General features: G+C 68.0%; 49 protein-coding genes. 26 read left to right on the forward strand and 23 right to left on the reverse strand.

From position 1 onward, the window contains the following. The coding region (locus U4E84_RS05060) for a DUF2891 family protein (RefSeq protein ID WP_322531010.1) at positions 1–377 on the forward strand (377 nt) is incomplete at its 5' end. Here U4E84_RS05060 and uppS read toward each other — a convergent pair. Continuing rightward, a complete protein-coding gene (gene uppS, locus U4E84_RS05065) occupies positions 374–1,393 on the reverse strand; it encodes a polyprenyl diphosphate synthase (protein ID WP_322531011.1) in 1,020 nt (339 codons plus the stop codon). The genes U4E84_RS05060 and uppS overlap by 4 nt on opposite strands. Before the next feature lie 62 nt (positions 1,394–1,455). On the opposite strand from uppS, the gene lwrS reads away from it, so the two are divergent. From lwrS to U4E84_RS05085, 4 genes are read left to right on the forward strand one after another with little or no spacing between them, the layout of a single operon-like run. After that, on the forward strand, positions 1,456–1,824 hold the full coding sequence (gene lwrS / locus U4E84_RS05070) for an LWR-salt protein (RefSeq protein ID WP_322531012.1): 369 nt from the start codon (positions 1,456–1,458) through the stop codon (positions 1,822–1,824). Between the two features lie 42 nt (positions 1,825–1,866). Beyond that, complete coding sequence (locus U4E84_RS05075) at positions 1,867–2,520, forward strand: HAD family hydrolase (RefSeq protein WP_322531013.1); 654 nt, start codon at positions 1,867–1,869, stop codon at positions 2,518–2,520. A gap of 60 nt (positions 2,521–2,580) precedes the next feature. Then, on the forward strand, positions 2,581–2,898 hold the full coding sequence (locus U4E84_RS05080; protein ID WP_322531014.1) for a PadR family transcriptional regulator: 318 nt from the start codon (positions 2,581–2,583) through the stop codon (positions 2,896–2,898). A gap of 25 nt (positions 2,899–2,923) precedes the next feature. Next, positions 2,924–3,409, forward strand: coding sequence for a CopG family ribbon-helix-helix protein (locus U4E84_RS05085; RefSeq protein WP_322531015.1), 486 nt, complete (start codon positions 2,924–2,926; stop codon positions 3,407–3,409). Between the two features lie 67 nt (positions 3,410–3,476). Here U4E84_RS05085 and U4E84_RS05090 read toward each other — a convergent pair whose 3' ends face one another. After that, on the reverse strand, positions 3,477–4,415 hold the full coding sequence (locus tag U4E84_RS05090; RefSeq protein ID WP_322531016.1) for a rhomboid family intramembrane serine protease: 939 nt from the start codon (positions 4,413–4,415) through the stop codon (positions 3,477–3,479). A 7-nt stretch (positions 4,416–4,422) separates the two neighbouring features. Beyond that, positions 4,423–6,672 (reverse strand): AAA family ATPase, encoded by a 2,250-nt coding sequence (locus tag U4E84_RS05095; protein ID WP_322531017.1) that lies wholly within the window; start codon positions 6,670–6,672, stop codon positions 4,423–4,425. A 90-nt stretch (positions 6,673–6,762) separates the two neighbouring features. Between U4E84_RS05095 and endA the strand changes: the two genes are divergently transcribed. The 3 genes from endA to U4E84_RS05110 all read left to right on the forward strand — a co-directional run bounded on the left by endA (position 6,763) and on the right by U4E84_RS05110 (position 8,932). After that, positions 6,763–7,947, forward strand: a complete 1,185-nt coding sequence (endA, locus tag U4E84_RS05100; protein WP_322531018.1) for a tRNA-intron lyase — start codon at positions 6,763–6,765, stop codon at positions 7,945–7,947. A 74-nt stretch (positions 7,948–8,021) separates the two neighbouring features. Further along, positions 8,022–8,627, forward strand: coding sequence for a hypothetical protein (locus U4E84_RS05105; RefSeq protein WP_322531019.1), 606 nt, complete (start codon positions 8,022–8,024; stop codon positions 8,625–8,627). A gap of 95 nt (positions 8,628–8,722) precedes the next feature. Continuing rightward, on the forward strand, positions 8,723–8,932 hold the full coding sequence (locus tag U4E84_RS05110) for a hypothetical protein (protein ID WP_322531020.1): 210 nt from the start codon (positions 8,723–8,725) through the stop codon (positions 8,930–8,932). A 70-nt stretch (positions 8,933–9,002) separates the two neighbouring features. Here U4E84_RS05110 and serS read toward each other — a convergent pair whose 3' ends face one another. The 9 genes from serS to U4E84_RS05155 form a co-directional block, all read right to left on the reverse strand. Continuing rightward, complete coding sequence (serS, locus tag U4E84_RS05115; RefSeq protein WP_322531021.1) at positions 9,003–10,373, reverse strand: serine--tRNA ligase; 1,371 nt, start codon at positions 10,371–10,373, stop codon at positions 9,003–9,005. A gap of 132 nt (positions 10,374–10,505) precedes the next feature. Further along, positions 10,506–10,997 carry a hypothetical protein gene (locus U4E84_RS05120; protein ID WP_322531022.1) on the reverse strand — a complete coding sequence of 164 codons (492 nt, stop codon included), beginning with the start codon at positions 10,995–10,997 and terminating at the stop codon, positions 10,506–10,508. A 406-nt stretch (positions 10,998–11,403) separates the two neighbouring features. After that, positions 11,404–12,822, reverse strand: a complete 1,419-nt coding sequence (locus U4E84_RS05125) for a hypothetical protein (protein ID WP_322531023.1) — start codon at positions 12,820–12,822, stop codon at positions 11,404–11,406. Positions 12,823–12,840: 18 nt separating this feature from the next. Beyond that, positions 12,841–14,004: an ABC transporter ATP-binding protein gene (locus U4E84_RS05130; RefSeq protein WP_322531024.1), complete on the reverse strand. Its 1,164-nt coding sequence runs from the start codon at positions 14,002–14,004 to the stop codon at positions 12,841–12,843. Beyond that, positions 13,997–16,102 carry a glycogen debranching N-terminal domain-containing protein gene (locus tag U4E84_RS05135; RefSeq protein ID WP_322531025.1) on the reverse strand — a complete coding sequence of 702 codons (2,106 nt, stop codon included), beginning with the start codon at positions 16,100–16,102 and terminating at the stop codon, positions 13,997–13,999. The genes U4E84_RS05130 and U4E84_RS05135 overlap by 8 nt, the downstream gene beginning before the upstream one ends. Beyond that, positions 16,099–17,235, reverse strand: coding sequence for an ABC transporter ATP-binding protein (locus U4E84_RS05140; protein ID WP_322531026.1), 1,137 nt, complete (start codon positions 17,233–17,235; stop codon positions 16,099–16,101). Before U4E84_RS05140 ends, U4E84_RS05135 begins: the two co-directional genes overlap by 4 nt. A 1-nt stretch (position 17,236) precedes the next feature. Then, on the reverse strand, positions 17,237–18,148 hold the full coding sequence (locus tag U4E84_RS05145) for a carbohydrate ABC transporter permease (RefSeq protein ID WP_322531027.1): 912 nt from the start codon (positions 18,146–18,148) through the stop codon (positions 17,237–17,239). Between the two features lie 4 nt (positions 18,149–18,152). After that, positions 18,153–19,043 (reverse strand): sugar ABC transporter permease, encoded by an 891-nt coding sequence (locus tag U4E84_RS05150; protein WP_322531028.1) that lies wholly within the window; start codon positions 19,041–19,043, stop codon positions 18,153–18,155. Between the two features lie 22 nt (positions 19,044–19,065). Beyond that, on the reverse strand, positions 19,066–20,433 hold the full coding sequence (locus U4E84_RS05155) for an ABC transporter substrate-binding protein (protein ID WP_322531029.1): 1,368 nt from the start codon (positions 20,431–20,433) through the stop codon (positions 19,066–19,068). Positions 20,434–20,687: 254 nt separating this feature from the next. Between U4E84_RS05155 and U4E84_RS05160 the strand changes: the two genes are divergently transcribed. The 7 genes from U4E84_RS05160 (at position 20,688) to yciH (ending at position 29,135) form a co-directional block, all read left to right on the forward strand. Beyond that, entirely contained in the window at positions 20,688–22,040 is a 1,353-nt protein-coding gene (locus U4E84_RS05160; RefSeq protein WP_322531030.1) for a TrmB family transcriptional regulator, read from the forward strand. A 1-nt stretch (position 22,041) separates the two neighbouring features. After that, positions 22,042–22,491: a TIM barrel protein gene (locus tag U4E84_RS05165; RefSeq protein WP_322531031.1), complete on the forward strand. Its 450-nt coding sequence runs from the start codon at positions 22,042–22,044 to the stop codon at positions 22,489–22,491. Between the two features lie 89 nt (positions 22,492–22,580). After that, positions 22,581–23,936: a dihydroorotase gene (locus U4E84_RS05170; RefSeq protein WP_322531032.1), complete on the forward strand. Its 1,356-nt coding sequence runs from the start codon at positions 22,581–22,583 to the stop codon at positions 23,934–23,936. A 287-nt stretch (positions 23,937–24,223) separates the two neighbouring features. After that, positions 24,224–25,225 (forward strand): MoxR family ATPase, encoded by a 1,002-nt coding sequence (locus U4E84_RS05175; protein WP_322531033.1) that lies wholly within the window; start codon positions 24,224–24,226, stop codon positions 25,223–25,225. A 6-nt stretch (positions 25,226–25,231) separates the two neighbouring features. After that, positions 25,232–26,332 (forward strand): DUF58 domain-containing protein, encoded by a 1,101-nt coding sequence (locus U4E84_RS05180; protein ID WP_322531034.1) that lies wholly within the window; start codon positions 25,232–25,234, stop codon positions 26,330–26,332. Then, positions 26,329–28,680, forward strand: coding sequence for a transglutaminase domain-containing protein (locus tag U4E84_RS05185; protein WP_322531035.1), 2,352 nt, complete (start codon positions 26,329–26,331; stop codon positions 28,678–28,680). Before U4E84_RS05180 ends, U4E84_RS05185 begins: the two co-directional genes overlap by 4 nt. A gap of 161 nt (positions 28,681–28,841) precedes the next feature. Then, entirely contained in the window at positions 28,842–29,135 is a 294-nt protein-coding gene (gene yciH, locus U4E84_RS05190; protein WP_004046732.1) for a stress response translation initiation inhibitor YciH, read from the forward strand. A gap of 47 nt (positions 29,136–29,182) precedes the next feature. Here the strand turns inward: yciH and U4E84_RS05195 are convergent, their stop codons facing one another. Beyond that, complete coding sequence (locus U4E84_RS05195; RefSeq protein ID WP_322531038.1) at positions 29,183–30,016, reverse strand: geranylgeranylglycerol-phosphate geranylgeranyltransferase; 834 nt, start codon at positions 30,014–30,016, stop codon at positions 29,183–29,185. 154 nt (positions 30,017–30,170) lie between these two features. On the opposite strand from U4E84_RS05195, the gene U4E84_RS05200 reads away from it, so the two are divergent. After that, the gene (locus tag U4E84_RS05200) at positions 30,171–31,214 is read left to right on the forward strand and encodes a hypothetical protein (protein ID WP_345785499.1); all 1,044 of its coding nucleotides are present in this window, start codon (positions 30,171–30,173) and stop codon (positions 31,212–31,214) included. A gap of 116 nt (positions 31,215–31,330) precedes the next feature. Beyond that, complete coding sequence (locus U4E84_RS05205; RefSeq protein ID WP_322531039.1) at positions 31,331–31,939, forward strand: helix-turn-helix domain-containing protein; 609 nt, start codon at positions 31,331–31,333, stop codon at positions 31,937–31,939. A gap of 30 nt (positions 31,940–31,969) precedes the next feature. Here the strand turns inward: U4E84_RS05205 and U4E84_RS05210 are convergent, their stop codons facing one another. Together U4E84_RS05210 and U4E84_RS05215 are read right to left on the reverse strand one after the other, a co-directional pair. Further along, entirely contained in the window at positions 31,970–33,193 is a 1,224-nt protein-coding gene (locus tag U4E84_RS05210) for a TIGR04347 family pseudo-SAM/SPASM protein (RefSeq protein WP_322531040.1), read from the reverse strand. Beyond that, positions 33,190–33,609, reverse strand: coding sequence for an Htur_1727 family rSAM-partnered candidate RiPP (locus U4E84_RS05215; RefSeq protein WP_322531041.1), 420 nt, complete (start codon positions 33,607–33,609; stop codon positions 33,190–33,192). Before U4E84_RS05215 ends, U4E84_RS05210 begins: the two co-directional genes overlap by 4 nt. 238 nt (positions 33,610–33,847) lie before the next feature. Here U4E84_RS05215 and U4E84_RS05220 point away from each other — a divergent pair, with 238 nt between their 5' ends. From U4E84_RS05220 to U4E84_RS05230, 3 genes are all read left to right on the forward strand, one after another. Beyond that, on the forward strand, positions 33,848–34,600 hold the full coding sequence (locus U4E84_RS05220; RefSeq protein ID WP_322531042.1) for a helix-turn-helix domain-containing protein: 753 nt from the start codon (positions 33,848–33,850) through the stop codon (positions 34,598–34,600). Positions 34,601–34,686: 86 nt separating this feature from the next. Beyond that, positions 34,687–37,101 (forward strand): cation-translocating P-type ATPase, encoded by a 2,415-nt coding sequence (locus U4E84_RS05225; protein WP_322531043.1) that lies wholly within the window; start codon positions 34,687–34,689, stop codon positions 37,099–37,101. 799 nt (positions 37,102–37,900) lie between these two features. Continuing rightward, entirely contained in the window at positions 37,901–38,407 is a 507-nt protein-coding gene (locus U4E84_RS05230) for a DUF892 family protein (RefSeq protein ID WP_322531044.1), read from the forward strand. A 272-nt stretch (positions 38,408–38,679) separates the two neighbouring features. Here U4E84_RS05230 and U4E84_RS05235 read toward each other — a convergent pair whose 3' ends face one another. Continuing rightward, complete coding sequence (locus U4E84_RS05235) at positions 38,680–39,636, reverse strand: TIGR03557 family F420-dependent LLM class oxidoreductase (RefSeq protein ID WP_322531045.1); 957 nt, start codon at positions 39,634–39,636, stop codon at positions 38,680–38,682. Between the two features lie 479 nt (positions 39,637–40,115). Between U4E84_RS05235 and U4E84_RS05240 the strand changes: the two genes are divergently transcribed. From U4E84_RS05240 to U4E84_RS05255, 4 genes are all read left to right on the forward strand, one after another. Beyond that, positions 40,116–41,054 (forward strand): hypothetical protein, encoded by a 939-nt coding sequence (locus U4E84_RS05240; protein WP_322531046.1) that lies wholly within the window; start codon positions 40,116–40,118, stop codon positions 41,052–41,054. 262 nt (positions 41,055–41,316) lie between these two features. Further along, complete coding sequence (locus U4E84_RS05245; RefSeq protein ID WP_322531047.1) at positions 41,317–42,363, forward strand: thiamine pyrophosphate-dependent dehydrogenase E1 component subunit alpha; 1,047 nt, start codon at positions 41,317–41,319, stop codon at positions 42,361–42,363. Beyond that, positions 42,360–43,376, forward strand: a complete 1,017-nt coding sequence (locus U4E84_RS05250) for an alpha-ketoacid dehydrogenase subunit beta (protein WP_322531048.1) — start codon at positions 42,360–42,362, stop codon at positions 43,374–43,376. Before U4E84_RS05245 ends, U4E84_RS05250 begins: the two co-directional genes overlap by 4 nt. 9 nt (positions 43,377–43,385) lie before the next feature. Next, complete coding sequence (locus tag U4E84_RS05255; RefSeq protein ID WP_322531049.1) at positions 43,386–44,387, forward strand: NAD(+)/NADH kinase; 1,002 nt, start codon at positions 43,386–43,388, stop codon at positions 44,385–44,387. Between the two features lie 20 nt (positions 44,388–44,407). Here U4E84_RS05255 and U4E84_RS05260 read toward each other — a convergent pair whose 3' ends face one another. Continuing rightward, on the reverse strand, positions 44,408–46,309 hold the full coding sequence (locus tag U4E84_RS05260) for a 2-oxo acid dehydrogenase subunit E2 (RefSeq protein ID WP_322531050.1): 1,902 nt from the start codon (positions 46,307–46,309) through the stop codon (positions 44,408–44,410). A 325-nt stretch (positions 46,310–46,634) separates the two neighbouring features. On the opposite strand from U4E84_RS05260, the gene U4E84_RS05265 reads away from it, so the two are divergent. Further along, positions 46,635–47,828, forward strand: coding sequence for an inorganic phosphate transporter (locus U4E84_RS05265; RefSeq protein ID WP_322531051.1), 1,194 nt, complete (start codon positions 46,635–46,637; stop codon positions 47,826–47,828). A 51-nt stretch (positions 47,829–47,879) separates the two neighbouring features. Here U4E84_RS05265 and U4E84_RS05270 read toward each other — a convergent pair whose 3' ends face one another. The 6 genes from U4E84_RS05270 to U4E84_RS05295 form a co-directional block, all read right to left on the reverse strand. Beyond that, a complete protein-coding gene (locus U4E84_RS05270) occupies positions 47,880–48,401 on the reverse strand; it encodes a hypothetical protein (protein ID WP_322531052.1) in 522 nt (173 codons plus the stop codon). Between the two features lie 100 nt (positions 48,402–48,501). Continuing rightward, positions 48,502–49,506 (reverse strand): oligopeptide/dipeptide ABC transporter ATP-binding protein, encoded by a 1,005-nt coding sequence (locus U4E84_RS05275; protein ID WP_345785500.1) that lies wholly within the window; start codon positions 49,504–49,506, stop codon positions 48,502–48,504. Beyond that, positions 49,503–50,576 carry an ABC transporter ATP-binding protein gene (locus U4E84_RS05280; RefSeq protein ID WP_322531053.1) on the reverse strand — a complete coding sequence of 358 codons (1,074 nt, stop codon included), beginning with the start codon at positions 50,574–50,576 and terminating at the stop codon, positions 49,503–49,505. Before U4E84_RS05280 ends, U4E84_RS05275 begins: the two co-directional genes overlap by 4 nt. After that, positions 50,576–51,595 (reverse strand): ABC transporter permease, encoded by a 1,020-nt coding sequence (locus U4E84_RS05285; RefSeq protein WP_322531054.1) that lies wholly within the window; start codon positions 51,593–51,595, stop codon positions 50,576–50,578. Before U4E84_RS05285 ends, U4E84_RS05280 begins: the two co-directional genes overlap by 1 nt. Positions 51,596–51,607: 12 nt before the next feature. Further along, complete coding sequence (locus U4E84_RS05290; protein WP_322531055.1) at positions 51,608–52,555, reverse strand: ABC transporter permease; 948 nt, start codon at positions 52,553–52,555, stop codon at positions 51,608–51,610. A gap of 33 nt (positions 52,556–52,588) precedes the next feature. Continuing rightward, a complete protein-coding gene (locus U4E84_RS05295; protein ID WP_322531056.1) occupies positions 52,589–54,367 on the reverse strand; it encodes an ABC transporter substrate-binding protein in 1,779 nt (592 codons plus the stop codon). Between the two features lie 414 nt (positions 54,368–54,781). On the opposite strand from U4E84_RS05295, the gene U4E84_RS05300 reads away from it, so the two are divergent. Next, the coding region (locus tag U4E84_RS05300; RefSeq protein ID WP_322531057.1) for a gamma-glutamyltransferase at positions 54,782–56,043 on the forward strand (1,262 nt) is incomplete at its 3' end.

The raw sequence follows: 56,043 nt of genomic DNA on the forward strand, positions 1-56,043 counted from the left end.
GCGTGCTGGACCCCGACGCGTTCGCGGCGTGGCTCGACGGCTTCCTCCCGGACCTCTCGGCGCCGCCCCACGACGTGCTGCTCTCGCCCGTCCCCGTCGAGCCGGAGGAGGGCGACGGCGCCGCGATGCACCTGATCGGGCTCAACGTCTCCCGCGCGTGGTGTCTCGCGGGACTGGCCGACGCGCTGGCGGGACGGGAGGGGCCGGCCGCGGCCCGGCTTGGTGACAGGCTCGAGGCCGAGGCGCGCCGCCACGCCGAGGCGGGGGCCGCCGACGTGCTCACCGACGACTACGCGGGTTCACACTGGCTCTCCTCGTTCGCGCTGTATCTGCTGACGCGGAACGAGGGCGGAATCGCGCCGCGGGCGTCGGCCTAGTCCGCCTGCTCCGCCCGCTCGGCCCGCTCTACCCGCTCTGCCTGCTCTCCCCGATCCGCCCGGTCAGTGGGGTCGTCGGTGTCGGAGTCCGCCGGTTCGGTCTCGGAGAGGCCGAGCTCGTCGTCGGCGAGCACGCTCCCGTCGAGGTCGGCGACCTGCGCGCGGAGCCGCGACGCCACGCGCCGGGCCTCGGCGAGCTCCACCTCGGCGACCGCCCGGACGAGCGCGGCGGCCCGCTCGGCACGGGCGCGCTGCCACGACTCCTCGCGGGACTGATACGTGCGGATGGCGCGGAGGAACTCGCGCTGCGAGAACTCCGGCCAGTAGGGCGCACAGAAGTAGACGGCGGCCTCGTTGCCGTTCGCGTGCCACGGGAGGAAGTTCGAGGTACGCTCGTCGCCGCCCGTCCGGACGATGAGGTCGACGTCGCGGACCGGCCGGTCGTACAGTCGGTCCTCGACGGTCTCGACGTCTACGTCGGCGGGATCGAGGTCGCCGTCGGCGACGTCGCCGGCGATCGTCCGGGCGGCGTCGAGGAGCTCCGTTCGGCCGCCGTACGCGAGCGCGACGTTCAGCGTGAACCGGTCGTTGTCTGCGGTGCGCCGCTCGGCGTAGTCGACCGCGTCGCGGACGCGAGGGGGCAGCCGGTCGACGTCGCCGATCGCCCGGACGCGCACCCCCTGCTCGTGGACGCGCTCGGCGTCGGCGAACTCTCGAAGCTTAGCTTCAAGCAGGTCGAACAGCGGCTCCAGCTCCTCGTCGGGTCGCGCGAAGTTCTCGGTGGAGAAGGCATACAGCGTCAGCTCTTCGACGCCGAGGTCCGCGCACCAGTCGAGCACGCGCTCGGTCGTGTCCGCGCCGGCGCGGTGGCCCTGGGGCGCGTCGTCGCCGCGCTCGCGCGCGTACCGCCGGTTCCCGTCCTGGATGATCGCGACGTGGGTCGGCACGTCCTCGATCTCGCGACGGAGGTGGCGGCGGTAGGCGCGCTCACCGAGGGCGCGGAGCCGGTCCAACATATGGGCCAACTGACTGGACCGAGGGATATGTACTTTTATCCTCTACCCACGGATCGCGTCCAATGGACGCCGCCTACGTCTTCGCCGTTCGGTTCCGACTCGACCCGGACGCCGCGACGCTCGATCCGGACCGATTCGAGGCGACGATGGAGCTTCCCGCGAGCGAGCCCGGCGCCGACGGCTGGCTGTTCTTCCGCGACCGGCTCTGGCGGGGGAAGATCGGCGACGAGCCGACGTTTCTGGACCTCGCGAGCGACCGCCTCGGCGTCGAGGTCACCCGGGCCTCGTTTCGCGAGCTGCGGACCGACGAGGCGTACCTCGACGCGCTGCGAGCCGAGATCGCCGCGGACCTCGGCCGGTTCAACGCCGACTCGGTCGACGAGGTCCTCCACAAGTACCTCGGGTCGTCGGTGCACGTCCGGGGGGACTGACCCCACAACGCACTTATCGGCCGACGGCCTAGAGACGCCCCCATGGCCGTGGTCGACTACGACTTCCACCTGTTCGACCTCGACGGCACCCTCGTCGACGCCGAGTGGTCGTACACCCGCGCGGTGTTCGACCGTGTCGGGGATCGGCTCGGCCGGCGTTTCTCCGACCGCGAGGCGCACGTCCTCTGGCACGGGTTGGGCGGCCCCCGCGGCCGCACGCTCCGCGATATCGGCGTCGACCCCGACGAGTTCTGGCCGGCGTTTCACGCGGTCGAGGACCCGGTCGCCCGGGCGGAGGCGACGTACCTCCACGACGACGCCGCCCGCCTGCTCGACCGTGTCGACGACGCCGGCGGGCCGACCGGTCTCGTCACCCACTGCCAGCGGTTCCTCGCCGAGCCCGTCCTCGACCGGCTGGACCTCGACTGCCGGTTCGACGCCGTCGTCTGCTGTACCGACGAGACGGGGTGGAAGCCGGACCCCGCGCCGATCGAGCTGGTGATGCGAGACCTCGGCGTCGACCCGACCGTCGATCGCGGCTACTACGCCGGCGACGGCGAGAGCGACGTGAGCGCGGCGTGGAACGCCGGGCTCGACGCGGTCCACGTCGAGCGCGTGGGTCACGAGGACCGCGGCCGCTGCGTGCTCGGCGACCGCCGCGTGGGCCGCCTCGACGAGCTGCTGGCGAGCCGGTGAGTCGGCGGCGAGGCCGCCCGCGACCGAAACGGTCGTGAGTCGTCGCGCGGTAGCCGACCCATGACGAAGTGGTTCCACAGCGGCCGCCGCCGCGACCTCTGCGCGCTGCTGTACGACGCCGGCGAGCTGCAGGCGCAGTCGCTGAAGAACCGGCTGGAGTCGCACTACGACGAGCGCATCGACCCCGGCTCCTTCTACGCGACGCTCCGCTCGCTGGTCGAGACCGGGTACCTCCGCCGGCGGACCGAGGGGATCGCCGACGTGTACGCGCTCACCGGCGCGGGCGAGCGAGCGCTGCTCGACCACTACGAGTGGCTCTCCGGGCTCGTCGGAGGGGAGCCGGCGGAAGCCGGCGACGGTCCGAACCTCAAGGATTAACAAGTCAGGCGGCATCGATTATTACATGACGGTCGTGAGCGTCTCGATGCCGGAGGAGCTGCTGGAGCGGATCGACGGGTTCGCCGACGAACACGGCTACACCGGGCGCAGCGAGGTCGTCCGCGAGGCCTCCCGGAACCTCCTCGGCGAGTTCGACGACGCCTCGCTGGAGGACCGGGACCTGATGGCGGTGGTGACCGTCCTCTTCGACTACGAGACCACCAGCGTCGAGGAGCGCATGATGCGGCTCCGCCACGAGCACGAGGGGCTCGTCGCCTCCAACTTCCACAGCCACGTCGGCTCCCGCTACTGCATGGAGCTGTTCGTCCTGGAGGGGCGCCTGACGGACATCTCGACGTTCGTGGGAAAGGTCCGCGCGACGAAGGACATCCTCACCGTCGACTACAGCGTGACCCCCGTCGACGAGTTCGGCGCCGACTCGGACGCCGCCACGACCGCGGCCGACGGCGACGCCGCACGCGGTCACGGCGGCGGCCACGGCGACGAGTAGCCCGGCGACGGATCCGGCGATCCGGGCGCCGGCCGATCCGCCATCCCAGCGTCACCGACCGGTCCGGTCAGCCGTCCGCGAGCACGTAGCCGAGCGGGACCGCCGCTCCGACGACGTAGCCAGCGAGGTGCGCGAACACGTTGCTGCCGAACGGAACGATGACCAGCGACCCGACCACGCCGGCGGCGGCGACGCTCCCGCCGGTGACGTACAGCAGCTCGCGCTCGGGGGCGAGGTCGAGGCCGACCACCCTCGGTCGGCCGGCGGCGGCGGACAGCGCGACGGCGACGAGGGCCGCGGAGAGCGCGAACAGCGCGCCGACGGCCGGCAGCGGGGGGAAGTACCCGACGCCGCTCGGCGCGAGGTACGCGAGCGCGAGCGACCCGAGCGCGACGACGGCCGACCAGCGGGCGTCGACGCCGATCGCCGTCCGTCCGTGTTCCGCCCCGTCACCGCCCGTCTCCGTCGCCAGCGCGGCGAACCAGACGACGACGAGGTAGCCGAGGAGGGCGCTGTTCACGTCCGAGAAGCCGGCCGTCGGCGCGTTCGTCAGGCCGCCGAGGGCGACGAGCGTCGCCCACGCCGACGCGAGCGGGACGACGAGGAGGTACGCGACGGTCGCCCACAGCAGCCGCCGGCGCCAGCCCGCGACGACCGACAGCGGGTACGCGACCGCCAGGAGCAGCCAGTAGTTGGCGATGTTGTCGACGAGGTGCTCCGGCGTCGTGTGGACGAAGCTCGACGCGAACGCGGTCCACAGCGCCTGCCGGCTCTCGAAGACGCCGGCGGTCGAGAGCGAGAGCCGCCACGCGTCGGTTCCGGGCGCGAGGCTCACGGCGACGAGCAGCGCCGGAATCGGGAGGGCGACCAGCGCGATCTCCGCCGGCGGGCGGGACCGGACCGCCGCGAGCAGCGCAGCCGAGAGCCCGCGGCGGGTCGGCGGCGTCGGGTCGTCTCTTCCGTCCCCGGGTCGACTCCGGTCCGGGGAGTCGCGCTCGGCCGGCATCGCAGTCCTACGGGGTCGCCGGACGCACCGTCTCCAGCGCGGCCGCGAAGTCGTCGCTCGTGATCGAGACCTCGGCGGCGTGGTCGTTGGCGGCGGCGCCGTGTTCGTCGGTGATTCGCTCGATGGCGACGAGCGCGGCCTCCCGACAGAGGGCGGCGATCTCCGCGCCAGAGTACCCCTCCGTCTCGTCGGCGAGGTGCGCCAGGTCGACCCCCTCCACGAGGGGCTTCCCGCGGGTGTGAACCTCGAAGATCTTCCGACGCGCGTCCCGGTCGGGCTCGGGCACCTCGATGTGCGTCTCCAGCCGACCCGGCCGGAGCAGGGCGGGATCGAGCGCGTTCCGCCGGTTCGTCGCCGCGAGCACGACGAGGTTCGGGTTGTCGCTGGCGCGGTCCAGTTCGGTGAGCAGCTGGGAGACGACGCGCTCCCCGACGCCCGAGCCGTCCCCGCCCGCGCCGTCGCGGTCGGCCGCGATCGCGTCGATCTCGTCGAAGAAGACGATCACGGGCGCCGCCTGTCGGGCGCGGTCGAACAGGTCTCGAACCGCCTTCTCGGACTCGCCGACGTAGCGGTCGAGCAGCTCCGGGCCGGCGACCTGGATGAAGTTCACGCCGCTCTCGCCGGCGATCGCCCGCGCGAGCAGGGTCTTCCCGGTGCCCGGGGGCCCGTGGAGCAGCACCCCCGTCGGTGGGTCGGCGCCGGCGGCGTCGAAGAGCGGGCCGTACGTCAGCGGCCACGTCACCGCCCGCTCCAGCTTCTCCTTCGCCGCCGAGAGCCCGCCCACGTCCGAGAAGTCGGTCGCGGGCTGTTCGGCGACGTACTCGCGCATCGCGCTCGGCTCGACGTTGGCGTGGGCGGCCTCGAAGTCGGCCTTCGAGACGGTGACCTCGTCGAGCGCCCGCGCGTCCGACTCGCGGGCGCGACGCAGCGCCGTCAGCGCCGCCTCCTGCGCGAGCCCCTCGATGTCGGCGCCGACGAAGCCGTGCGTCCGGCTCGCGATCCGGTCGAGGTCGACGTCGTCGGCCAGCGGCATCCGGCGCGTGTGGACGTCGAGGATCTGTCGGCGACCGGCCTCGCCGGGGACGCCGATCTCGATCTCGCGGTCGAACCGACCGCCGCGCCGGAGGGCGGGGTCGAGGGTGTCGACGCGGTTGGTCGCCCCGATGACGATCACGTCGCCGCGGGCGTCGAGCCCGTCCATCAGCGAGAGCAGCTGGCCGACGACGCGGTTCTCCACGTCGCCGCCGTCGTCGCGCTTGCCCGCGATCGAGTCGATCTCGTCGAAGAAGATGATCGCGGGGGCGGACTCGCTCGCGCGGTCGAACACGTCCCGCAGGCGCTCCTCCGACTCGCCTTTGTACTTCGACATGATCTCCGGGCCGTCGACGGTGACGAACGTCGCGTCCACCTCGTTGGCGACGGCGCGGGCGATCAGCGTCTTGCCCGTCCCCGGGGGACCGTGCAGGAGGACCCCCTTCGGCGGGTCGATGCCGAGCCGGGTGAACACCTCGGGCTCGGAGAGCGGGAGCTCGATCGTCTCGCGCACCAGCTCCAGCTCCTCGTCTAACCCGCCGATGTCCTCGTAGGTCGCGCCCGCGGTGTGCTCCGCGGGGGGTTCCGTCCCGTCTCCCGCAGACGGTGAACGCGTCCTCGACTCGGCGGTCCCGCCCGACCCGCCCGACGACTGCGACGATCGGCCGGCTCCGTCCCGGCTGTCGGTCCGCGTGGGAGCGTCGTCCTTCCCGTCCCCGTCCTCGTACCGCACCGATACGTCGGTCCGGTTCGTGACGCGCACGGTGCCGGCCGGCGCCGTCTCCGCGACGACGAACCGGAGGCCGCCCAGTCGCTCGACGTGGACCGCCTCGCCTCGGGTGACGGGGCGGTCGCGCAGGTCGCGGGCGAGCGCGCGCTCGACCACCTCGCGGCTCACGTCGACGTCGGCCAGCCGCGCGGGGGCGGCGAGGAGGACGCGGTCGGCGTCCTCGACCGTGACGGGCGCGACCTCGACGACGTCGCCGACCTTCACGCCGGCGTTCGCGCGGGTGTCCGCGTCGATGAGCACGGAGTCCGCCTGGGCGTCGGGGCCGCCGGGCCACACCTTCGCGACGGCGACGCGCTCTCCGCGGAGCTCGACGGTGTCGCCGCTGAGGAGGCCGAGCCGCTTCCGGGCGGGTTCGGGGAGTCTGGCGATGCCCCGGCCCGCGTCCCGCTTCTCGGCGGCACGCACCGTGAGCCGGAGGCCTGCGGAGTCGTTCATGGGGTCCGTTCCGGCCACTGACCCTTTACGCTTACCCGCGGACGCCCGCCGACCGCAACCCCCTTACCTCGTCCGAGCGCGCCTTCGGGTATGCAACCGACAGGGCACCTGCGCGGCGACGCGGTCCGCGTCGCCGGCGACGCCCGCCAGCGCTTCCACGACTCCCGCGGCTACGGGCGCCCGCTCGAGGGGAACGAGATATCGCTCTCCCGGGTCGAGGCGGCCCACCTCCTCTTTCGCGGCGACCTCGCCGGAGTCTCCCTCGCCCCCGACGCCGACCCCGTCGGATTCGAGCGCTTCTTCGTCGAGAGCGCGGCCGCCGCGGACCGGTTCGCGGTGCGGTACCTCGTCTACGCGGACCTCCGCGACCGCGGCTTCTACCTCTCGCCCGCCCGCGAACCGTGGCCCGGCGGGACCGCCGACGTCGCCGACGCGGTCGACTTCGTCGCCTACGAGCGCGGCTCGACCCCCGACACGGGAGACGTGAAGTACCCGGTGCAGGTCGTCGGCGAGCGCGAGTCGCTCCCCGCGGCCGGACTCGTCGGGCGCACCCTCGCGGTCGTCGACGAGGAGTCCGACATCACGTACTTCGCGGCGACGGGCGGAGCGATCGAGGGCGCGACCGAGTACGAGCCGCCGGAGCGCCTCGACGGCGTGCTCCTCTCGGACCGCGTCGTCGTCTGGGACGCTCCCGAGGGGCTCTACGAGCGGGGCTTCTACGGCCAGCCGCTCACCGGCCGGGCGGCCGCCGTCGAGGGCGCGATCCAGCTCTCTCTCGTCGAGGCGGCGTCGCTCGCGGCCGACGGCGTCCTGTCGCTGTCGGCGTCGATAGGGGCGGCAGGCGACGGCCACGTCGGAGAGAGGGCGGCGGGCGACGGCCACGTCGGAGAGGAGCCGACGACCGACGGCCCCGCAGCCGCGGTCGTCGCCCGCGGCCGCGACGTTGAGGGCGAGCGGTTCGACCGCCGGCTCGCGGTGTACCGACGCCTCCGCGCGGCCGACGCCGTCCCCAAGACCGGCTTCAAGTTCGGCGCCGACTTCCGGACGTACCTCGAGGTGGAGACGGTCGAGGACCTGCCGCACTCCGAGCACCTCGTGCGCGTCGTCGACGCCGACCACCGATTTTCGCCGCGCGAGCTCTCGCTCGACGTGCGGCTCGCCGGCGGCGTCCGCAAGGAGATGGTGTTCGCGCTGACGGCGATGACGGGCGGTGAGGGCGGGAGCCTAGAGAACGCCGACGTGAAGTGGCTCTCGATAGGGCGGCTGACGCCCTGAGGCACGCCGGCACGACCGACCCGGGCCGTCTCCCGAGCGGAACTATTTTGCCACGTCTCGTCGTCTTGGCGGCTATGGCCGAGTCCTCCACGTTCGGGTCGACGGAAGCGACCGCGTACGACATCTCCACGGTCGATCTCGACGACGACCGCTACGAGGTGAAACAGTCGGCGATCCGAAACAAGTACACCGTCCGCGACAGCACCGGAACCGTCGTCCTGCGCGGGAAACAGAAGCTGTTCAAGCTGAAAGAGGAGTTCCCGTTCGTCACCGGCGACGGCGAGGACGCGTTCACCGTGAAGGCGGGCGGTATCATGGACATCGCGGGGAACTACGCCATCGTCGATTCGGGCACCGGCGAGGAGGTCGTCGTCCTCGACGAGGACCTCTCGTTTTTCGTCGAGAACTGGACGGTCCGCGACCCCGACACGGGAGACGCGCTGGCGACCATCCGCTCGAAGAGCAAGGCGATATCGGCGCTCCGGCACCTCGTCGCCGTCGCGAACCTCGTCCCGAACAAGTACGAGATATTCGACGCCGACGGCGACCACGTCGGCGACATCGAGGGGAAGTTCTCGCTTCGAGACGCCTACGCGGTCACCATCGACGACGCGAGCGACGTCCCGAAGGAGGCGGTGATCGCCGCCGCCTGCGTCCTCGACGCCTTGGAGAACCAGTAACGGTCCGTCGGGGTGCGAAACCGGGTCACCGACCGGTCGCTCGACCGCCGTCGGGAGAGGAAAGAGCTAAACCGAGATACCCCGAGCGTGGGCGCATGCAGCTGCCCGAGACGTTCGACCGGTCGCTGGCGCTCCGCCAGTCTGCCGTGTACGTCGTGGCGTTCTGTGCGGTCTTCGCGTTCGTCTCGTACGTCGCCGACGGGAGCATCCCCCTCGGCGTGGCGACCGGCTTCGTGATGGCGGCCATCATGATCGGCTTTTACGCGTGGAAGGGAGAGCTCGGCGTTCCCCCGAACGCGGAGTGACGCCCTTCCGGGAGTGACGTTCGCCTTGGAGTGACGCCCGCCCCGCGGGGACCGACGCGCTCCGCGCCGCCTACTCGCCGCCGAGCTTCGACTCGCCGACCGGCTCGTGACCCTCGATGACCTCGGTGCCTCCCATGTACGGACGCAGCGCGTCGGGGACGGTGACGGTGCCGTCGTCGTTCTGGTAGTACTCCAGGACGGCGACGACGATCCGCGGGACCGCGAGCCCGGAGCCGTTCAGGGTGTGGAGGTACGCTGCCGACTCGTGGTGCTCCTCCCGGTAGCGGATCCCGGCGCGGCGCGCCTGGAAGTCCTCGAAGTTCGAGACCGAGGAGACCTCCAGCCAGCGGCCGCCGGCCGCGGGCCCCTCGTCCATGTCGTCGCCCGGCGCCCACACCTCCAGGTCGTACTTCTTCGCCTGCGTGAACCCCAGGTCGCCGGTGCACATCTCCAGCACGCGGTAGGGGAGCTCCAGGCGGCGAAGCACCTCCTCGGCCTCGTCGACGAGCCCGTGGAAGCGCTCGTCGCTCTCCTCCGGCCGGACGAAGTTCACCATCTCCACCTTGTTGAACTGGTGGACGCGGACGATGCCGCGGGTCTCGGTGCCGTGCTCGCCCGCCTCCTGCCGGAAGTTCGGCGTGTACGCCTGGTACTTCAGCGGGAGGTCCTCGCCCAGCAGGATCTCGTCGCGGTGGAGGTTGGTGACGGGCACCTCCGCCGTCGGGAGCAGCCAGAGGTCGTCGTCGTCGTACGGCGCCTCGTTGTCGCCCTCGATCCGGTAGGCGTCCTCGGTGAACTTCGGGAACTGCCCCGTCCCGCGCATCGACGCCGAGTTGACAGGGATCGGCGGGAACACGTCGGTGTACCCCTGCTCGCGGTGCACGTCGAGCATGAACTGGACCAGCGCGTGCTCCAGCCGGGCGCCGTCGCCCTTCGCGACGTAGAAGCCGCCGCCGGCGACCTTCGCGCCGCGATCGAAGTCGAGGATCTCCAGCTCCTCGCCCAGGTCGTAGTGGGGGACCACGTCGGCCGGGAGATCGCGGAGGTCGTCGAACCCCTCGCGGCGCACCTCGACGTTCTCCGACTCGTCGGCGCCGACCGGGACAGACTCCTGCGGGATCTGCGGGAGTTCGAGCAGCGACGCCTCCAGTTCGGACTCCAGTTCGTCGGCGCGCGCTTCGACCTCCTGAAGCTCCGATTTGAGCTCCTGTGAGCGCTCGATCGCCTCCTGCGCCGCCTCCTCCTCGCCGGCCTGCTTGAGGTCGCCGATCGTCGAGGAGACCTCGTTGCGCTCGTGGCGCAGGTCGTCGCCGCGCTGTTTCAGCTCCCGCCACTCCTCGTCGACGTCGAGTATCCGGTCGAGGTCGACGTCGACGCCCTTGTTGGCGAGCGCCTCGCGGACGACCTCGGGGTTCTCCCGGACGAACTGTCGAGACAGCATTTATCGAGGGTTCCGCGGGCCGACCCAAAACCGTATCGGAGCGTCGGTATCGGGTGGCAGGGGGGCGTACCGTCGCGGCCGGCGCGAGTCGGCGAGACCCTCGCGGCGGTCGGACCGAAACGGCCGTCTCCGTCAGTACCCGCCCGGGAGCCCGAAGACGAGCGCGAGCGCGAACAGGGGCGCGGCGGCGACGGCCGCGTACCACAGCCCGGCCGCGACGAGCAGCGCCCACGTCGAGGGCCCGTATCCGGCCGGGTCCCAGTCGATCCCGAGGCGAGGGAGCGCGAGCGCGGCGGCTGCTGGCGCGACGAGCGCCGTGAGAATCCCGCCCGCCAGCGCGGTCTCGACGAGCGCGTTGCTCCAGGCGGCACCGGCCGAGTCGACGAACTCGACCGTCAGCACGACGCCGGCGAGGTAGGGGACCGAGAGCCCGAGCGCGGCGCCGACGTACGAGGGGACGAGCCGTCCCGCCGGCGGCAGCGCGCGGAACAGCGCCCGCAGCCGCGTCGAGAGCAGTATCGGCGTCCAGAGCGCGGCGGCGACGAGTCCGGGGAGGACGAACAGCGCGAGCGTCAGGAGCCAGCCAGTCGCCTCGCCGACGACGCTGGCTGAACCGATGACCATGCGCGGACTCTCGCCGGACGTGTCAAACGTTTTGTGGTAGCTATGGGGATCTCCCGGAAAGATCTGTACCTTGTCTCTTATAAACGCCCAACTGACTATCCGACATAAAACGGGTAAATTAGTGGAATGTGAACCGTAAACCTGCAGGTGAGGCTACACTGAGTCCCTCCACCCGCTTCGGGACTGTACGAGAACCCCCTATAATGTCGGGTTCCTACGTCGCGGTAGTGCCGGCGGCGACCTTCACTGCCAGCACGCCATCGTCGAACGGCTGCGTGTCGGCGACGAGGGTCTAGGGGTGGGCCGCCTCGATCCCGGTGGTGAGTAGTCCGCCGCAGTATCTCCAGCCTCGCTCGACGCCAGCGGCGATCGGTTCTCGATAGAGCTCATGTGTGCGTTTTATACGTCACGCGTGCGGGTCACGACCGCGCTCGCGCTTGAGCAGCGCCGTCAGAAACTCGGCATGAGACCACGCCAACGGAGCCGCGAAGGAGATGACGTCTCGCTCCTCGAGGGCAGCCGCCATCTCGTTGTACGCCGTGCGCATGTGGCCTAGCTCCTCTGCGATGCGGTCGAATGAAACGTCCCGAAGCACGTTGTCGTCGAACTCTTTCTCGAAGTCCGATCCTGTGTCCCACTCCTGTTCGACGAACTGCTCGAAGCGCTCGCGCGTCGAGAGGTGTTCTGGAATGTGGCCCGTCGCGTCGGTGTGGCCGATGATCGTCGAGAGCACCTCATCGCCCCGCTCGCACTCTTCGCGGTCGTAGCGGAACTGCGCGTGCCAGGCCGTGTACTGCATCCACGGTCCGTTGCCGCCGTGCTGGTGGACGTCGTGGTCGTGGTAAAACCCGCGGAATCGCTGGAGCCCACCCAGCCGCGGGTCCTGTAAGCTCGCGGCCGCCCGCTCGGCGGCGCGCACGGCGTGCTCGCCGAACACTTCTTCGAGCCCGAAGTAGGCGGGTGCGAGCAGCGTAATATCTGGGCGCTCGTCGCGATCGCCGTCGAGAGTGTATCGGCGCGGCACGGTGGTCCCGTCGACGGCGAAGCACCGCTCAACGCCCGGTTCCAATAGGGACCGAAGCTTACCGACTCGTTCGACGATGTCGTCGAGTGCGACCGTATCGATGCCTCCAGAGCTATCGATGTCCTCAGTCCGGCTGACATCCCCGGACAGTCCGGCAGCTTCGATCCGGTCGAGCGCGTCGGCCGCCTGCTGTAGGGCGGCGAGAAACGCGCAGTTCACCCACAGCGTATAGCCGGACTCGATGGCCCCCTCGTGGATGCTCGTCGTGCTCTCGATCAGGTGGGCGTTGGCGTCGTACAGTTCCGAGCAGGCAACCGCCACTGCGGCATCGATGGACTCGACTGCGTTCGACAGGAACGCCTCGTCTACCGATTCGAGGTCATCGGATGCGTCGAGCGCGAGCACCGCGTGCGAGATGATCCTGATCCCGTGGGCGACGTTGTCCTCCTGGCGATAGATCGACTGGTCGGTGCCGTCCAGCCCGTATCGCTGGTACCACCAGCCGTCGTCCTCGACGGCGATCAGAAAGCGGGCCGCGTCGACGATGCGGGCACGGCAGACATCCGGCCTGACGTCGTGTCGAAGCGCCGTCAGCCAGGCCCGCGTTATCGAGGCAACGTCGCGCGGGTAGACGTAGGGGTACCGGTTGTCGGGATCGCTGGCCAGGGGTACCGCACCATCTACATCGGCGTTGTAACTCAGCTCGTCCAGCACGTCGAGGTGGAACGCCGGGTCGTCGATCGGCGCGTCGACGTGCTTGGAGACGATACTGTCCGTCGTTGACTGCTTCGAGTGTGTCATAGATAGGGAAATTGTGGATTACCCGCGAGTGATCGGTTGCGTGTCCGTGCCTTCACCGCCGACACCGCGCGTCTTGATCGACGCCGTTGTCTCCGGATCGAATAGGTAGACGTCTTCGGCGGCGATCCGGGCAGTCACCTCGTCGCTCGGTTCAGGGTAGATACCCGGCGGCACGCGCGCAGTCAGTGACCGGTCGCCCACATCGAGGTAGACGAAGTTGTCATTCCCTTGGTACTCGGTAACCCTGACTGTCGCGGGGAACCGACAGCCGCCGGTCGCGTCGTCCGGCAGATCGTCGAGGTGAACGTCCTCGGGCCGGACACCGAATCGGACCGACTCGCCGCCGATGTCGTCCTCGACGGCTTCGTGGGGAATCCTGCCGAGCGTGGTGTCTTCGACACCAATATCGTACCCATTGGTGTCCTCGTGAGCGACGGCGTCGAAGATGTTCATCGCCGGACTCCCGAGGAACGCTCCGACGAATTCGTTGTTCGGATGTTCGTAGGCGACTTCCGGCGGGTCAACCTGCTGGACGACACCGTTGTTCATTATAGCGATCCGGTCGGCCATCGTCATCGCCTCGGTCTGGTCGTGCGTGACGTATACCGTGGTGACGCCGAGGTCCGACTGGATGCGCTGGAGCTCCGTACGCATGTGCGACCGGAGCTTGGCATCGAGATTTGACAGCGGCTCGTCGAGCAGGAACACGTCCGGATCGCGGACGATCGCCCGACCCAACGCGACGCGCTGTTTCTGACCGCCGCTCATCGCCTCGGGCTTGTCGTCGAGTAACTCCTCGATACCCAACAGTTCCGCGCTCTCACGAACCCGTCGGTCGCGCTCCTCGGCCGACATGTCGGTTGAGTGTTTGAGCCCGTACCCCATGTTCTGGCGGGCGGTCATGCGCTTGTACAGTGCGTAGCTCTGGAATACCATCGCCACGTCCCGCTCGCTCGGTGCGAGGTGTTGCACTTCGCGATCGCCAATCTCGATCGTCCCCCCTGTCGCCGTCTCCAGACCGGCGATCATCCGCAGCGTGGTCGACTTTCCGCAGCCCGAGGGTCCGACCAGAACGAGAAACTCGCCATCATTTACCGTTACGGACGCTTTGTCAACGGCGGTCTCGGTTCCTTCCGCGTCGTCGTAAATTTTTGTGATGTCGTATAGTTTGAGTTCAGCCATCGGTAGTCACCTCCGGGTGATCGGGATCGTCGTCAGGTGCTCCCCTCGCCGGCGACGCCCTACACGTCAACGTCACGGTTGTCGAATCGTCGCTGTGGCGACAGGCGTAACTCCGCCCGCGGCAGTGCAGCGTCGCCTCCGTCGTGCCGAGCCCTGATCCGGAGCCGAAGCCCGTTGTAGGCTCGGCGGCCGGCACCCCCGACTCGATGTCGAGACCGAGTGTTGCTTGGGCGAAGCCGAACGCACTCCCGGCGCTCCAAGCGGCCGGCTCGCAGGAATCGGGGTGGTGGGCCCGACCTGCGTCCACGTGGGTGTCATTGAGGCCGACCTGCAACTCGGGGAACCCCCAACGGTCGGGATCGCCTGTCGCACCGGTCGCTAGCGCGTCCAGTCCGCGCTCGACTAGCACCGCGGCAGCATCACCGCGACCATAGCGCGTACAGCCCATCGCGGCGATGCTGGTATCATGGGGCCAAACGCTTCCACGATGGTAGGATAGTGGGTCAAACGCGTCGTGAGACGCCGAAAACGTTCTGAGTCCGGTGTGGGTTAGCATGTCCGGTGCCAGCAGTCTGCTGATCGCGTCATCAGCGCGCTCTGGCGGGACAATCCCGCTCCAAAGCGCGTGGCCCTGGTTCGAGGCGACAGCGTCGACTATGCCGTCGGTGTCGAGTGCGAGTGCGTAACATTTCTGCTCGGGCAGCCAGAACTCCCGATTGAACGCTTCGCGGAGACGCTCGGAACACTCGGTCAGCCGCTCCGCAAGACGGTCGTCACCACGAGTCGCCGCGAGATCGGAGACACCACGGAGCGAGCGGTAGGCGTATCCCTGCACTTCCGCAAGTGCGATTGGTGGCGTCGCGGCGGTACCGTCGGGCCGTACGATAGCCCTGTCGCTGTCTTTCCACCCCTGGTGGGTGAGCCCGTGCTTGTGGTCGTGGGGTTCGTACCACACCAATCCGTCCTCGTCGCCAGTCGTGACCGTCCACTCGACGGCCTTGAGTGCGGCGTCGTACAACCCGTCGGTGAGCGCATCCTCCCCGACCCACTCGGCGTAGGCAGCGACGAGCGCCGCGAACAGCGGCGTCGCATCGACTGTCCCGTAGTACGGCGAGCGGATCGACCGGCCGAGCGCCGGAAGATCACCCCGCCTCCCCTCATGGGGTATCTTGCCCGGTTCCGCGAGCGTCTTGAGATCGGTCGTCGAGGCTTGCTGCCCGGCGAAGTAGGTTAGCACGCTCCGGGTCAGGTCGGGAGCGAACGGCAACGTCTGGAACCCGATCAGCAGCGCGTCCCGCCCGAACGGCGCGACGAATCGCGGCGCACCCGCGGCAGGGACACCCTGGGGAAGCATGAGCGCCCGCAGGGTATCTGTGGCGGCGTCGAACAGTCCAGGGTGTGATGTCATCGACACCGATGGGTCGAATGCCAGGTCGACCCTGTCTCGCCTCGGCCGGAGCCGGGCCATTGCGACGACCGTCGTCTCCTCTCTCGGCGGGATCGAGAGTGTCCGAGCGATTCTTGTACGGGCGGCGTCAGCTGTTGTCTCGGCCGTGCTGTCGCACGTTCCTGCCAGTTGCACCGTCGCGCTGCGGGTTATCCCGTCCGGTGACGTACCAGATAGTCGGGTGCCGCCCTTCCAGTCTGTCGCGCTCAGGTCACGATCGACTGGGTCGCGAGCCGCGAAAAAGCTCGAGCATTCGAAGATGTGCCGGAAGTTGGACGCTGCGGTCAGTTCGACATCGACGACGCGCTTCTCCGGTGTGTAGTTCCGGAGCGTCGTCTCGATAGTCATCACGTCGCCGTCGATTGCGACATCCTTCTTCACCAGCAACCTGCGGGCATCGCCCCTACCCTCGCCCGACGCGGCGCCGATCAGTACAGTCGTTATTCCGTCGGGGCCGGCCTTCCGATCGAGCCGATCCCAGCCGATCTCTGGCTCGCTCTGGTCGGTCACTGCGACCTCGAACTCGCTTAGGTACTGCATATCGTCGGCGTACACGCCGGCTTCGGCGCGCTCGGAGCAAACGTCGCCGTGCTCGCCGACAACGCAGACGACGCCGTCGTGGACCGCCAGCGCACAGCCGTCCGGAATCATTCGATCACCTCGCCATCGGAGCCGAACTGATGGACAGCGTGGTCGGGCAGTCGGAGGGTAACGGTCGACCCGGGACTGGCGGTGACGGGCTGGTCACGCAAGCGGGCGGTGATCCAATCTCCGCCGCAATCGACCTCGATCTCGTAGGCGTTGCCCAACGGCTCGACGACGAGCACCTCGCCGTCAAGTTCGTAGGCTCGACCGGCGTTGGCCTGCTGGTCGCCTTCCCCGACGATCGCAACATCCTCCGGTCGGACACCGACAATCGCCGTGCCTGCGAACGAACTGTCCGTCTCGGGACCGGAGTCGTCGGTATCGCTCCATTTAAGCTGGTCGGGATTGAGGAAGTTCATCGACGGCTCTCCGAGGAACCCGGCGACGAACTTGTTGACCGGGTTCTCATAGACTTCCTTCGGTGTCCCGACCTGCTGGAGTTCGCCGTCGTTCATTACGGCGATCCGATCGGCGAGACTCATCGCCTCCTCTTGGTCGTGGGTGACGTAGACGGTCGTTGTGCCGAGACGCTGCTGGAGGCTGCGTAGCTCCGAGCGGGTTTGGACCCGGAGCTTAGCGTCCAGATTTGACAAGGGCTCGTCCATCAGAAATGCTTTCGGCTCCCGAACGATGGTTCGGCCCAGCGCGACACGCTGGCGCTGGCCGCCGCTGAGCTGGCCCGGCTTGTTGTCGAGTAGGTTGTCGATCTCTAGCAGTTTTGCAGTTCGGCGGATTTGTTCGTCAGCCTCGTCATCGCTGACGTCCATCTTCTCCAGCGGGAAGGCGAGGTTTCCCCGAACGGTCTTGTGGGGGTACAACGCGTAGCTTTGGAACACCATCGAGAGGTCCCGCTCTTGGGGCAGCCGTTTGGTGATCTCCTCGCGGCCGATTTCGATGCTTCCATCGGAAGGAACCTCCAATCCAGCGATCATCCGTAGCGTCGTCGACTTGCCACAGCCCGAGGGGCCAAGCAAGACGAGTAACTCACCGTTCCGAATCGTCAGATCGAGATTCTCGACTGCAACGAGGTCGTCGAACTGCTTCGTGACGTCCCGGAGCCGGATCTCGGTGTCCTCGTCAGAGCTAAGTGAGGAGGCTTCCCCGGCGTCGGCAGCGGGAGAGGTATGTTCCGTCACCATGTTATCCCTCCACCGCCCCGAAGGTCAGGCCCTCGACCATGAACTTCTCCAGGTAAGTGAACATCACGATCAGCGGGATGCTGGTCAGCAGCGATGCCGCCATGATCTGGCCCCAGACCTGCCGGAAATTCGAGGCCAGCGCCTCAATGCCGATTGGCAGCGTGAACACACTCTGAGACTGGAGAAAGATACTGGCGAATAGGTATTCGTTCCACGCGATCATGAACGTGAAAAAGAACACGGCCACGATAGCGGGCGCCGACAGCGGCAGCGTGATCTTGAGGATTACCTCCAGCCGTGAGTAGCCGTCCATGATTGCTGCCTCTTCGATCTCTTCGGGGATCGACCGGAAGTAGTTGCCCAACATGTACAGCGAGACGGGCAGCGTCTGAACTAGGTAGGTGACGAATAGGCTTGCCAATGAGTCGACAAAGCCGAGCCAGACGATCACTTGGAACATCGGCACGACTAGCAGAATACCCGAGAACATGTACACCATCAGGACGCCGCGTGACATGATCCCGCGCCCGCGGTAGTCGAGCCGGGCGAAGCTGTATGCGCCGAACGTGGCGACGAGCACTGACGCTCCCGCGGTAGTCGTCGCGACGACAAAGCTGTTCTTGAAGTACGTTAAGAATGGGAACGTCTCTGGCCCGAACACGGTCCGGTAGTGTTCGAGCGTCAGATCTTGAGGGAGTAATGTCGGCGGCAGCGTGTACAGGGCCGACTCGGGCAGCAGACTCGCCAGTGCCATGTAGTAGAACGGAAACAGCGTGATCAGCAGCGTCAACCCAAGCGCGACGTAGAACACGGCGCGTTCGGCGATCGACGTCTCGAGAGTGCTCTCGCCCAGCCCGAGCGCAGTTTTGAACGAATCAACGACGTATCGGTAGGTGGATTGTTTCGTACTCATCGTATCACCAGTCCAGTGCCCAGGCTACGTACGCGAGGACAAACACGATCAGCGCTAAGAACAGCACCATCGAGATCGCGGCTGCCTGACCGTGCTGGTAGTTTGCGAACGCTACTTGGTACGCGTAGATCGGTAATGTCTCCACACGGCGGGTCAACAGCCAAATATCTGCAAACTTGTTGAAGTTCCAGATCCACCGCAATAGGAACACCGTCGCTAGGATGTACTTCAGCTCTGACAGCGTGATATCTTTGAACTGCGCAAGCTTCGAGGCGCCGTCGATCTTCGCTGCCTCGTACATATCCCGGGGGATCGCCTGCACGCGGGCGATCAGCATCAGGAAGGCGAATGGGAAGTATCGCCAAGCGTCGATGAGGACCACCGTCCAGATGGCCGTGTCACCGTTGCTCAGAATGTCGATGTTACCGGAGTACAATCCCAACACGTCGCTCCCTAGGAACGGGATGATGCCGTACAACGGGTCGAGCATGAACCGCCAAACGAACGCTACCGAGATCAGGGGCGCGACATAGGGCAACAGTACCATCCCGCGGAGGTATCGCCGCCCGCGAAACGAACGGTTGAACAGCAACGCAGCCCCAAGGCCGCCGAGTGTCGCGAGCGTCGTGCTGAAGAACGTGAATACGACTGTCGTTCGGAGCGCCGACCAGAATGCGCTGCTTCCGAACAAGTTGTAGTAGTGCTCTAGCCCGATCCACTGGGGCGCCTCATCCGGTCGTAACGGTACGATCGTAAAGCTCAGGTAAACGTTGTATAGCACCGGATAGAGGATTACAGCGGCGATCAACAGTAGCGCCGGTGCGATCAGCGCGTACCCCAGTAACGCCTCCTTCTCCTCGATCGTTCGATCGCCGCTACGTGTTATGAATGTCATTATTCGAATTTTTACGTGGAAGTCAGTTGATCACGTCGCGCATCTGACTGGCGGCGTCGTCCGCGACTGTCTGGGCATCCTCACCTTCGGAGACGCGCCTGACAGCCTGTGCGATGAGGCTGCGACTCGTGATGTCGCCGAAGGCCGGTACCATCTGGCCGTCAACGTAACCGAACCGCTCTATGTTGTCGAACGCCCCGGAGATGTTGCTCAGTGTGTCCTGGCCCCATTCTTGAAGCGTCTCGTTGTCGCGGTACGCCTCACTCTCGGCCGTCGACGTGAGCACGGGGTTCATCCCGCCGGGAGCCATATGCAGGAAGTCGACGTACTGGTCGCCGGTAAGTATGTGCTCTACGTACGCTTCGGCAGTTTCGCGGTTCGCAACCGAGGCCGTGTCGAGAATATTGAACAACACAAGCTGCCCGAACGAACTGCGTCGATCGCGCTCTATGTAGGGTGCGAATGCGGTGTTGCTTGCCATTCCGTCGGTGTTATCCGAAATATCGCCCATGATGTACGACGAGTACATGATCATGTGGCACTGCTCGTTGAGATACGTGTTGTTGGCCGTTTCGAATGTATCGGCACCGGGTGGGCTGTACTGCGCCAGCGAACCGTAGAATTCGAGCGCTTCGACCATCGCGTCGCTGTCGAACACTATCTCCCCGTCGCTGTTGAACACCCGAGCACCATTCGAGCGTGCATAGGGTGTAAAACACTGGCGTGCGAACGGCGTCTCGTCTGAGCCGACGACAATACCGTACTGGTCGTTGTCAGGGTCGTGTAGGGTCTCTGCAGCTTCGCGTATAGAGTCCCACGTTGTTGGAGCCTCCAGCCCCGCGTCGTCGAATGCACTCTGTCGGTACCAAAACCCCTGTACCCAGCCGTGAGCCGGCACAGCCAGCAAGTTCCCATCGCTTGAGGATGCTAGTGATAACGCGCCCTCGGCAAAGTCATCTCGCCCGATACTATCGACAACCGATTCCGCAGACTCTGTTGAAAGCAGATCCTCGCTCCCTAGGTTTTGCATAGGGTCGATCCCCCACTCGCCAAACGCGGGGAGTGTCTGTGACGCGGTTGCCGAGGAGATCTGAGATGGCAGGTCTCCTTCTTCGACCGGGACTAAGTCGATCGTTCCGTCGCCTTCAGACTCGTAGCTCTCGATCAAGCCCTCGATCACCTCTTGACGCTCCTGCTCAACCTGTGTGGTCCAGTAAGTTGTCGCGTCGCTGTCGCCACCCCCGTTGCCCTTTCCGCTCTCGTTGTCGCCATCGCTCTCGTTGCCGTTGCTGCCCCCACCCATGCAACCTGCGAGTCCTCCAGCGATCATCGCCGTACCAATCCCTTTTAGCACCGTCCGCCGTTCGCGTCCGATTTTTGGATCTATCATGTTAATCCATCACATTGTGTATAGAGTAAATACTTAAATCTTTGTGTTGGTTTATTCACTAGAGTGGTTACTCAATTACAGACACTTCATCGATCGAAACCGGTCGAACAACGCAGCAGAACGATCCGAAACCCTTTCTCGTCGAGATCGAACTCGACGGTACCATCCGATAGGTGACTGCCACTGTTCGGTGTCAGATTGGCCAGTCGGCGCCGCTCCGAAGTGGTTTTGGCACCTATTCAGATCCTTGACACATGCAGCGAGCAGCGCGTCGACGAGCGGTCAGTTCTGTTTATACGTCCTGCAGCATCGTCTGGTTGCGCGTATACCCCGATGTCGCTGTAGTTGAGTCGGGCGAGATGATTTTTGAGACGCTGGTCATACAATCACCTCCTAATAAAATATATAAGTATTGTTTGCTAATTAAGTACTGTAGTGCATACTACCTACTCAGATCTCCTGATATCGGACGGTACGGCATCAAAGCCCCTATACGATCAAGAGGTGCGATAATGGACGAAGACAAGCTCCGCGAAGGGTTACGGGAGGCCGGGCTCTCCCAGTACGAGGCCGAGGCGTATCTCGCAGTGCTAGAACGGGGTACGGCCCCCGCCGTCAAGATAGCCGAGCAGACGGGGATACCCAAATCTCGAATATACGATGTCCTAGAGGACCTTGAGCGCGACAACTACGTCGAGACGTTCGAGCAAGATTCTACGCAATCGGTCCGCCCGCGAGATCCCTCAGGAGTGATGTCAGACCTCCAGCAGCGCGCGAACACGCTCGCGACGACCGCGGAGGCGATCGAGGATCGCTGGGAGCGTCCCGAGATCAACGGACACAAGATTTCGATTGTCAAGCGGTTCGACTCCGTCGTCGAGCAGTTCAAAACTGCGGCCGAGGACGCAACCAACCGGATCCAGATCGCGGTCTCGCCTTCGCAGTTTGAGGCGATCCGACCAGCCCTCGAAAACGCCATCGACCGCGGCGTGTTCGTCAAGCTCTGCGTGGCAACGGGACTGGAGGACTCCCATGCCGTCGACGAGATGGCGTTCGCGGACGTTGCTACCGAGGTCCGTCATCGGACGCTCCCAGCGCCGTTCACCGCACTGATCGACCGTTCGCAGACGTTCTTCTCCTCGCAGTCCCACCCGACCGATCAGTACGGCATTATAATCGACGATCTCACCCTGACGTACGTGTTCCACTGGTACTTCCAGAGTGCGCTCTGGGGGACCTGGCCGCACGTCTACGACTCAGTCACGGATGGCACGAAACTGGAGTACGTCGACGTCCGCGAGTGCGTCCAAGATATCGCGCCAATCGTCAACGAGGAGACGACGATCCCAGCCACCGTCCACGGGTTCGACCTCCAGACCGGCGAGGACGTTACCCTCTCGGGCGTGATTACTGAGATCATCTCGGCGGCCCAGCCGGACGATGGTGTTTCCCTAACGCTGACACAGCTCGCCGGTCAGGCAACGATCGTGCTCGAAGTCGACGGTCGAGAGTACGGCATCGGCGGTCGGGGCGCGACGCTTGAAGACATCGAGGCGACCCGGATCGTGCTCGATCAACCCGGGGACTGGTCGGAGACGCTGAACTGAGATGCGCTACGGACTCAATCGAGCCGGCTTCCCTCCCGACGAGTTCGAGGAAACCTGCGCTATTCTCTCTGCAACGGGCTACGACGAGATTGAACCGAATGTCGAACGCGACGGCCCCCTGACGACCGAGGAGGGACGACAGAAAGTAGCTGAGGCGGTCGAGACCCGCGACCTTCGGGTACCCGCTATCTCGACGACCAGCCACTGGGAGTACCCGCTCTCGAATGCTGACGACAAACTGCGTGAGATCAGCCGAGACATGATCGACACTGCGGAGGCGTTGGACGCCGAGGGCGTACTGATAGTTCCCGCCGTGATCGAGGACGGTACGGCGTACGATGCCGACTACGAACGCGCTGTCCGGTCAGTTCGCGAGCTTGTCGGCTACGCAGCTGACCGTGGCGTTGGCGTCGCAATCGAGAAAAACGAGAGGAACGAAGTCAATGAATAACTTTTGAGAGCGTTCTTCTGAATCTGAATCGATCAGAATGAGTGACCCGGATCACCACGGTTTAAATAGCACGCCGCCGGCGCGTACGCATGCTCATCACGGGTGCGGAGCTGGCCGACGGGCGGGTACGCGACGTCCGAATCCGAGACGGGGTCATCAAGGCGGTCGAGCCGACGAACGCGGGACTCGACCCCAAGGGGGGCGAGCGCGTCGTCGACGCCGGGGGGCGACACCTCCTGCCCGGCGCCGTCGACGTCCACGTCCACTTCCGGGAGCCGGGCGGGAGCCACAAGGAGACGTGGGCCTCCGGCTCGCGGAGCGCGGCCGCGGGCGGCGTGACGACGGTCGTCGACCAGCCGAACACCTCGCCGCCCACGGTCGACGGCGCCGCCTTCGACCAGAAGGCCGCCCTCGCCGCGGAGTCGCTCGTCGACTACGGGATCAACGGCGGGGTCACGGGCGCGTGGGACCCCGAGAGCCTCTTCGAACGACCCCTGCTCGCGCTCGGCGAGGTGTTCCTCGCCGACTCGACCGGCGAGATGGGGATCGCCGCGGACCTGTTCGAGGACGCGCTCGCCGAGGCCGCCGCTCGTGGCGTTCCCGTCACGGTCCACGCCGAGGACGAGTCGCTGTTCGACGCGTCGGCGCTCGACGGCGACCTCGGCGGGGTCGGCACCGCGGCGACCGCCGACGCGTGGTCCGCCTACCGGACCGCCAAGGCGGAGGTCGCCGCGATCGAACGCGCCCTCGCGGCCGCCGCCGAGAGCGACGCGCAGGTGCACATCGCGCACACGTCGACGCCGGAGGGGATCGACGCGGTCGTCGCGGCTCGGGGGGCCGAGACCGACGCGACCGGAGGCGCCGGGCCCACCTGCGAGGTCACCCCGCACCACCTGTTCCTCTCGCGAGAGCGCGCCGGTCGGCTCGGGACGTTCGGGCGGATGAACCCGCCGCTCCGGTCCGAGACGCGCCGCACCGCCGTCTTCGAGCGGCTCCGCGACGGCGACGTCGACGTGGTCGCCACCGACCACGCGCCGCACACCGTCGCCGAGAAGCGGCGGGGGCTCGCGGACGCGCCGAGCGGCGTCCCCGGCGTGGAGACCCTCTATCCGCTCCTCCTGGAGTCCGTGCGCAAGGGGGAGCTCGCCCTGGAGCGCGTCCGCGACGTCGTCGCCGCCAATCCGGCGTCGATCTTCGGGATCGGCGGGAAGGGGCGTGTCGCCGAGGGCGCCGACGCCGACCTCGTCCTCGTCGACCTGACGAACCCGCGCGAGATCGAGGCCGGCGCGCTCCACAGCGCGTGCGGCTGGACGCCGTTCGAGGGGCTCCAGGGCGTCTTCCCGGAGCTGACGCTCGTCCGCGGCGAGGTCGTCTACGAGCGCGACCCGATCACGGGCGCGGAGTCGTTCGGCGAGCCGGTCGGCCGGAACGTCCGACGGGAGTGACGACGAGCGGTCGACCGACCCCGCGAAACCGACGCTGCGGGCCGGCAGGACCGGCGGAACGCATATGCCGCTGCTGTCCGTAACGGTGTTATGTCGAAGACCATGGGTGGTCGTACCACGGTTCGTCCCGACGGACCGGTCGTCCGCTCGAATCGTGGAGCCACGGAGGAGTCGCCGCGGGTGTCCGACTCTGACGCGCGGAGGGCCGGGTCGCCACGGCGCGGCTCGCGGCAGTGTGACCCGCGACAGTGCGATTCACGACAGCGTGGCCCCCGGCGGGTGTCGCGATGACCGACGCCGCGGAGACGGGGGCGTCCGGGAGCGCTCGGAGCGGGACGAGCACGGACGGAGCCGAGGGCGAACCGCCGGCGATGCAGCCGGCGGACGTCGCCGCGCTCGCCGAGCGCGTCGTCGACAACGTCGAAGCGGTGATCGTCGACAAGCGGGCGGCGGTCGAGCACGTCGTGGTCGCGGTCCTCGCTCGGGGACACCTCCTCGTCGAGGACGTGCCGGGCGTCGGGAAGACGACCCTCGCGAAGGCGGTCTCGCGCTCGATCGACGGCTCGTTCAAGCGCGTCCAGTTCACGCCGGACCTCCTGCCCGCCGACGTGACCGGCGTCAACGTGTTCAACCGGCGCACCGACGAGTTCGAGTTCCAGCCGGGGCCCGTGTTCGCGAACGTCGTCCTCGGTGACGAGATCAACCGTGCACCCCCGAAGACGCAGTCCGCCCTGCTGGAGGCGATGGAGGAGGGACAGGTGACGACCGACGGCGTCACCCGATCGCTTCCGGACCCGTTCTGCGTCATCGCGACCCAGAACGACGTCGAACCCGGCCAGACGTACGACCTTCCGGTGGCCGAGCTCGACCGGTTCACGAAGAAGATTCGGATCGGCTATCCCGACACCGAGGCGGAGGCCGAGATCATCGGGCGGATGGCCGGCGATCACCCGATCGACGCGGTTGAGCCGGTCGCGAGCGTCGAGCAGGTCCGGCGCGCGCGGTCCGCGGTCGCCGACGTCGAGGCGACCGAGACGGTCCGAGAGTATATCGCGCGGTTGGCCGCGTACACGCGGCAGAACGCCCGACTCGGCGTCAGTCCGCGGGGGAGCCTCGCGCTGCTCAGGACCGCGCAGGCGCGGGCCGCGCTCGACGGTCGCCGGTACGTGATCCCCGACGACGTCCAGGCGGAAGCGCCGACCGTGCTCGCACACCGCGTTCGGACCGACTCGGGGACCGACGGCGCGGACGTCGTGACGGACGCGCTGCAGCGGACGCCCGTGGAGTGAGCGACCGTGTCGTCACCGAGGCTCACCAGGCGGGGGCGCGCGGTCGCCGCGATCTGCCTCGTCGGGACCGGGATGGCCCTGGCGGCCGGCGGGCGGTCGCTGGAGGCGGTCGTCCTCCCCGGCGTCGTCGCGCTCGCGGCCGGGTACCTCCAGCTCGCCCGGATAGACGACCCCGCGGTCGAGCGGACGCTCCCCAGCGAGGGGTTCGTCGGCGAGAGCCGGGAGGTGCGGCTCGCGTTCCGCGGGTCGGGGCCGAGCGGGACGGTGTCACCGACGTACCTCGCCGACGTGACCGACGCGCTGGACGACGGGATCGCGGGACCTGCGGACCCGATCCGCACCTCCGTCGGTGACGCTCCCGCGACGTACCGCGTGCGCTACCTGCGACGGGGTGAGCGCCGCTTCGGTCCCGTCACGGTGACCGCGGGCGACGTCTTCGGGCTCTTCGAGCGGCGGACGGTCGTCGACGAGTCCGACGCGGTCCTCGCGTACCCGCCGTGCCGGCGGGTCCCGGCGTGGTTCCGACGCGCGCTGTACGCCGACGACGCGGTGGGCGCGAGCCGTCAGCGAGAGGAGTTCGATCGGCTCCGAGAGTACGCGCGCGGGGACCGTCCCCGCGACGTGCACTGGCCGGCGACCGCGAAGCACGGGGAGGTCGTGGTCAAGGCGTTCGCCGCGGAGACCGAACGCGGACGGGTGTCGATCGCGGGCGAGGCGACCGGCGGGCCCGAGGGTGCAGACGCCCTCGCGAGCGCGACCGCCAGCCTCGCGCTCGCCCTGCTGGACGACGGCGTCCCGGTCGACGTGCGGCTTCCGTCGGGCGCCGCGTCGGCCGATCCGGGACCGCGAGGGCGCCGGACCGTCCTTGGACTGGCCGCGCGCACCGGACCGGGGTCGACGGTCGCCGAGGGGGCCGACGTGCGAGTGATCGCCGACGGGCGCGGCGCGAGGTTCCGGGTCGACGACCGGACGATCCCGTTCGAGGAGGTCGCCGGAGAGACCGAGCGGACGACGCCCGGGCCGCGATCGATCCGAGGGGCGAGCGGCGACGGAACGGCGTCCACGGGCGCCTCGCCCGCCCGTCGGAGCGAGGTTGTCGGCCGATGAGCGGGCCGGCGCGCGGCGGGCGCGACGGGCGCGACGGGCCCGGGGGATCGGACCGCGGTGGGACGTCTCTGTTCCGCGGCCGACGCGGAGCAGACGAGGCCGGAACCGCTCCCGGCGGTCTCCGCCGAGAGCGGCTCCGAGGCGCGGTCGACCCGGCGATTCTCGGCGTGGCGGTCGTCACCGGGGCGTACGTCTCGGTGTTCCTCGCGGCGACCGACGTCGTCGGGGGGACCACGCGGACCGCCGCGGCCGTCGCGGTCGCGGGGATCGCGGGGGTCGCCCTCGCGCGGTGGATCGGTGAGCGCGCCGCGCTCCGGCTGAGCGCGGTCCTCCTTCTCGCGACGCTGGCGGGGTACTACTTCGCGGTCCCGGCGAGTCGGCGCGCGCTGTTCTCCGCCCGGAGCGTCGCGCTCGACGTCCTCTCGCTCCTGACCGGGCTCTCGATCATCCGGCTCGCGGTCGCGGACGCGTGGGTGCTCGCGGTCGCGCCCGTCCCGACGTTTCTCGTGGGGTACCTCGTCGGTCGGGGGCGTCACGTCGCCGCGGCCGGCGTCGCCGGCGGGACGCTCGGCTTCCTCGTGCTGACGGGCGACGCGAGCGAGACCGTCACGCTCGTCGGCGTCCTCGGCGTCGCGCTCGCGACCGGCCTCTCGACGCTGTCGGTCCCCGGCGGGCTGCGGCGTCACGGCGACACCCTCGCCGCGGTGCTGGCGGCGATGGTGCTCGTGAGCGCGACGCTCGCTGTCCTGCCGGCGGGCGCCGCGCAGCCGTGGGGGCTCGACCGCGGCACCCCGACGCTGGAGTCGTCGCTCGACGACGACGAGGAGGTCGAGATCGTCGGTCCGACGCGGCTCTCGCCCGAGGTCCGGTACGCGATCGAGAGTCCGGTCGCGGGGAACTGGCACGCCGAGGCGTACGACACGTACACCGGCGACGGCTGGGTGCGGTCGGGCGAGCGGTCGGCGCTCGAGGGGTCGCTCGAGGGGCCGCCCGGAGAGACGACGGCCGCGAACACCACGATCACCGCCGAGACGGAGTCGACCGCGCTCCCGTCGCCGTGGCAGGCCGTCGACGTCGAGGGGACCGGCGCCGAGACGGCCCGCGTCGACGGTCACGGGACGGTTCGGCTCGGAGAGCCGCTGGAGCCGGGCGACCGGGTCACCGTCGAGAGCCGGGTGCTCGACGCGGAGCCGGCCGAGCTTCGGAACGCGAGCCGGTCGTATCCCGACGAGGTCGACCAGCGACACACGCAACTGCCGGAGAGCACGCCGGACCGAGTCGACGAGCGCACGCGGGAGGTCCTCGCCGAGGCGGACGCGGAGAACCCCTACGACCAGGCGGTCGCGATAGAGCGGTACCTGATCGAGGAGTACGACTACTCGCTGACCGTCGAGAGGCCCGAAGGCGACGTGGCCGACGCGTTCCTCTTCGAGATGGACGCCGGCTACTGCGTCTACTTCGCGACGACGATGGTCGCGATGCTGCGCTCGCAGGGCGTCCCCGCGCAGTTCGTCACCGGCTACTCGACGGGCGAGCAGGTCGGGGAGGACCGGTACGTCGTTCGCGGACAGGACGCACACGCCTGGGTGAAGGTGTACTTCCCGGAGCACGGCTGGGTGTCGTTCGACCCGACTCCCTCGGCGGAGCGCGACGCGGCCCAGAACGCGAGCCTCGCCGAGGCCCGCGAGGGGGGCGACGAGAACGTCGACGTGCCGGCGACGGAGCCCGACCCGGAGGAGCCCGCGCCGGACGTGGCTCCCGAGACCGACGACGACCCGGACCCGGAGCCGAACGAGAGCGGCGATCCGTCGGGAGCAGACGACGCGGACGGCGACGGCGGAGACGGTGGCGCGACCGACGCCGTCGACAGCGAACCGGGGCAGGGCGCGCTCACGCGTGGCGGAACGGGCGAGGGCGCAGACGCCCGGGAAGGAGCCGGGTCCGCGCCCCCGTCGCGAGAGGCGATCGCGTACTGGCTGTTCGCGGCCGTGATCGGCGTGACGGGCGCCCGTCGGCTCGGCGTCGGCAGACGGGCGCGCCGCGTCGCGTGCCTCTGGGTCCCGTGGATCCGGATCGACCCGACGACCGACGCGCGGCGCGCGTTCACGCATTTGGAGCGCCTGCTCGCCCGTCGGTTCCGGGAGCGTCGGACCGGGGAGACCCCGCGGGCGTACCTCGACGCCCTGCGCGCCCGCGGGCTAGACGAGCGAGCGGTCGCCGTCGGCGACCTCCACGAGCGGGCGACGTACGCCGGGGCGGTGACGCGGGGGGAGGCCGACGAGGCGCGTCGGACCGTCCGGCGGCTCGCACTGGAGTGGACGCCGGTCGTCGGGCGGCTGTTCAGGTGACGACGCGGCGGTCGGTTCTCCGCTCCGACGGTCCTCCCGCTGTGACAGTCGCCTCTCCGCCACAGATCCCCGCCGCTCGGCGGGACGAGCCGGCGACGGAAGCCCGCCGCGGTCGCACTCCCGACACTATTTAATACGGTCACCATGTAGGTTCGATCGTAATGTCGGAAGTCTGCTCGACGTGCGGACTGCCCCAGGAACTCTGCGTCTGCGAGGACGTCGCGAAGGAGTCCCAGCAGATCAGCATCCGCATCGACGAGCGCAGGTACGGTAAGGAGGTAACGGTCATCGAAGGATTCGACCCGAAGGACGTCGACATGAGCTCCCTCTCGTCGGATCTCAAGTCGAAGTTCGCCTGCGGCGGCACCGTCGAGGACGGCGCCATCGAGCTGCAGGGGAACCACTCGGGCCGCGTGGAGGACTTCCTCCGCGACAAGGGCTTCAACGTCGCGTGACCGTTACCTGACCGTCCGCCGTCGAGCCGTTTTTTCGCCGCGCCGCATCAAAGCAACAGCGCCGCCCGTCCGACGACGAACGCGCCAGCCGCGAGGAACGTGCCGTACTTGAACCGCCGCTGTGCGGTCGACGGGTCGTCGAAGCTCTCGTAGCAGGCGAACAGCATGGCCGCGTCGGCGATCGCGACCAAGAGGAGGTAGACGCCGCCGAAGGTGCCCGTGAGGTACGGGAGCGGACTGGCCGCGACGGCGAGGAGGAGCGCACCGGCCGCGACCCACAACGCGCGTTCCTCGCCGACCGCGACGGGGAGCGTCCGGAGCCCCTCCTCGCGGTCGCCCGCCACGTCCTCGACGTCTTTGATCACCTCGCGGGCGAACGTCGAGAGCCCGGCCAGGAGCGCGAGGACGACGACCGCGTCCGGCGCGCCGACCGCGGCGCCGCCGAAGAGGAACGTCGACCCGACGAGGTACGCGACGAGGGCGTTGCCGAGCCCCGGCGTGCCCTTGAACACCGTCGTGTACGTGACGAGCGCGACGAGGTTCACGGCCGCGATGGCGATCGCCAGCGGGGGGAGGAGGGCCGCGAACGCGACGGCGACGAGGAACCAGAGCGCGGCGACGGCGAGCGCGCCGCGGGCCGAGACCGCGCCGCGCGGGATCGGCCGGCCGGGACGGTTGATCGCGTCGATGTCGCGGTCGAAGTAGTCGTTGATCGCGTTGCCGGCGGCGACCGCGAACCCCGTGACGACCGCGGCGACGGCCGCCGGGACGACGGCGGCGTCGGCGCCGGCGACGAACGCCCCCGTCCCGGTGAGGACCGCGGCGGCGACGCAGTTTCCCGGCCGCGCCAGCTCCGCGACCCCGCGCGCTGTGTCGTGCACGTCGTCTCCGTCCACCGCGGCGCGGCACATAAACGGCCCGGGATCCGACCCGGGAGCTGCTGCCGGGTGTCGACGCGGCCACCGTCCGCTCGGAAGTATCTCGACTCGGAATCGGCCACGAACGTTTATGACGTGTGGAATAAAACGTCTGGACATGGCTAAAGGCCTGGACGTCGGTACGATGAACATCCTCTCCGGACGACAGGAAGGGGCGGAGACGGTGTTCGTACAGCAGCGCAACTCGTTCGTCGAGATCGAGTACAGCGACATGGCTGAACAGATGCTCTCTCGCAGCGAGGTCCTCCACATCCGCAAGGACGACAAGGTGTACGTCGTCGGGGACGACGCGCTCAACTTCGCGAACATCTTCAACAAGGAGACGCGCCGCCCGATGCAACACGGAATCTTATCCAGCGACGAGGCCTCCGCGATCCCGATGATCAAGCTCATCACCGAGCAGGTGGTCGGCGAGCCCTCCCGCCCGAACGAGCGGCTGTTCTACTCCAGCCCGGCCGACCCGATCGACTCCGGGCTGACGACGCTGTACCACGAGAAGACGCTGGAGTCGATGCTCGGCGACATGGGGTACGACCCCGAGCCGATCAACGAGGGGATGGCCGTCATCTACTCGGAGCTCGCGGACAACAACTTCACCGGGCTCGGGATCAGCTTCGGCGCGGGGATGACCAACGTCTGTCTCGCCTACTACGCGGTGCCCGTGATGAAGTTCTCCATCGCCCGCGGGGGCGACTGGATCGACGAGCAGACTTCGCAGGCGACCGGGACCCCGGTCGACAAGGTGACGAGCATCAAGGAGGACGACTTCGAGCTCGACTTCCGCACCGACGTTGGCGGCGTCGAGGGCGCGCTCGCGATCTACTACGAGAACCTGCTCGACTACGTCATCGAGAACATCACCCGCGAGGTCGACGAGGAGGACGTCGAGGAGGGGCTCGACGTGCCGGTCGTCGTCACCGGCGGCACCTCCAGTCCGAGCGGGTTCAAGGACCTGTTCGCGGACCACCTGGAGGACGCGAACATCCCGTTCTCGATCAGCGGCGTGCGCTCGGCCGAGGAGCCGATGTACAGCGTCGCCAGCGGCGCCCTAGTCGCGGCCCGCTCCGAGGAGGGCGAGGCGGCCGACGAGACCGCCGAAGAACCCGCGGCCGAGGAGGCCGCGCCCGAGTCCGAGGACTGACGCCGACTCGTCTCGTCGGGAGTCGACCCGCCCACGTCGACCGCCTCACTGATATCGGTTTCCCGGTCCGTGAGGAGGCGCCGAACGCCTAAGCGGCCGGACGACGGATCTCGACCATGGTCGAAGCCGCCGGGGACGACACCCCTTACCTCCGCGTGGACCTAGAGGTCGGTCCGAGCGACGGGTGGGACTGTCCGATCGTCTCGCAGGCGGACAGCGCCGCGGCGGTCGCCGTCAACGCGGTCGGCGACGAGTGCACGGTCGAGGTCCGGCCGAGCGACGAGCCCGGGCTCCGCCGGGAGCGCGGCGAGGTGACCGACGACTGCCTCTGTCGCGTGTTTCAACGTCTCGACTGCGTCCCGCACGTCCGCCGCGTCGAGGAGGGGACGGTGCTGGTCACCGCCTACGTCGACGGGCGAGACGCCGTCCGCGGGCTCGTCTCCGAGCTCCGGGCGGTCCTCGACCGCGTACGGCTGGTCCGGCTCGTCGTCGTCGACGGCCCCGAATCGACGGATCGAACGGCCGTGGATCTCTCGGCGCTCACGCCGAAACAGCGCGAGGGCCTCGAGCTCGCCGTGGCCCGCGGTTACTTCGACGCCGACGGCGACGCCTCACTCGGCGACCTCGCGGCCGAACTCGACATCAGCAAGTCGGCGCTCTCACAGCGGCTCCGGGCCGCGCAGGCGACGCTCGTCACGGACGCCTTCGAGCGGGTCGAGGAGTGACCGGTCGGGCGCCGGCCGGCGATCGGCGGCTCAGTCCGCGGCGGACTCGCCGTCGATTCGCCGCAACGCCTCCGCGCCGCCGCGCTCGTCCTCCGTGAGGTAGCACATCGGGTCGGGCGCGAACGGGTCCCCGTGCGCCGAGAGGGCGCGGAGCCGCGACCCACCCCGGCAGACCTCCCGGTACGCGCAGTCGGCGCACCGGCCGGTGAGCCGCTCCTCGCGGTCGCGGAGCCCCGCGAGCAGCGGGTTCGACTCGTCCGACCAGATGGCGCCGAACGCCCGGTCGCGGACGTTCCCCGGCGAGTACCCCTGCCAGAACTGCGTGAGGTGGACGTTGCCGACGGGGTCGACGTCGGCGACGCGCTCGCCGGTCGGATCCCCGCCGTTGCGCTCGAGGTACCGGCGGATCAGCCGGGCGCGGTCGGTCCCGATCTCGCGGTCCGCGTACTCGACGAGGTAGCCGGCGTCGGCGTAGTTGCCGACGAGCAGCGTCTCGATCTCCTCGCCCGCCGCGTGGTACTCGCGGGTGAGGTCACAGAGGTCGGTGACGGCCCGGCGGGTCGCCTCGGGACTCAGGTCGACGTCGGCGATGTCGGCGCCGCGTCCGCCGTAATCGAGGTGGTAAAAACAGAAGCGGTCGACGCCGACGTCGACGAGGAGGTCGACGACGCCAGCGAGGTCCGCCACGTTGTGCTCGGTGATCGTGTACCGGAGGCCCGTCTTGAGTCCGACGTCGAGACACGCCTCGATGCCGCGGACGGCGGCGTCGAACGCCCCCTCCTCCCCGCGGATCCGGTCGTTGCGCTCGGGGAGCCCGTCGACGGAGACGCCCGCGTACTTGAGTCCGGCCGCCTTCAGCTCTTGGGCGCGCTCGCGCGTGAGGAGGGTCCCGTTCGTCGAGAGCACGGGTCGGACCCCGGCGTCGGCGGCGTACGCGACCAGCTCTGTCAGGTCCTCGCGGACGAGAGGTTCCCCGCCCGAGAAGAGGAGCACCGGCACGCCGAACGCCGCGAGGTCGTCGACGAGCGCCTTCCCCTCGGCCGTCGACAGCTCGTTCGGCGCGCCGTCCCGGTCGGCCGCTGCGTAGCAGTGCTCGCAGTAGAGGTTACACCGCTTCGTGGTGTTCCAGACGACGACCGGGCGCCGCTGCTTGTCGTCGGTTATCTGCGGCTCCGAGGAGCCGTCGGCCGCGTCGTACCGGAGCCCGTCGCTCTCGGCGTCGAGGTCACAGAGGAGCTTGCTGACGGATATCATCGTCGGCCCTCCGCGTCGTCCCCGGCCGAACCGGACGCGGACGACCCGGATTCGTCGCCGCCGCCGACCGGCGCGCCGCCGCAGGAGACCGTCGGGGTACCCTCCGTCTCCTCGTACACGCGCGGTTCGGCGCCGTCGGGCGAGTGAGATTCGTCGCCGGAAGACGAGTCCTCCCCCGTCAGCGACTCGGCGGAGTAGCGGTGGGTCTCCTCGGCCGGACACACCCAGACGTCGCGCGCGTACCAGGCGAAGAGCTTGCTCGCTTCCTCGTGGGCGACGTCCGGCGTCGGCGCAGCGACGGTGCCGACGTGGCGGAGCGGGTCGGCCTCCTCCTCGCGGACGAACACCTCGAAGCGGCGACCGTCCGCCGAGCGCGGGCCTCTCGATTCGGCGGTTCGGTCCGTCTTCTCGACCATACGCCGAGTAGGAACGACCCACCGAACCCGTTTTCGCGCGTTCTCACGGGAGCGAAAGCCCCCCGAACACGTTCGGGCAGCGGCGTGATAAGGCGCATAGCGGTATAGCAAACGTCGAATCGCGGTCGAACTCGCGAGCGCGAGGCGCACAGATCCGAGCGCGACAGTGGGGTTCGGCTGCGAGAGGCTCGGTGACCTCGGCAAACCCGTTATGTTCGGCGGTCTCCTAGCGGGAACCATGCGCGAACTCGTCTTCGCCTTAGAGTACGAGCCGGGGCGCAACCGGGTGGCGGACGCGCTCGCCGCCCATCCCGGCGCGCGGGTGCGGTCGCTGTCGCTGCACGCCACCGACGACCACCTCTGGCGCGTCGACCACGCCACCGGCACTCCGGCGGCGCTCGCGGCCGTCGAGGTCGCGTTCACCGACGGCGACTACTACGCCGACTGCCTCGCGACCGAGGACTGCGGCGCGACCCAGACCACCCGCGTGCTCGATCGCACCGACGACACCCTGGTGTTGTACACCGACTGGGAGCCCACGCCGGTGTGCGCGTCCGTCCCGCACCTCGCCCACGAGCACCTCGGCGACGGCGTCCTCTTCGAGACCCGTCACGAGGGCCGACACTACACCTGGCGGCTCATCCACTCCGGCGAGGGCGACGTGGGCGCGTTCTTCGACGCCCTCCGGGACGCCGTCGGCGACGTCGCCCAGACGGAGCTGCTGCGGACGGCGAACGCGTCGGGTGCGCCCGGCGAGTCGACCACCGATGACGGCGTCGGGCTCTCCGCCGAGCAAGAGGCCGCGCTCACGGCCGCAGTCGAGCACGGCTACTACGAGTCGCCGCGGGCGGTCGACGCAGGAGAGCTCGCGGCCCACCTCGACGTCCCGCGCTCGACGCTCACGTACCGCCTCCGGCGGGCCGAAGAGCGGCTGGCGGAGGCGTACGTCTCCCGTGACCGATCGGCCGACGCGTCCCCCGCGGTCTACTGATCGGCCGGGCCCCGTGGCCGGAGAACGGGACGAAGTTGGAATCTTCCAACCAAGGCTTATCGAGACGAGGCACGTCCCTCCACGTAATGACAGACGAGTCGGAGGGGGGCGAGGGGTGCGACGGCGGCGACCCGGTCGGCGACGACACGGACGGCGCGGGGCGGACGCTGACGGCCAGCCTCGCGGTCCCCGAAATGGACTGCCCGTCCTGTGCCGGGAAGGTCGACGGCGCCCTCGGGCGCGTCGACGGCGTGACCGAGGTCGCGCTCAACCCGACCGCGGGGACGGCGACCGTCACCTACGACCCCGAGCTCACCGACGAGGCGGACGTGGCGGCGGCGATAGCGAGCGCCGGCTACGAGGTCACGAGCGGGCGGTCGCGCGGAGATGATGCCGCCGAGGGCGACGGGGACGCCGCCTCCGGAGCCGGTGGGGTCGCCGTCGCGCCCCCCGCCGAGGTCTGGACGACGGCGCGGGCGAAGAAGACGTGGCTGGGCGCGGCGCTCGTCGTCGCCGGGCTCCTGTTCGAGTTCGTCCTGACGGCGCGAAATCCCGCGGTGGCGAGCGTGCTCGGCGTCCCGCTCACGCTCGCCGACGTCCTCTTCCTCGGCGCCGTCGCGGCCAGCGGGATCCCCGTCGTCCGCGGCGGCTACTACTCGGCGAGGAACCGGAGCCTCGACATCGACCTGCTGATGGGGACGGCGATCGTCGCCGCGACGGCGATCGGATACTTCGTCGAGGCCGCCACGCTCGCCGTCCTCTTCAGCGTCGCCGAGCTGCTGGAGGACTACGCGATGGACCGGGCGCGGGACTCCCTGCGCGAGCTGATGGAGCTGTCCCCCGAGGAGGCCACCGTCAAGCGCGACGGCGAAGAGGCGACGGTCCCGACGGACGACGTCGCCGTCGGCGAGACCGTGGTCGTCCGCCCGGGCGAGAAGGTTCCGCTCGACGGGACGGTGATCGGGGGCGAGAGCGCCGTGGACGAGTCGCCGATCACCGGCGAGAGCGTTCCCGTCGACAAGACCGTCGGCGACGAGGCGTTCGCGGGCGCGATAAACGAGGAGGGGTACCTCGAGATCGAGGTGACCTCGACCGCGGGCGACTCCACGCTCGCGCGGATCATCGAGCTGGTGCAGGGCGCGCAGGCGGAGAAGACGGAGACGGAGCGGTTCGTCGACCGCTTCGCGGGGTACTACACTCCGGTGGTGGTCGTGTTAGCGATACTGACCGCCGCGGTGCCGCCGCTCGTCATCGCGGAGCCGGTGACGGTCGACCTCGCCGGCTACCCGTTCGTCTTCGCCGCGGACTGGGGGACGTGGTTCGTCCGCGGGCTCACGCTGCTCGTGATCGCGTGCCCCTGCGCGTTCGTCATCTCGACGCCCGTCTCGGTCGTCTCCGGGATCACGAGCGCGGCGAAGAACGGCGTCCTGATCAAGGGCGGCAACCACCTGGAGGCGATGGGCGAGGTCGACGCCGTCGCGCTCGACAAGACCGGGACGCTCACGAGAGGCGAACTCGCCGTCACCGACCTCCTCCCGCTCGGCGACGCCGACGAGGCGACGCTGCTCCGCCGGGCAGCGACGCTGGAGCGGCGAAGCGAACACCCGATCGCCGCGGCGATCCTCGACCGCGCCGAGCGCGACGGCGTCGGGGATCTCGCGGAGCCGACCGACTTCGAGAGCCTGACCGGGAGGGGAATCCGGGCGGAGATCGACGGTGAGACGTACTACGCCGGGAAGCCGGCGCTGTTCGAGCAGCTCGGGTTCGACCTCTCGCGGGCCCGCGTCGAGTCCGACGGCGGGGTCGTGACCGAGGGCGACACCGGAGCGGGGGAGTCCGACGGCGGCGCGTTCACCGACGGGGCGCTCGCCGCGCTGGAGCGCGAGGGGAAGACGGTCGTGCTGGTCGGGACGGCGACGGAGCTGACGGGGGCCGTCGCGGTCGCCGACGAGGTGCGGCCCGACTCGCGGCGGGCCGTCGAGCGCCTCCGGGAGCTCGGCGTCGAGCGCGTCGTGATGCTGACGGGCGACAACGAGGGAACCGCGCGGGCGATCGCCGAGCGCGTCGGCGTCGACGAGTACCGCGCCGACCTGCTCCCCGAAGAGAAGGTCGAAGCGGTCCGGTCCCTGCAGGCCGCCTACGGAGAGGTGGCGATGGTCGGCGACGGGATCAACGACGCGCCCGCGCTGGCGGCCGCCGAGGTCGGCGTCGCGATGGGCGCCGCGGGGACGGACACCGCCTTGGAGACCGCCGACATCGCGCTGATGGGCGACGACGTGGGGAAGCTCCCGTACCTGTACGCGCTCTCGCACACGGCCAACGGCGTCATCCGGCAGAACGTCTGGGCGAGCCTCGGCGTGAAGTTCCTGCTCGCGCTCGGGGTGCCGCTGGGGCTCGTGAGCGTCGCGCTCGCCGTCGTCGTCGGCGACATGGGCATGAGCCTCGGCGTGACCGCGAACGCGATGCGGCTCTCCGGAATCGAGCCCGAGGACTACGAGTAGGCGGTCGCGCCGAGGCCGCCGTCGCTCCGCTCGACGACCGATCGCAACACTTCGATTCAACATGAACAATTATTATGTATGCGCGTCTCGGGGGAGACGTGCCACCCGTAGTACACGAGTGACGCAGGCTCGGAATCGGAGGCCGCGGTCGGTCCCGAGGGTCCGAGTACGCGCGCGACGAGCACCGAGAGGGAGACGACGGCGACGGTCGACCCGACCCCCTCGAGTTCGAGGGCGGACGACGAGAGTGCCGATCCGGACGGCGACGCGGACCCGGACCGCGACACGGACCCGGACGCCGGCCCCCGCGGGGGTCCCGACGGCGACCTGCCCACAGCGGCGGAGGCGGTCGCGCGAAGCGCGGCGACGTTCGACGCGACCAGTATCGACCGGATCCCCAACGGAACGGACCGTTGGAACGCCTACGCCGGGTCGTGTCACGGCGGAGACTGACCCGCCGACCCGACCGCTTTTAGTCGCCGAGAGCACTACGAACGGACGGCCGATGACGACGCACCGCTCCGAGCTGCCTCGGCACCAGCGATGACGAGCCCTATGAGTGCCGAGGCCAACTTTCTATCCACACGCTTGCGAGGAGATGTGAACGAACGGCAGCGAACGACGCCCCCTACCCGCCGCGAGGAGACAGTCGTAATCGAGGCCCACGTGGTTCCGTCGCATCTGCCGGGAAACCCTGAGCAACCGAGACAAACTGTGCTCGTCAGTGCGACATCTCGTTTCCCTGCGCTTGCAGGCCCGCCTCCTATTTGCTCGCCGCCCCTTCACTAAGTGGATACGCATGACAGTAACCAACCTCAAAGAACTGTTCGTTCACGGCCTCGAGGACATCTACTACGCCGAAGAGGAGCTGCTCGACGCGCTCCAGGACCTCGAGAACCAGACCGACGAGGACGAGATCGCCGAAGCCTTCGCCGCGCACCACGAGGAGACTCAGGGCCATATCGACCGCCTCGACGAGGTGTTCCAGATGCTCGACATGGAGCCCGAGACCGAGGAATGCGAAGGTATCGAGGGCCTGATCAACGAGCACAAGACCTTCGTCGAGGAGGAGGACCCCGAACAAGAGGTTCTTACCCTCCACAACTTGATCGCAGGGCAGAAGACCGAACACTACGAGATAGCCGCCTACGGGAACTTGGCGCTGCTCGCAGACCGCCTCGGGATGGACGACGCCGGTGACCTGCTCCACGAGAACCTGGAGGAAGAACAGGAGGCGCTCGAGAAGCTCTCCGGGTTCGTCGACGACTACGACTACGACAAGGTCATCGAGGCCGCGGCGGACTGACGGCCACCGTTGTCGGGCGATCGACCGTCGGAAGGCGATCCACGAATCGAGCGTCGGGCACGCAGCACCCTGTCGGTCGGGTGCGACCGATTGAGATCTGTGGCTGCAAATGCAAGGACACCCCGCTATCGCGCCGGTCAGACGCTCACGATGGCGGGGCGTTTACGGGCCGTCCACCGGTCCCGAAGGCGGGAGACGACCCGCGAGTCGGGAGAAACGAGACGGCAACGACATCACCGGTCGCCACGCGTTCCGTTCCGATTCGAGTTCGGTCACGAGAACGACGGGAGGACGTCCTCCCGATACAGGTCGAGCATGGCCGCCTGGTCGTCGCCGATCTGCATGGTGTAGACGTGGTCGTAGCCGGCGTCGATCGCCGCCTGAATGCTGTCGATGTGGGCCTGCGGGTCGGGGTTCGTGAGGATGCTCCCTCCGGCGATGTCGTCCTCCGAGACCATCTCGACCGCCTGTTCGAAGAGTGACGGCGTCGCCAACTCGGTGCTCAGCTCTCCCGGTAGCGCGCTGTTGGGCCACGTTTCGTGAGCGGTCGCGACGGCTTCGTCCTCGTCGTCGGCCACGCACGCCTGAAGCTGACAGAAGCGGGGCCCCTCCCCGCCTTCGTCCTCCCAGACGTCGACGACTTCCTGCGGGCCGACGGACCAAAACCCGTCACCGAATGCAGCCGCGGCGCGAGCGGTCCGTTCGCCGTACGCGGAGACGCAGATCGGCGGGATCTCCTCGGGGAGGGTGAACAGCTTCGCGTTTTCGACGGTGTAGTGTTCCCCGTAGTGGCTGACCTCCCGCCCGGTCCAGAGCTTTCGGACCACGTCGATGGCCTCCTCGAGCATCTCCAAGCGAACGGCGTGCGCGGGCCACCTGTCGCCTAGTACGTGCTCGTTCAGGTTTTCGCCGGTCCCGACACCCGCGTAAAACTCGCGGTCGTCGAACATGGCGGCGGCGGTGGCGGCGGCCTGTGCGTATATCGCCGGGTGGAAGCGGAGGATCGGCGCCGACACTCCCACACCGACATCGATGCTCTCGGTCGCGGTCGCGACCCCGCCCAGCGTCGACCACACGAACGGGGAGTGGCCTTGGGCGCTGACCCACGGGTGGTAGTGATCCGAGACGGAGAGAAAGTCGAAACCGGCTTCTTCCGCTCGCTGTGCGTACTCGACCAGGTCGGTCGGTCCATGCTCCTCACTCGATAGCGTGTATCCTATCTCTACCATGGTGAACTCGGGAGTGTATCCAGACGAGGTATAACCAGGCGACCGCTCCGCGTGTGAACGTACTGCTAGCACCTGAAAGGACGTTTAGTTCCTCGCGACTCGGCGCAAATCCGGGAGGCGTAGCGGGAATCCGACGGCCGGTCCGCGCTCCGTTCGATCGCGGCCTGACGCGTATTTCCGATACGGGCACCCGACCAGTACGCGTCGACGGTGTCGAGACAGGCGGTCTGTTCCCACACGCGAGACCAAGATGAGCGAACGTCGACGAATTGTGCCCGTCGTCCTCGCGGTAGCCGCGTCTTACCGTCTCTAGCAGCCGACTAGTGATTAGCACACGCCGGGACGGCCGAATCAACCGAGGTGATTTCAGTATTTCCGGCCAGAGCACAGACACCGCCGACACGGGAGCTGATTCCGACTCCTCCGGTGGCCCGGTCACCCGGCTGGTCCGATGGGTGCTCCTGACCGGGGATAGACGAGTGCTCGCGTTTGCCACGGAGATCGTCATCCTGTCGGCGCTACTGGTCGTGGGCACCGTCTGGGAGTTCGAGATGGAGCGGCTTGTCACCGAGACGCGAGCGGTCCAGACGCTGTTCAATACGCTTCTCGGCGGGGTCATCCTCTTCGTCTCGGTCGTCCTCTCGATCAATACCGCAGCTCTCGCCCAGGAGTTCGCTCCCCTCCAGGTCAAGCTGGCCAGCATCGAGGATTCCATCGATTTCCAGATCGAACTGGAGGAGCTCGTGGAGAACGGCATCAGTCCGGCCGGGCTACAGCCGTTTCTCCAGTACGTAATCGAGGCGATCCGTGTCGAAACGGAGTCGCTCCGGACCCTCGACGTGTCGACGACCGACGAGCGAGCGCGGGCGGACCTGGTCACCTTCGTCGACGAGATCGACACGCGATTGTCCCAGATCGAGAGTCGCATCCGGCAAACCGACCCCCGAGTGTCGATCCTCCTTTTGAGCACGCTCGATTACCCCTACGCCCGCCACATCAACGTGACCCGGCGTCTGAAAGCCGCTCACGGGGACGCACTCACGGAATCGGATCACGACTCGCTCACGACGTTACTCCGGATACTCACGATCCTCGCGTCCGGTCGAGAGTACTTCACGACGCTGTATTTCAAGCGGGAGCTCCGGAACCTGTCGAGTGCCCTCCTCGTTCTCTCGCTCCCGGTCATCGTCTTCACGTCGTACGTGCTGCTCGCGATGGACACCGGTCTCTTCCCGCGAACGACGCTCCCGGGAGTCGGAGCGCGACTCCTCTATGTCAGCCTCGCGTTCGTCATCGCACTGTCCCCGTACGTGCTTCTCAGTTCGTACATGCTTCGCATGCTTACCGTCTCGAAACACTCCCTCGAATCGACGGTGTTCACCCTCAAGGCCGATGTCGGGGTGGAGTTCGATCGGTAGTGGCCCGACCGATCGCCGCTCGACGGAAGGAACACGGGTCACGCCGTGTCCGTACCGGTGATGGCGTGGACGCTCGGCCCGTTCTGACGGCTCACACCGAGACGACGCGAGGCACGCGATCTCCGCAGTTCGGCCAGCGACCCCGTCCTCCGGTCGCGGCCTCCGTCTCTCTCCGCGATCGCGCTCCCACCTCGGCACGCGCACGCAAATGTCGGGAATAGTACAACAGCATTATATATGATATATGCGATCTTCCGAGTGTATGGCGACGATAGACTTGGAGACAGAGGAGGGCCGCATCGAGATCCTCGAACGGATGCTCACGATCCGCGAGTTCGACGGCACGGCCGGAGATCTCTTCGCTGACGGGGAGATCCCGGGGTTCGTACACCTCTACATCGGCGAAGAGGCGGTCGCCGTCGGCGCGTGCGCCGCGCTGGACGACGAGGACTACATCACGAGTACCCATCGGGGACACGGGCACTGTATCGCGAAGGGACTGAACCCGAAGTACATGATGGCCGAACTGCTCGGCAGTACCGACGGGTACTGTAACGGCAAGGGCGGATCGATGCACATCGCCGACGTCGACGCCGGCATGCTCGGCGCGAACGGAATCGTCGGTGCGGGCCCGCCGATCGCGGCGGGTGCGGCGTTGACCGCAGATCAGAAGGACGAGGACCGCGTCGCGTTGGCCTTCTTCGGCGACGGTGCGGTCGCGCAGGGACAGGTTCACGAGGCGATCAACCTCGCGGCGACGTGGGACCTCCCCGCCGTGTTCGTGAACGAGAACAACCAGTTCGGGGAGGGAACGCCCGTCCAGAAACAGCACAACATCGAGAACCTCAGCGAAACCGCCGAGGCGTACGGCATCCCGGGGTTCACCATCGACGGGATGGACGTGACGGCCGTCGCGGAGGCCGTCGGAGAGGCTCGCGAGCGGGCGCTGGCGGGCGACGGGCCGACGTTCATCGAGGCGGAGACGTACCGATACCGGGGACACTTCGAGGGCGATCAGCAACCCTACCGCGAGGAGGCGGACATCGACGTGTGGCGGGCGCGAGACCCCATCGAGACGTTCAAAGACCGGCTGATAGAGCGCGGCGAGCTCACCGACGAGGAGTTCGAGACGCTTCGCGAGGAGGTCGAAGCGACCGTGGCAGACGCGGTCGAGTTCGCTCGAGAGGCCCCGGACCCGAGCCCGGAGGAGGCCTACGAGGACATGTTCGCCGTCACGCCGCCGGAGATCGAACAATACGCGAGGAGTCCGCGCGCGGACGGCGGATCGAAGCGAGGTGATCCACAATGAGCACGAAAACGGGAGCCGATGCGGAAATGGACGCGGGAGGGACCGAGACGATGACCGTTCGAGAGGCCATCCGTTCCGCGCTCCGGGAAGAGATGGAAGACGACGAGGACGTGTTCGTGATGGGCGAAGACGTCGGGGAATTCGGCGGCGTCTTCGAGGTGACCGCCGGCCTCATGGACGACTTCGGCGAAGAGCGGATCCGCGACACGCCGATCAGCGAGGCCGGTTTCGTCGGTGCCGGCGTCGGGGCCGCGGCGACGGGGAGCCGGCCCGTCGTCGAGGTGATGTTCTCCGACTTCCTCGGCGTGGCGAGCGAACAGATCATCAACCAGATGGCGAAGATGCGCTACATGTTCGGCGGGAAGACCGAGATGCCCGTCACCGTTCGAACGACCGAGGGCGGAGGCATGGGCGCTGCCAGCCAGCACTCGGGAACCATTCACACGTGGTTCGCACACTTCCCGGGGCTCAAAGCGGTCGCGCCCGGGACGCCCGCCGCGGCGAAGGGACTGCTCAAGTCGGCCATTCGCTCGGACGACCCGGTGTTCTTTTTCGAGGACAAGATGATCTACGAGCAGGAAGGCGAAGTCCCGGTCGGAGAGGACTTCACCGTCCCCATCGGGTCGGCACACGTCGAACGCGAGGGAGAAGACGTCACCGTCGTGGCGACTCAACGGCTCGTCGGCGAGTCGTTGTCGACCGCGGAGGCCCTGGACGGCGAGGTGAGCGTCGAGGTGATCGACGCCCGCTCGCTGTACCCCCTCGACACGGAGACGATCGTCGAGAGCCTGGAGAAGACCGGTCGGCTCGTCGTCGCCGACGAGAGCCCGATATCCTACGGCGTCCACGCCGAGATCGCCGCCAGAGCGGTCGAAGAGGCGTTCTTCAGCCTCGACGCGCCGATCGAGCGCGTCGGGGTCCCGGACACGCACGTCCCCTTCAGTCCGACGCTGGAGGAGGAGGTGTTACCGGGCGAGGAGGATATCCAAGCCGCGATCCGTCGGATCTACTGAGACCGACGCGTGGCTCTCGTTGGTCTCATCGTGAACCCGGCGGCCGGTCGCGACATCCGCCGCCTCACCGGCGGCGCGAGCGTGAGTGACAACTACGCGAAGCGGCGCTCCGCCGAGAGCGTGTTGGAAGGGCTCACGATCGTCGACGACCCGCCGGGTGCGCTGGTCATGCCGGACAAGGCGGGAATCGGACAGGACGCGGTAGAAACCGCCCCGGAGGGCATCGACGCTGGGGTTCTGGACGTTCCGGTGAGCGGCGAGCGGACCGACACGCGCCGCGCCGCCGAACGGTTTCGCGACGCCGTCGACGTGGTCGTCGTGCTCGGCGGCGACGGGACGAACAGAGACGTGGCGGCGACGATCGGACCGGTACCCGTCGCCGCCGTCTCAACCGGCACGAACAACGTCGTTCCGACGCCCATAGACGGGACGACCGCCGGCGCGGCCGCCGCGCTGGTCGCCGCGGGCGAAGTTCGGGCCGAGGAAGTCACCGTCTCGCACGGGACGGTCGCGGCGACCGTCGAATCGAGCGCCGGAACGGAGAGGCTCCGCGGGCTCGCGACGCTCGGCGTCGTGGATCGGTCGTTCGTCGGTACCCGAGCGGTCCTCGACGCTTCGGAGTTCATCGGCGGCGTCGTCTCCCGGGCGCATCCCTCCGAGATCGGTCTCTCCGGTGTCGCCGGCGCGCTCGTTGCGCACGAGCCGGACGAAGCGGGCGGCGTCGGGGTCCGTCTCGGCCCCGCAGAGTCGACGCCGCGACGCGTCCGCGCGATGACCGTTCCCGGCGGGGTCGACGTCGTCGGCGTCGAGGCGTGGAATCCACTCGACGACGAGGAGGAGCTGCGATTCGACGTGGAGGATGCCGTTCTCAGCGTCGACGGAGAGCGTCACCTGGCGCTCCAGGACGCGCACGTCGCCGTCCGACCGGTCTCCGAGGGACCCCGAATCCTCCGGTTCGATGCAGTGTTCGACGCGGTTCGAGGGCGGCGCTGTTTCGACGTGGGCGAGTGAGCGAGCGGTCTCGCTCCCGGTCACTCGTCGCGCTCCCATCTCAGAGAGACGTCGATGTCCCCTCCCAGCGCCCGCTCGACGTAGCAGGTGCGCTCGCCGCGCGTCACGACGCCGTCGAGCGTCTCGTCGTCCGCGTCGGAATCGAGACCCACGGTCACGTCGATCGATCCCAGCGGTCCCTCTGCGGGCGATCCCTCGACCTCGACCGTCACGCCTTCGAGGGACACGTCGCGCTTTCGCGCCTGGAACCCGATGCTCGCAGAGAGACAGGCCGACAGCGCGCCGACGAGCATATCGACAGGCGACGGCGCCATGCCGGAGCCGCCGAGATCTTCGGGCTCGTCGAAGGACCACTCGAACGACCCCGCGGACACCGTTCCCGAGACCCCGCCGTTCGTACGTGCGACGGCTCCGCGTTGGGGAAGCGTGACGGGATCGTCACTCCCACCGGTCGAGGAGTACTCGCCGGAGCCGCCCCCTTCACGTGCCGATCGGACCGACTCCGGCAGCAGCGGCCACGGGTTCGTGAGGTGGTCCGCCAGCGTCCCGAGGAACCGCGCGGCGTCCGCCCCGTCGACGATCCGGTGATCGAACGAGAGATCCAGCGGCAGATACCGGCGGAACGCCACGTCGTCGTCCGGGCCGCGGACCGGTCGCTCGGCCAGCGCGTTCACGCCAAGGATGGCGATCTGCGGCGGATTGATGATGGGGTCGAAGGATTCGACGCCGAGGACGCCCAGATTGGTCACCGTGAACGTTCCGCCCTGCAGGTCGTCCATCGTGTACTCGCCAGAGAGCGCGCGCTCGGTGAGCGCCTGACGCTCCGTGGCGATCTCCGCGAGCGACGAGGTTCCCACGTCCCTGAGCGCGGGCGCGACGAGTCCCTCCTCCACGTCGACAGCGAGACAGACGTGCTGTTCGTCGTAGATACGGTGGCTGTCGTCTTCGAACGTCGCGTTGAACGCCGGGTGCTCGTCCAGCGTCTCGGAGAGCGCGCCGACCAACACGTCGACGATCGAGACGTCGACGTCGAGTACGGCATCGGCCGCGTCGACGGCCGCGAGCAGCTCCTCGGCGTCAACCTTTCGGTGCTCCGTCACGTGGACCGCTTCGCGATAGCTCTCCCCCAGTCTCTCCGCGATGGTGCGTCGCATCCCGGTGAGCTCCCGCTCCTCGCGAACCGGTGGATGGACCGACGGCTCACCCGCCCCGCCGTCTTCGGCCGCGGCCTCGACGTCCGCCTCGGTGATGGCGCCGTCCGGTCCCGTCCCGTCGACCGCGCTCAGGTCGACGTCGAGCTCGGACGCACGCTGTCTCGCTCTTGGCGAGGCCCTAACCGCCGTCTCCGACCCGTCGCTCTCGGCGACCCGCTCGACGTCCGCCTCGGTGATCGATCCCTGCGGACCGGAGCCGTCGACCGCGCTCGGGTCGACGTCGAGCTCCCTCGCTCGTCGCCTCGCTCTGGGCGATATCTTCAGGTCCGCGGCCGCGGCGGTCCCGCTGGAACGGTCGCCCGACCCTCCCGCCGAGCCGCCCGAGTCCGCGGCGTCGGTCGTCCCGGAGCCGCCAGAGCCCGCCAGATCGGAGCCGACAGCGGCCGAAGTCGCAGCTTCACTAGACTCGGCGACGGGCCCGGGAGCTTCCGCTGCCTCGAGCTCCGCCGTGAGCTCCGAGATGTCTTCGTCGCTCGCGGCGACGATCCCGATCGGGTCGCCCGGCTCGACGCTGTCGCCGGGTTCGAGGTACGTCGTCCGTAACACGCCGTCCTCCCGCGCGTCCACCTCGGCGCTCGTCTTCTCGGATTCGACGTCCGCGATGGTGTCCCCCTCGACGACCGGATCGCCTCGCTCGATTCGCCACTCGATGAGCGTGCCGCGATCCATCTCCAGACCGAGCTTGGGCATCCTGACTACGTATCCCATACCACGACAGTGTGACGACATTCATGTTAAATTATCGTGGGTTTTTCCGGACGGGAAAACCGGGAGACGTTCGAACCCGGCAGCGGCCGACGGCCGACGACGACACTCGCGGGGACTCAGAGCGGGTGACTAGCGCCTCGGGACTCGCCCGCGACGGTTCACGAATGGGCCCCGGAGCGTCGGGAGCATTGATTTCGCCGATACCGGTTTACAGGGGTCGGCGCGGCGTGCCGCCCCCGTCGGCCGACCGCGTGTGAGCGCCGCGCGACGCGTACGCGAACAGATGTCGGTACGTTATTGCACGAAGAGACGTGAGTTCGGTTGGATGTCGTCGACCGCGCTTCTGGTCGTCGCGTTTCTCGCGAGCGTCTCGCTGTCGTGGGCGCTCGGGGCCAGCAGCACCTCGCCTCCGATGGCGCCGGCGGTCGGCGCTCGCGCCCTCTCGGTGATGCGGGCGGCGCTGTTGGTCGGCGTTCTCGCGGCGGCGGGCGCGATTCTGCAGGGGGGGAGCGTCTCGGAGACCGTCGGGAACGACCTGATACTCGGCGCGTCGCTGACGCCGCTCGCCGTCGCGGTCGGTCTGCTCACGGCCGCCGGCTTCATCGCCGTCGGCGTCGCCACCAGCTACCCCATCCCTGCCGCGTTCGCCACGACTGGCGCCGTGGTCGGCGTCGGGCTCGCGCTCGGCGGCGACCCCGCCCTCGAGACGTACCGCGAGCTGGCGACGTTCTGGGTGCTCGTGCCGCCGACCGGCGCCTCGATCGCCTACCTGACGGCCGCGATCCTCCGTCGCGAGGACGTGCCAGATACGCTCGGGATCCCGCTTCTCGGCGGGCTCGTCGGCGTCGTCGTCGCCAACGTCACTCTCTCGGTCCTCCCAGCCGCCGGGGGCGCTCGCCCGACCATCGCACGCTTCGCGTCTCGGCTCATCGGATCGACCCCGACGGTCGCCGGCGCCTACGACCTCGCCATGGTCGTGACCAGCCTCGCCTGCGGCGTCGCGACGTTCCTAGTGCTCCGGCGGCAGGCCAGGCAGTCGGTCGACGTCGCGGTCCGGCGATTCCTGATCGCGCTCGGCGGACTCGTCGCCTTCTCCAGCGGCGGGAGCCAGGTCGGCCTCGCCATTGGCCCGCTCGGCACGCTCGCGGGGGAATCGACGCTGTTGACGGCCAGGACGGTCACGCTGGTCGGGGCGACCGGCCTCCTGGTCGGCGGCCTGACAGGGGCTCCGCGGATCATCCAAGCCGTCGCCAACGAGTACTCTCAGCTCGGCACCCGCCGGTCCATCGCCGCGCTGGTCCCCGCCTTCGTCATCACCCAGACGGGCATTCTGCTCGGGTTCCCGATCTCGCTCAACAACATCATCATCTCGAGCGTCATCGGCAGCGGCCTCGTGGTCGGTACCGAGGGGATCTCCGTGCGGAAGATCACGGTCACCGCTGTCGCGTGGCTCTCGGCGCTCGTCGGGTCGTGTCTGATCGGGTACGTCGCCTTCGGCCTCGCGTCGACGGGGATCTGACCGAACTCGGCGCTCGGCTCGCCGGCGGCGGCCGCAGGTCCGAGGCGACGCTCACCGGGTCCGGATCGTCGTCTCCGCCCGCAGGTGCGTCTCGTCCGCCATCGGCGTGTTGATCGCGACCGAGAGGTCGTGTTCGCCGGCGCCCGCCGGCTCCCAGTGACGCTCGTCGACCCGATACAGCTGGTCCCAGCGGCGGGTGAATATCTTCCGTTCGTTCCGCTCGAAGCGGAACAGCGACGACTCGTCCGGCTCGTCGGGGGGCGCGTCCATGGCGGCGACGCGTCCGTCGACGGACCAGTGCCACGGAACCGGGGTTTTCGTCGGGACGGCCACCGGGAAGGGGAGTCGGTTGTGGAACGTCACCCGTATCAGAACCGTCTCGTCGGACTCGTACCGTCGCTTGTCCGTCTCGACGGCGACCGAGACCGCGCGTCGACGGACCGCGGCGGGGAGGATCGCGTGACTCAGCGCCGACCAGTTCAGCGACCGGCTCTCCTTCTCGTCCGAGCCGCGCGGGGAGAACGGATCGTCCTCGTCACGAGAGAGTGCGTCCGACTCGTAGATCCGTCGCATTGCGGTTCAGAACGGTCGTGACGAATAAACGTGTGACGGTCGACGAGGCGGGACGTCGTCGACGGGGGAGCGCAGACGGGCGACGTCGTCAGGGTCTGGGTCAGATCGCGTCGATCCGCTCGTGATACGGGCACGCGATCTGGTGTTCCTCGCCGTCGACCGGCTCGAGGTCCGGGTGTTCGTCCCACGTGCTGCAGTCGTCTTGCACGATCGGACACCTCGTGTGGAACTTACATCCCGAGGGCGGATCCATCGGTGACGGCACGCTCCCCTCAAGGATGACGCGATCGCCGTCCCACAGCGGGTCCGGCTCCGGAATCGCCGAGAGCAGCGAGTACGTGTACGGGTGGTACGGCGGCGAGAAGATCTCCTCCGTGGGACCGATCTCGACCACCTCGCCGAGGTACATCACCGCGATCCGGTCCGCGATGTGCTCGACGACGGAGAGGTCGTGCGCGATGAACAGGTACGAGAGTCCGAACTCCTCTTGGAGGTCCTCGAGGAGGTTGAGGATCTGCGCCTGGACGCTCACGTCGAGCGCGCTGACCGGCTCGTCGCAGACGATGAACTGCGGGTCCACCGCGAGCGCGCGGGCGATGCCGATCCGCTGACGCTGGCCGCCGGAGAACTCGTGGGGGTACCGCGTCGCGTGGCTCTCGCTGAGCCCGACCGTCTCCAGCAGTTCGATCACGCGCTCGTGGCGTTCCTCGCCTTCCGCGATGTCGTGGATGTCGAGCGCCTCGCCGATGATGTCCTCGACGGTGAGACGCGGGTTGAGGCTCGCGAACGGGTTCTGGAAGATGAACTGCAGGTCCGTCCGGTACGGTCGCATCTCGCTTTCCGACAGCTCGGTGAGGTCGACGCCGTCGTACCGAACCGCCCCGTCCGTGGGCGATTCGAGGCCCAGCATCGTCCGTCCGAGCGAGCTCTTCCCGCAGCCGCTCTCGCCCACGAGCCCGAGCGTCTCGCCCTCGCGGACCTCGAAGTCGACCCCGTCGACCGCGCGGACGATGCGCTTGTCCCCCAGGAGTCGGTCGAGGAATCCCTCGTCGGTCGTGTAGTGTTTCGTCAGATTTTCGACGCTGATCAGCTCTTCTGCGCTCATTGGGTGTCCTCCGCGGTGTCTGCGGCTCTATCTGACTCCTCGACGACATCGACCGAGTACGTGAGCTCCCCCTCCAGCTCGCCCGAGTGCGCGAGACAGGCGGCGGTGTGGCGCGTCCGATCGGGGCCGTTGACGGGACGGCCGTCGTCGACGTCGACGAGCTGGGGATCCATTCTGGTGCACGTCTCCTCTGCGTACGGACAGCGCGGGTGGAAGCTACAGCCCGACGGAAGCTTGACGAGGTCCGGCATCGTCCCCGGAATCGTGTCGAGCTGGTCGCGCTGGTCGCCCACTCGCGGTATCGAGCTCATCAGCCCGACGGTGTAGGGGTGTTTCGGCTCGTAGTAGATCTCTTCGACGGAGCCCTGCTCGACGGCTTCGCCGGCGTACATCACCATCATCCGGTCGCAGATCTCGGCGATGACGCCGAGGTCGTGGGTGATGAACTGGATCGCCATGTCGAACTCCTCGCTGAGATCTTCGAGCAGCTCGAGGATCTGCGCTTCGATCGTCACGTCGAGCGCGGTCGTCGGCTCGTCGCAGATCAGCAGGTCCGGCTCACACGAGAGCGCGATCGCGATGATGACCCGCTGTTGCATTCCGCCCGAGAACTCGTGTGGGTACTGGTCGTACCGCTCCGCCGGATCGGGGATCCCCACCGCATCCAGCACCTCGATGGCCCGCTCGCGGGCCTCCTCGTCGGTGGCGTCGCGGTGGAGCCTGACCGCCTCGGCGATCTGCTCGCCGATCGTGTACACCGGGTTGAGCGCGGTCAGCGGGTCCTGGAACACCATCGCGATCTCGTTGCCGCGGAGCTGTCGCATCTCCTCGTCCGACAGCGAGAGCAGGTCCTGCCCCTTGAACCGGATCTCGCCCGACTCGATCCGACCGGGATTCTCGATGAGGCGCATGAGCGAGAGGCTCGTCACGCTCTTTCCGGCGCCGCTCTCGCCGACGACGCCGAACGTCTCTCCGGAGTCGATCGCGTACGAGACGTCGTTGACGGCCTGTACCACGCCCTCTTCCGTGTAGAACCGCGTTTCGAGGTTCTCGACTTCGAGCAGCGCCATTATCGGAGCCTCTCGCTTGCGGTGTCGCTCTGCGGGTCGAGCGCGTCCCTGACGCCGTCACCCACCAGGTTGATCGACATCACGAACAGGAATATCGCGATGCCCGGGAAGAACGTGATCCAGTAGTTCCCTTCCACGAGCGACTCGCGGCCGCTCGAGAGCATCGATCCCCACTCCGCGCTCCCGGGTTCGAGTCCGAGCCCGAGGAACCCGAGCGCGGCGGCCGAGAGGACGTACGTCCCGATACCTAGCGTCGCCTGGACGATGACCGGCGCGATGGCGTTCGGGACGATGTGTCTGAAGATGATGCTGCGGTCGCGGGCGCCGAGCGCCTCGGCCGCGCTCACGTACTCGTTTTCTTTCACGCTCAGTATCTCGCCCCGTATGAGCCGGGCGTAGCCGATCCAGCTCACCAGCACGAGCGCGCCGATCATCCGCCAGAACCCCTGGCCGAAGATCGCGATGAACGCGATCGCCAGCACGAGGAACGGGAAGGCGTACAGCACGTCGACGATCCGCATGATGAACTCGTCGATCCAGCCGCCGAAGTAGCCCGCGATCGAGCCGAGCGGGACCCCGACGCCGAGCGCGAGCGAGACCGCGATGAGCCCGATAGTGAGGCTCATTCGGCCGCCGACGATCACCCGGGAGAAGATGTCCTTCCCGGACCAGTCGGTGCCGAACGGGTACTGGAGCGAGGGGGGCTGTTCGAGCGCGTTGAAGTTCGACGCGTTCGGGTCGTACGGCGCGATCGAGAACGGCTGGACGGTGAATCCGAAGACGTCGATCGGACGAGCGAAGACGGCGAGAAACGCCATCAGCAGGATGACCGCCAGCCCGAGCAGGGCCGTTCTGTTGCGGCGGAATCGCTGCCATGCGCGAGTCCATCGGTCGGCCGAGACGTCGGAGTCGACGCTCTCGTCCCAGTCGACGAACTCCCGGTCTCGTTCGATGACGCTGGAGTCGAACCCGGAGATCCGGATTCGACCGCGAGTCGTGGTTCGGTTTCGTTGTGACATGAGTATCGGAGATCAGTATCTGATTCGCGGGTCGAGCAGCGAGTACACCAGGTCGACGGCGAAGTTCGCCAACACGATCGTCACGCCGACGATGAGCGTCGTCGCTTGGATGAGCGGGAAGTCCCGCTGGACGATCGCGTCGACGAGCATGCGCCCCGCACCGGGCCAGGAGAACACCTGCTCGACGACGACCGCGCCGTCGACGATGAACGCGATCTGTAGCGCCGCGACGGTCACGACGGCGATGAGCGAGTTGCGGAGGACGTGTTTGAGGATCACCGTCCGCTCGGGGAGCCCCTTGGCGCGCGCCATCTGGACGTAGTCTTTGTTGAGCTCTTCGAGCATCGACGACCGCATCAGCCGCATCAACAGCGCGGCCTGCGCGGTGCCGAGCGTGACCGCCGGCAACAGCATGAACTTGAGCGACGCTATCGACAGCAGCGGTGCGTCCGGCGGGATGGTTCGGAACCAACCGAGCTCCACGCTGAACACTAAGATGAGCATGAGACCGAGCCAGAAGTTCGGGGTCGCGATGCCGGCCAGCGCCGCCACTCGACTCACCTCGTCGGCGGCTTCCCCCTTCCGGACGGCGGCGAGGATGCCCGCGGGAATACCGATGATCGCGGCGATGACGAAGGACGCCACGCCGAGGAGCACGGTCTGGGGCATCCGGGACACGAGCTCGTCGGAGACGTTCTGTCCGGAGATGACGGACTCGCCGAAGTCGAGTGTGATCGCGTCGGCGAGCCAGAGGAGGTACTGCTTCCAGACCGGCTCGTCGAGGTTGTACTGTGCGCGTAGCTGCTGACGTACCTCCTCCGAGACGTCCGTAAACTGCAGGATGAAGGTGACGGGATCGCCCGGGAGCATCTTCGTCAGGCTGAACGTCAACAGCGTGACCCCGAACAGGACGGGGATCATCACGATGAGACGCTTGAGTGCGTATTTTCGAACTGACATGTGAATGGAACGGGTAGAGGGCGGCCGCGGGAGTTACTCGTCTTCGACCCAGGCGACCTGGTCGACGTACGGCGCGTACAGCCCCAACAGCTCGTAGCTGTCGTTGGGGTAGGCGTACCAGTTCTGTACGCGGTCGGCGCGCACCACGTCGTAGACGTAGGAGAACTGTATGTAGGCGGTGGGGACCTCTTCGGCGATGAACCGCTGGAACTCTTGGTAGGTTTCGACGCGGTCCTCCTCTTCGAGCTGTTCGAGACCCTGTTCGAGGAGTTCGTCGGCGGTTTCGTTGGAGTAGGAGTTGGTGTTACAGCACGCGGGCGACGCCTGGTCGGTGTGGAAGATGTCGTACACGTAGCTGTCGGGGTCCCAGCCGCCGGACCAGCCGAGCGCGATGATCTCGTTGTTCTCGTGAGAGTCGTCGGCGTTCACGCGGTCGAGGTACGTGTTCCACTCGAACTGGTCGAGGCTCACGTCGAAGAGCTCGGTGCTCTGCATGCTCTCCTGAATGAGCTCACACCACTGGACGCGCTGCGGGTTGTCGTTCGTGATGATCGTCGTCTCGAAGGGGGCCTCGATTCCCTCCTCCTCGAAGATGCTCTCGATGGTCTCGGTCGCGCGCTCCGGGTTGTAGCCGGCCCACTCCTCGGCGATCTCCTCGTGGAGCTCGACCGGCGAGTAGTCGCCGAGCATCGGCGAGATGGCGCCGTACGCCGGGATGGACGTGCCGTCGTACACGGCGTCGACGATCGACTCCCGCGGGATCAGCTGGGTGATCGCCTGTCTGAACTCCTTGTTGTCGAACGGCTCGACGCCGAGCGGGTAGAAGAACTGGTCGGTCCCCGCTCCGAGCACCTCCGCGACGTCGACCTCGTCGTTGTCCTCGAGGTCGCTGATGCTGCCCGGCTGCGGCGAGTTGATCATGTCGACGTCGCCGGCCTCGATCGCCGCCACCTGCGACGACGACTCGACGATGATCTCGAGCGTGACCGTCTCGATCGGTGGGGTGTCGGGAACCGTGTCGCTCCCCTCGAACCAGTAGTCCTCGTTGCGCTGCATGCGCCACATGTCGTCGTTCTCGTGCTCGTCGAACACGTAGGGGCCGGTGCCGACCGGCTCCTCCTCGAGGTCGACGTCGCCGTCCTCCCCCGCGGCCGAGGGAACGATGGAGATCCCGGAGATGTCGGTCAGGAACGGCGCGTACGCGCCATCGGTCGAGATCTCGATCGTGTACTCGTCGACGACCTCGGAGCCGTCGTACCACGTGTACACGTCGGCCTCGTTCGGAGCACCCTCGTACCGCTCCAAGGAGAACTGGACGTCCTCGGCGGTCAGCTCGTCGCCGTTGTGGAACTCCACGCCCTCGCGGAGGGTGAACTCCCAGGTCGTGTCGTCGACCTGCTCGTACTCCTCCGCGAGCACGTTGTGGTACTCGCCGACCCAGTCCGGTCGAATGAGGGACTCGTAGATGTGTAGCGTCGCCTTGACCGACGTCGTGTCCGTCTGCTGGATCGGGTCGTACTGCGCGACGTCAGCGCTGAGCGTCCCGACGAACTCGCCGCCCATCGAGACGTCGTCGGCGCTCAGGTCGGAGTTGTCCGGATTGGCGAGGTCCGACTCCAATTCGATGCTGTAATCGCGGTCGCCGCCGTCGCCGCCGTCTCCACCGTCTCCACCGTCGCCACCGTCGCCGCCGTCGCCGCCGTCGCCGCCGGCACATCCAGCGACGCCCGCGATACCTGCGCTTCCGAGCAAGCCGAGCAGCCGTCGTCGTCGGACGCTCGGGTCCGTGTCTTCAGTGGGTTGACTTCCCATACCCACACCGTGATGTACGCAGGTAAAAATATTGTGATGCATGTTGGAAGAGCGCTAACGATCACGTTAATGGATGCACAAATCCCCGGAGAATAGTGAAATTAGAAACGTATGTTGTAATTTGAGCAGGAAATCTGGATCATATATTGGTAAGCCGGTCCTTCACGTTCGATGTCGATCAATATTTACATAGTTGCCAAATTTAATAAGGAACCAGTTCGCCTCGACCCCACCGCGCCGCCGCCGGCTCGCCGGGTCGCTCGAGGACGTGGCCCGCAACCCGAGGACGACTTCGGCGCGGAGACGACTCACGCGGCGCCGTCGGCCGTCGACCGTCCACCGTCGAATCGCCCGAACGATCAGACCGGAACTGTCCGGGGCACCACTTAACAGCGCGGCCCGGAATGGGTCGATATGGAACCAGACCTGGACCGGTTCACTTCGCGGCGTTCGACGGTGTACGGCCAGCGAGGCGTCGTCGCCACGAGTCAGCCGCTCGCCAGTCAGGCCGGGATCGAGACGCTCCGCGAGGGCGGAAACGCGTTCGACGCCGCGGTGGCGACGGCCGCCGCGCTCAACGTCGTCGAGCCGACCTCCACGGGACTCGGCGGCGACGTGTTCGCGCTGTACCGCACGGCGGACGGCGACGTCGGCGCGATGCGCTCCTGCGGCGGGGCGCCCGCCGCCGCGACGATCGAGAACGTCCGCGCCGCCCTGCGAGACGCCGAGGACGTCTCGGCGTACTACCCCGACGACGGCGGCTACGCGGTCGACGACACCGACGACGCCGGCATGCCGTTTTACGGCCCGCACGCCGTCACGGTCCCGGGAACGGCTCGTGGATGGGAGGCCACGGTCGAGGAGCTCGGACGGCTCACCCTCGCCGACGCTCTCGCACCCGCGATCCGGTACGCGACCGAGGGATACCCCGTCTCCGAGGTGATCGCGTCTTACTGGGCCGGGGCCGAGGAGCTGTTCACCGACGACCACGCCCGCGAGGCCTTCCTGTTCGAGGGAGACGCCCCCCAGGCGGGCGAGACGGTTCGCCTGCCGAAGCTCGGCGAGTCGATGCGCAAGATCGCCGAGCGCGGCGCCGACGTCGTGTACGAGGGCGAGATCGGCGAAGCGATCGCCGAGGAGGTCCAGTCGCAGGGCGGGTTCATGACGGTCGACGACCTCGCAGACTTCGAGGTCGAGTGGCCGGAGCCCGTCTCGACGACGTACAACGGCGCGGAGGTGTACGAGCTCCCGCCGAACAACCAGGGGCTCATCGCGCTGGAGGCGCTCAACGTCGCGGCCGAGCTCGGCGCGGGCGAGCACGACTACGACTCGGCCGAGCGCGTCCACTACTTCGCGGAGGCGATGAAGGTGGCCTTCCACGACGGACACCGGTACATCACCGACCCGACGTACGAGGAGACGCCGCCGCTGGGGTCGACCGAGTGGGCGAAGAAGCGCTCGACGGAGGTCGGTCCCGAGGCCAACCACGACGTCTCCTTCGGCGTCCCCGACGCGAACGCCGAGGACGCCGACACGGTGCTCCTCACCGTCGCCGACGACGAGGGGAACGTCGTCTCGTACATCAACTCGCGGTTCGCCGGGTTCGGCTCCGGGCTCGTCGCGGGCGAGACGGGGATCGCGCTCCAGAACCGCGGCGCGTCGTTCTCGCTCGACCC

Origin of the sequence: Halorubrum sp. AD140, from assembly GCF_034497445.1 — an archaeon.
Classification (GTDB): Archaea; Halobacteriota; Halobacteria; order Halobacteriales; family Haloferacaceae; genus Halorubrum.

Bases quoted from the DNA above. Each gene is read 5' to 3' on its own strand.
- serS (WP_322531021.1), bottom strand. From the start codon at position 10,373: ATGCTGTCTCGACAGTTCGTCCGGGAGAACCCCGAGGTCGTCCGCGAG.
- U4E84_RS05145 (WP_322531027.1), bottom strand. From the start codon at position 18,148: ATGAGTACGAAACAATCCACCTACCGATACGTCGTTGATTCGTTCAAA.
- U4E84_RS05155 (WP_322531029.1), bottom strand. From the start codon at position 20,433: ATGATAGATCCAAAAATCGGACGCGAACGGCGGACGGTGCTAAAAGGG.
- U4E84_RS05185 (WP_322531035.1), top strand. From the start codon at position 26,329: ATGAGCGGGCCGGCGCGCGGCGGGCGCGACGGGCGCGACGGGCCCGGG.
- lwrS (WP_322531012.1), top strand. From the start codon at position 1,456: ATGGACGCCGCCTACGTCTTCGCCGTTCGGTTCCGACTCGACCCGGAC.
- U4E84_RS05175 (WP_322531033.1), top strand. From the start codon at position 24,224: ATGACCGACGCCGCGGAGACGGGGGCGTCCGGGAGCGCTCGGAGCGGG.
- endA (WP_322531018.1), top strand. From the start codon at position 6,763: ATGCAACCGACAGGGCACCTGCGCGGCGACGCGGTCCGCGTCGCCGGC.
- U4E84_RS05090 (WP_322531016.1), bottom strand. From the start codon at position 4,415: ATGCCGGCCGAGCGCGACTCCCCGGACCGGAGTCGACCCGGGGACGGA.
- U4E84_RS05120 (WP_322531022.1), bottom strand. From the start codon at position 10,997: ATGGTCATCGGTTCAGCCAGCGTCGTCGGCGAGGCGACTGGCTGGCTC.
- U4E84_RS05110 (WP_322531020.1), top strand. From the start codon at position 8,723: ATGCAGCTGCCCGAGACGTTCGACCGGTCGCTGGCGCTCCGCCAGTCT.
- uppS (WP_322531011.1), bottom strand. From the start codon at position 1,393: ATGTTGGACCGGCTCCGCGCCCTCGGTGAGCGCGCCTACCGCCGCCAC.
- U4E84_RS05235 (WP_322531045.1), bottom strand. From the start codon at position 39,636: ATGGTAGAGATAGGATACACGCTATCGAGTGAGGAGCATGGACCGACC.
- U4E84_RS05200 (WP_345785499.1), top strand. From the start codon at position 30,171: ATGGCTAAAGGCCTGGACGTCGGTACGATGAACATCCTCTCCGGACGA.
- U4E84_RS05260 (WP_322531050.1), bottom strand. From the start codon at position 46,309: ATGGGATACGTAGTCAGGATGCCCAAGCTCGGTCTGGAGATGGATCGC.
- U4E84_RS05085 (WP_322531015.1), top strand. From the start codon at position 2,924: ATGACGGTCGTGAGCGTCTCGATGCCGGAGGAGCTGCTGGAGCGGATC.
- yciH (WP_004046732.1), top strand. From the start codon at position 28,842: ATGTCGGAAGTCTGCTCGACGTGCGGACTGCCCCAGGAACTCTGCGTC.
- U4E84_RS05220 (WP_322531042.1), top strand. From the start codon at position 33,848: ATGCGCGAACTCGTCTTCGCCTTAGAGTACGAGCCGGGGCGCAACCGG.
- U4E84_RS05205 (WP_322531039.1), top strand. From the start codon at position 31,331: ATGGTCGAAGCCGCCGGGGACGACACCCCTTACCTCCGCGTGGACCTA.
- U4E84_RS05105 (WP_322531019.1), top strand. From the start codon at position 8,022: ATGGCCGAGTCCTCCACGTTCGGGTCGACGGAAGCGACCGCGTACGAC.
- U4E84_RS05230 (WP_322531044.1), top strand. From the start codon at position 37,901: ATGACAGTAACCAACCTCAAAGAACTGTTCGTTCACGGCCTCGAGGAC.
- U4E84_RS05290 (WP_322531055.1), bottom strand. From the start codon at position 52,555: ATGTCAGTTCGAAAATACGCACTCAAGCGTCTCATCGTGATGATCCCC.
- U4E84_RS05270 (WP_322531052.1), bottom strand. From the start codon at position 48,401: ATGCGACGGATCTACGAGTCGGACGCACTCTCTCGTGACGAGGACGAT.
- U4E84_RS05275 (WP_345785500.1), bottom strand. From the start codon at position 49,506: ATGAGCGCAGAAGAGCTGATCAGCGTCGAAAATCTGACGAAACACTAC.
- U4E84_RS05095 (WP_322531017.1), bottom strand. From the start codon at position 6,672: ATGAACGACTCCGCAGGCCTCCGGCTCACGGTGCGTGCCGCCGAGAAG.
- U4E84_RS05080 (WP_322531014.1), top strand. From the start codon at position 2,581: ATGACGAAGTGGTTCCACAGCGGCCGCCGCCGCGACCTCTGCGCGCTG.
- U4E84_RS05225 (WP_322531043.1), top strand. From the start codon at position 34,687: ATGACAGACGAGTCGGAGGGGGGCGAGGGGTGCGACGGCGGCGACCCG.
- U4E84_RS05250 (WP_322531048.1), top strand. From the start codon at position 42,360: ATGAGCACGAAAACGGGAGCCGATGCGGAAATGGACGCGGGAGGGACC.
- U4E84_RS05165 (WP_322531031.1), top strand. From the start codon at position 22,042: ATGCGCTACGGACTCAATCGAGCCGGCTTCCCTCCCGACGAGTTCGAG.
- U4E84_RS05075 (WP_322531013.1), top strand. From the start codon at position 1,867: ATGGCCGTGGTCGACTACGACTTCCACCTGTTCGACCTCGACGGCACC.
- U4E84_RS05170 (WP_322531032.1), top strand. From the start codon at position 22,581: ATGCTCATCACGGGTGCGGAGCTGGCCGACGGGCGGGTACGCGACGTC.
- U4E84_RS05160 (WP_322531030.1), top strand. From the start codon at position 20,688: ATGCAGCGAGCAGCGCGTCGACGAGCGGTCAGTTCTGTTTATACGTCC.
- U4E84_RS05245 (WP_322531047.1), top strand. From the start codon at position 41,317: ATGGCGACGATAGACTTGGAGACAGAGGAGGGCCGCATCGAGATCCTC.
- U4E84_RS05210 (WP_322531040.1), bottom strand. From the start codon at position 33,193: ATGATATCCGTCAGCAAGCTCCTCTGTGACCTCGACGCCGAGAGCGAC.
- U4E84_RS05130 (WP_322531024.1), bottom strand. From the start codon at position 14,004: ATGGCTGAACTCAAACTATACGACATCACAAAAATTTACGACGACGCG.
- U4E84_RS05295 (WP_322531056.1), bottom strand. From the start codon at position 54,367: ATGGGAAGTCAACCCACTGAAGACACGGACCCGAGCGTCCGACGACGA.
- U4E84_RS05285 (WP_322531054.1), bottom strand. From the start codon at position 51,595: ATGTCACAACGAAACCGAACCACGACTCGCGGTCGAATCCGGATCTCC.
- U4E84_RS05265 (WP_322531051.1), top strand. From the start codon at position 46,635: ATGTCGTCGACCGCGCTTCTGGTCGTCGCGTTTCTCGCGAGCGTCTCG.
- U4E84_RS05215 (WP_322531041.1), bottom strand. From the start codon at position 33,609: ATGGTCGAGAAGACGGACCGAACCGCCGAATCGAGAGGCCCGCGCTCG.
- U4E84_RS05280 (WP_322531053.1), bottom strand. From the start codon at position 50,576: ATGGCGCTGCTCGAAGTCGAGAACCTCGAAACGCGGTTCTACACGGAA.
- U4E84_RS05135 (WP_322531025.1), bottom strand. From the start codon at position 16,102: ATGATTCCGGACGGCTGTGCGCTGGCGGTCCACGACGGCGTCGTCTGC.
- U4E84_RS05150 (WP_322531028.1), bottom strand. From the start codon at position 19,043: ATGACATTCATAACACGTAGCGGCGATCGAACGATCGAGGAGAAGGAG.
- U4E84_RS05140 (WP_322531026.1), bottom strand. From the start codon at position 17,235: ATGGTGACGGAACATACCTCTCCCGCTGCCGACGCCGGGGAAGCCTCC.
- U4E84_RS05125 (WP_322531023.1), bottom strand. From the start codon at position 12,822: ATGACACACTCGAAGCAGTCAACGACGGACAGTATCGTCTCCAAGCAC.